At 60.1% G+C, this 57546-nt stretch carries 53 protein-coding genes and 3 tRNA genes (2 of these 56 only partly in view); 12 read left to right on the top strand and 44 right to left on the bottom strand.

The features are described 5' to 3' along the window. The 14 genes from ED655_RS06475 to ED655_RS06410 form a co-directional block, all read right to left on the bottom strand. Positions 1-274: the 5' end (the start) of an ABC transporter ATP-binding protein gene (locus ED655_RS06475; protein WP_122049451.1), read on the bottom strand. Its footprint begins 494 nt before the window's first position; only the first 274 of its 768 coding nucleotides appear in the window; its start codon is at positions 272-274; its stop codon lies beyond the left edge, outside the window. After that, positions 267-1514 (bottom strand): lipoprotein-releasing ABC transporter permease subunit, encoded by a 1248-nt coding sequence (locus ED655_RS06470; protein ID WP_122049450.1) that lies wholly within the window; start codon positions 1512-1514, stop codon positions 267-269. The genes ED655_RS06475 and ED655_RS06470 overlap by 8 nt, the downstream gene beginning before the upstream one ends. Before the next feature lie 2 nt (positions 1515-1516). Then, positions 1517-2857, bottom strand: coding sequence for a proline--tRNA ligase (proS, locus tag ED655_RS06465; protein WP_122049449.1), 1341 nt, complete (start codon positions 2855-2857; stop codon positions 1517-1519). Positions 2858-2927: 70 nt separating this feature from the next. Next, the gene (locus ED655_RS06460) at positions 2928-4574 is read right to left on the bottom strand and encodes a ribonuclease J (protein ID WP_122049448.1); all 1647 of its coding nucleotides are present in this window, start codon (positions 4572-4574) and stop codon (positions 2928-2930) included. A gap of 36 nt (positions 4575-4610) precedes the next feature. Next, a complete protein-coding gene (locus ED655_RS06455) occupies positions 4611-5402 on the bottom strand; it encodes a type III pantothenate kinase (protein WP_023977489.1) in 792 nt (263 codons plus the stop codon). A 10-nt stretch (positions 5403-5412) separates the two neighbouring features. Continuing rightward, positions 5413-6153, bottom strand: coding sequence for a biotin--[acetyl-CoA-carboxylase] ligase (locus ED655_RS06450; RefSeq protein ID WP_122049447.1), 741 nt, complete (start codon positions 6151-6153; stop codon positions 5413-5415). Between the two features lie 22 nt (positions 6154-6175). Further along, positions 6176-6250: transfer RNA gene (locus ED655_RS06445), tRNA-Val, on the bottom strand. Positions 6251-6297: 47 nt separating this feature from the next. Further along, entirely contained in the window at positions 6298-6582 is a 285-nt protein-coding gene (locus ED655_RS06440; RefSeq protein ID WP_122049446.1) for an HU family DNA-binding protein, read from the bottom strand. Positions 6583-6827: 245 nt separating this feature from the next. Continuing rightward, positions 6828-9293, bottom strand: coding sequence for an endopeptidase La (gene lon / locus ED655_RS06435; protein WP_122049445.1), 2466 nt, complete (start codon positions 9291-9293; stop codon positions 6828-6830). A 157-nt stretch (positions 9294-9450) separates the two neighbouring features. Continuing rightward, entirely contained in the window at positions 9451-10719 is a 1269-nt protein-coding gene (clpX, locus tag ED655_RS06430) for an ATP-dependent Clp protease ATP-binding subunit ClpX (RefSeq protein ID WP_122049444.1), read from the bottom strand. A gap of 209 nt (positions 10720-10928) precedes the next feature. Then, on the bottom strand, positions 10929-11567 hold the full coding sequence (locus ED655_RS06425) for an ATP-dependent Clp protease proteolytic subunit (protein WP_023977494.1): 639 nt from the start codon (positions 11565-11567) through the stop codon (positions 10929-10931). A gap of 142 nt (positions 11568-11709) precedes the next feature. Further along, complete coding sequence (gene tig, locus ED655_RS06420) at positions 11710-13041, bottom strand: trigger factor (RefSeq protein WP_122049443.1); 1332 nt, start codon at positions 13039-13041, stop codon at positions 11710-11712. 103 nt (positions 13042-13144) lie between these two features. Further along, positions 13145-13229 (bottom strand) — tRNA-Leu (locus tag ED655_RS06415). Positions 13230-13328: 99 nt separating this feature from the next. After that, positions 13329-14792, bottom strand: coding sequence for an NAD(P)H-hydrate dehydratase (locus tag ED655_RS06410; RefSeq protein ID WP_122049442.1), 1464 nt, complete (start codon positions 14790-14792; stop codon positions 13329-13331). A 125-nt stretch (positions 14793-14917) separates the two neighbouring features. On the opposite strand from ED655_RS06410, the gene ED655_RS06405 reads away from it, so the two are divergent. From ED655_RS06405 to ED655_RS06395, 3 genes are all read left to right on the top strand, one after another. Beyond that, entirely contained in the window at positions 14918-15370 is a 453-nt protein-coding gene (locus ED655_RS06405; protein ID WP_062165726.1) for a hypothetical protein, read from the top strand. A gap of 306 nt (positions 15371-15676) precedes the next feature. Beyond that, positions 15677-18145 carry a DEAD/DEAH box helicase gene (locus ED655_RS16045; protein ID WP_408735651.1) on the top strand — a complete coding sequence of 823 codons (2469 nt, stop codon included), beginning with the start codon at positions 15677-15679 and terminating at the stop codon, positions 18143-18145. 6 nt (positions 18146-18151) lie between these two features. After that, a complete protein-coding gene (locus ED655_RS06395) occupies positions 18152-19438 on the top strand; it encodes a class I SAM-dependent RNA methyltransferase (protein WP_122049440.1) in 1287 nt (428 codons plus the stop codon). On the opposite strand, the gene ED655_RS06390 is transcribed toward ED655_RS06395, so the two are convergent. The 8 genes from ED655_RS06390 to ED655_RS06355 all read right to left on the bottom strand — a co-directional run bounded on the left by ED655_RS06390 (position 19429) and on the right by ED655_RS06355 (position 26939). After that, entirely contained in the window at positions 19429-19800 is a 372-nt protein-coding gene (locus ED655_RS06390; RefSeq protein WP_122049439.1) for a HesB/IscA family protein, read from the bottom strand. The two genes, ED655_RS06395 and ED655_RS06390, sit on opposite strands and share 10 nt — an antisense overlap. Before the next feature lie 14 nt (positions 19801-19814). Further along, positions 19815-20195 carry an SUF system Fe-S cluster assembly protein gene (locus tag ED655_RS06385; RefSeq protein WP_122049438.1) on the bottom strand — a complete coding sequence of 127 codons (381 nt, stop codon included), beginning with the start codon at positions 20193-20195 and terminating at the stop codon, positions 19815-19817. 16 nt (positions 20196-20211) lie between these two features. Beyond that, positions 20212-21450 carry an aminotransferase class V-fold PLP-dependent enzyme gene (locus ED655_RS06380; protein ID WP_122049437.1) on the bottom strand — a complete coding sequence of 413 codons (1239 nt, stop codon included), beginning with the start codon at positions 21448-21450 and terminating at the stop codon, positions 20212-20214. Continuing rightward, the gene (gene sufD, locus ED655_RS06375; protein WP_122049436.1) at positions 21447-22664 is read right to left on the bottom strand and encodes a Fe-S cluster assembly protein SufD; all 1218 of its coding nucleotides are present in this window, start codon (positions 22662-22664) and stop codon (positions 21447-21449) included. Before sufD ends, ED655_RS06380 begins: the two co-directional genes overlap by 4 nt. Next, positions 22661-23431: a Fe-S cluster assembly ATPase SufC gene (gene sufC / locus ED655_RS06370; protein ID WP_122049435.1), complete on the bottom strand. Its 771-nt coding sequence runs from the start codon at positions 23429-23431 to the stop codon at positions 22661-22663. The genes sufD and sufC overlap by 4 nt, the downstream gene beginning before the upstream one ends. An 11-nt stretch (positions 23432-23442) precedes the next feature. Beyond that, complete coding sequence (gene sufB, locus ED655_RS06365; protein WP_023977504.1) at positions 23443-24933, bottom strand: Fe-S cluster assembly protein SufB; 1491 nt, start codon at positions 24931-24933, stop codon at positions 23443-23445. 1 nt (position 24934) lies between these two features. Then, the gene (locus tag ED655_RS06360; protein ID WP_122049434.1) at positions 24935-25420 is read right to left on the bottom strand and encodes an SUF system Fe-S cluster assembly regulator; all 486 of its coding nucleotides are present in this window, start codon (positions 25418-25420) and stop codon (positions 24935-24937) included. A gap of 187 nt (positions 25421-25607) precedes the next feature. Next, positions 25608-26939, bottom strand: a complete 1332-nt coding sequence (locus tag ED655_RS06355; RefSeq protein ID WP_122049433.1) for a DUF445 domain-containing protein — start codon at positions 26937-26939, stop codon at positions 25608-25610. Positions 26940-27190: 251 nt separating this feature from the next. Between ED655_RS06355 and ED655_RS06350 the strand changes: the two genes are divergently transcribed. The 3 genes from ED655_RS06350 (at position 27191) to ED655_RS06340 (ending at position 30800) form a co-directional block, all read left to right on the top strand. Next, positions 27191-29944 (top strand): phosphoenolpyruvate carboxylase, encoded by a 2754-nt coding sequence (locus ED655_RS06350; protein ID WP_122049581.1) that lies wholly within the window; start codon positions 27191-27193, stop codon positions 29942-29944. 170 nt (positions 29945-30114) lie between these two features. Next, positions 30115-30444 carry a hypothetical protein gene (locus ED655_RS06345; RefSeq protein ID WP_122049432.1) on the top strand — a complete coding sequence of 110 codons (330 nt, stop codon included), beginning with the start codon at positions 30115-30117 and terminating at the stop codon, positions 30442-30444. A 98-nt stretch (positions 30445-30542) separates the two neighbouring features. Continuing rightward, entirely contained in the window at positions 30543-30800 is a 258-nt protein-coding gene (locus ED655_RS06340; protein WP_023977509.1) for a GlsB/YeaQ/YmgE family stress response membrane protein, read from the top strand. A 48-nt stretch (positions 30801-30848) separates the two neighbouring features. On the opposite strand, the gene ED655_RS06335 is transcribed toward ED655_RS06340, so the two are convergent. From ED655_RS06335 to ED655_RS06320, 4 genes are all read right to left on the bottom strand, one after another. Beyond that, complete coding sequence (locus tag ED655_RS06335) at positions 30849-31790, bottom strand: ABC transporter substrate-binding protein (RefSeq protein WP_023977510.1); 942 nt, start codon at positions 31788-31790, stop codon at positions 30849-30851. 59 nt (positions 31791-31849) lie between these two features. Continuing rightward, positions 31850-32869 carry an ABC transporter permease subunit gene (locus tag ED655_RS06330; protein ID WP_023977511.1) on the bottom strand — a complete coding sequence of 340 codons (1020 nt, stop codon included), beginning with the start codon at positions 32867-32869 and terminating at the stop codon, positions 31850-31852. 12 nt (positions 32870-32881) lie between these two features. After that, positions 32882-34438, bottom strand: a complete 1557-nt coding sequence (locus ED655_RS06325) for a sugar ABC transporter ATP-binding protein (protein ID WP_122049431.1) — start codon at positions 34436-34438, stop codon at positions 32882-32884. A gap of 230 nt (positions 34439-34668) precedes the next feature. After that, positions 34669-35265, bottom strand: a complete 597-nt coding sequence (locus tag ED655_RS06320; protein WP_240993533.1) for a TetR/AcrR family transcriptional regulator — start codon at positions 35263-35265, stop codon at positions 34669-34671. A 324-nt stretch (positions 35266-35589) separates the two neighbouring features. Between ED655_RS06320 and ED655_RS15470 the strand changes: the two genes are divergently transcribed. After that, complete coding sequence (locus tag ED655_RS15470) at positions 35590-35961, top strand: hypothetical protein (protein ID WP_162993414.1); 372 nt, start codon at positions 35590-35592, stop codon at positions 35959-35961. Between the two features lie 212 nt (positions 35962-36173). On the opposite strand, the gene fusA is transcribed toward ED655_RS15470, so the two are convergent. The 4 genes from fusA to ED655_RS06295 form a co-directional block, all read right to left on the bottom strand. Further along, a complete protein-coding gene (fusA, locus tag ED655_RS06310) occupies positions 36174-38279 on the bottom strand; it encodes an elongation factor G (RefSeq protein WP_023977515.1) in 2106 nt (701 codons plus the stop codon). A gap of 236 nt (positions 38280-38515) precedes the next feature. Next, positions 38516-38818, bottom strand: coding sequence for a 50S ribosomal protein L28 (gene rpmB / locus ED655_RS06305; protein WP_023977516.1), 303 nt, complete (start codon positions 38816-38818; stop codon positions 38516-38518). Between the two features lie 120 nt (positions 38819-38938). Further along, entirely contained in the window at positions 38939-39283 is a 345-nt protein-coding gene (locus ED655_RS06300; RefSeq protein WP_231944660.1) for a hypothetical protein, read from the bottom strand. 64 nt (positions 39284-39347) lie between these two features. Further along, on the bottom strand, positions 39348-41138 hold the full coding sequence (locus ED655_RS06295; protein ID WP_122049429.1) for an ABCB family ABC transporter ATP-binding protein/permease: 1791 nt from the start codon (positions 41136-41138) through the stop codon (positions 39348-39350). 89 nt (positions 41139-41227) lie between these two features. On the opposite strand from ED655_RS06295, the gene ED655_RS06290 reads away from it, so the two are divergent. The 3 genes from ED655_RS06290 (at position 41228) to ED655_RS06280 (ending at position 43952) form a co-directional block, all read left to right on the top strand. Next, positions 41228-42064: an NUDIX hydrolase gene (locus ED655_RS06290; RefSeq protein ID WP_122049428.1), complete on the top strand. Its 837-nt coding sequence runs from the start codon at positions 41228-41230 to the stop codon at positions 42062-42064. Between the two features lie 44 nt (positions 42065-42108). Then, the gene (locus ED655_RS06285; RefSeq protein ID WP_240993532.1) at positions 42109-42609 is read left to right on the top strand and encodes a DUF3574 domain-containing protein; all 501 of its coding nucleotides are present in this window, start codon (positions 42109-42111) and stop codon (positions 42607-42609) included. Positions 42610-42785: 176 nt separating this feature from the next. Then, positions 42786-43952 carry an AI-2E family transporter gene (locus ED655_RS06280; RefSeq protein WP_122049579.1) on the top strand — a complete coding sequence of 389 codons (1167 nt, stop codon included), beginning with the start codon at positions 42786-42788 and terminating at the stop codon, positions 43950-43952. A gap of 245 nt (positions 43953-44197) precedes the next feature. On the opposite strand, the gene ED655_RS06275 is transcribed toward ED655_RS06280, so the two are convergent. From ED655_RS06275 to ED655_RS06245, 7 genes are all read right to left on the bottom strand, one after another. Continuing rightward, positions 44198-44271, bottom strand: a tRNA-Pro gene (locus ED655_RS06275). Positions 44272-44355: 84 nt separating this feature from the next. Beyond that, positions 44356-45306, bottom strand: a complete 951-nt coding sequence (locus ED655_RS15830) for a MerR family transcriptional regulator (RefSeq protein WP_240993530.1) — start codon at positions 45304-45306, stop codon at positions 44356-44358. Further along, positions 45303-45626 carry an integration host factor subunit alpha gene (locus ED655_RS06265; protein WP_023977523.1) on the bottom strand — a complete coding sequence of 108 codons (324 nt, stop codon included), beginning with the start codon at positions 45624-45626 and terminating at the stop codon, positions 45303-45305. Before ED655_RS06265 ends, ED655_RS15830 begins: the two co-directional genes overlap by 4 nt. Before the next feature lie 69 nt (positions 45627-45695). Continuing rightward, positions 45696-46649 carry a beta-ketoacyl-ACP synthase III gene (locus tag ED655_RS06260; protein WP_122049426.1) on the bottom strand — a complete coding sequence of 318 codons (954 nt, stop codon included), beginning with the start codon at positions 46647-46649 and terminating at the stop codon, positions 45696-45698. A gap of 67 nt (positions 46650-46716) precedes the next feature. After that, positions 46717-47808: a phosphate acyltransferase PlsX gene (gene plsX, locus ED655_RS06255; RefSeq protein WP_122049425.1), complete on the bottom strand. Its 1092-nt coding sequence runs from the start codon at positions 47806-47808 to the stop codon at positions 46717-46719. A gap of 65 nt (positions 47809-47873) precedes the next feature. Then, on the bottom strand, positions 47874-48077 hold the full coding sequence (gene rpmF, locus ED655_RS06250; RefSeq protein ID WP_023977526.1) for a 50S ribosomal protein L32: 204 nt from the start codon (positions 48075-48077) through the stop codon (positions 47874-47876). Between the two features lie 137 nt (positions 48078-48214). Further along, positions 48215-48832: a DUF177 domain-containing protein gene (locus ED655_RS06245; protein WP_122049424.1), complete on the bottom strand. Its 618-nt coding sequence runs from the start codon at positions 48830-48832 to the stop codon at positions 48215-48217. 189 nt (positions 48833-49021) lie between these two features. On the opposite strand from ED655_RS06245, the gene ED655_RS06240 reads away from it, so the two are divergent. Continuing rightward, positions 49022-49594 carry an outer membrane protein assembly factor BamE gene (locus tag ED655_RS06240; RefSeq protein ID WP_122049423.1) on the top strand — a complete coding sequence of 191 codons (573 nt, stop codon included), beginning with the start codon at positions 49022-49024 and terminating at the stop codon, positions 49592-49594. Positions 49595-49828: 234 nt separating this feature from the next. Here the strand turns inward: ED655_RS06240 and ED655_RS06235 are convergent, their stop codons facing one another. The 4 genes from ED655_RS06235 to def all read right to left on the bottom strand — a co-directional run bounded on the left by ED655_RS06235 (position 49829) and on the right by def (position 53017). Next, positions 49829-51175 carry an ATP-binding protein gene (locus tag ED655_RS06235; RefSeq protein WP_122049422.1) on the bottom strand — a complete coding sequence of 449 codons (1347 nt, stop codon included), beginning with the start codon at positions 51173-51175 and terminating at the stop codon, positions 49829-49831. A gap of 7 nt (positions 51176-51182) precedes the next feature. Continuing rightward, on the bottom strand, positions 51183-51917 hold the full coding sequence (locus tag ED655_RS06230; RefSeq protein ID WP_122049578.1) for a response regulator: 735 nt from the start codon (positions 51915-51917) through the stop codon (positions 51183-51185). A gap of 83 nt (positions 51918-52000) precedes the next feature. Then, entirely contained in the window at positions 52001-52483 is a 483-nt protein-coding gene (locus ED655_RS06225) for a MarR family winged helix-turn-helix transcriptional regulator (protein WP_122049421.1), read from the bottom strand. A 3-nt stretch (positions 52484-52486) separates the two neighbouring features. Continuing rightward, a complete protein-coding gene (gene def, locus ED655_RS06220; protein WP_122049420.1) occupies positions 52487-53017 on the bottom strand; it encodes a peptide deformylase in 531 nt (176 codons plus the stop codon). Between the two features lie 221 nt (positions 53018-53238). Here def and rpsU point away from each other — a divergent pair, with 221 nt between their 5' ends. Beyond that, positions 53239-53442, top strand: coding sequence for a 30S ribosomal protein S21 (gene rpsU / locus ED655_RS06215; protein WP_007283570.1), 204 nt, complete (start codon positions 53239-53241; stop codon positions 53440-53442). A gap of 223 nt (positions 53443-53665) precedes the next feature. On the opposite strand, the gene ED655_RS06210 is transcribed toward rpsU, so the two are convergent. The 3 genes from ED655_RS06210 to ED655_RS06200 form a co-directional block, all read right to left on the bottom strand. Further along, complete coding sequence (locus ED655_RS06210; RefSeq protein ID WP_240993529.1) at positions 53666-55816, bottom strand: prolyl oligopeptidase family serine peptidase; 2151 nt, start codon at positions 55814-55816, stop codon at positions 53666-53668. A 251-nt stretch (positions 55817-56067) separates the two neighbouring features. After that, positions 56068-57498 (bottom strand): ArnT family glycosyltransferase, encoded by a 1431-nt coding sequence (locus ED655_RS06205; protein ID WP_122049419.1) that lies wholly within the window; start codon positions 57496-57498, stop codon positions 56068-56070. A gap of 13 nt (positions 57499-57511) precedes the next feature. Beyond that, positions 57512-57546, bottom strand: the end of a protein-coding gene (locus ED655_RS06200; RefSeq protein ID WP_122049418.1) for a glycosyltransferase family 2 protein. 1057 nt of this gene lie beyond the right edge of the window; 35 of the gene's 1092 nt are visible here — the last part of the coding sequence; its start codon lies off the right edge, out of view — the gene reads right to left on this strand; the stop codon is at positions 57512-57514.

Here is a 57546-nt window from a genome sequence, read left to right as displayed (position 1 = left end):
GTCGTATCTGCGTACGTGCCGTGTCCGACAAAGAGGCCGTGTCGTGCCCGGCAATGCGCACACTGCCCTCCTGCGGGGCTTCCAGCAGACCGGTGATATGAAGCAGTGTCGATTTGCCCGTACCGCTGGGCGCAACAAGAGCCACGATCTCTCCGGGGAACAGATCGAAAGACGCGCCCTTGAGGATTTCGAGCGTCTCTTCGCCGGAGCGAAAACGACGCGTGACGTCCTTCAGGGAAAGAACCGGAGCGGTTGCGGGGTTGGTCTCACTCATGGCGCAGCGCCTCGATCGGATCGGTCTTGGCAGCGCGCCAGGACGGGTAAAGCGTTGCGACGAAAGACAGGGCGAGCGCCATGACCATAACCTCAATGACCTGCGACCAGATCAGCTTGGCTGGCAGATGTTCGAGATAATAGAATTCCGGGTTGAACAGGCTGGTATGGGTCAGATGCTCCACACCGTGCTGGATGCGCTCGATGTTCAGGCAGAATACGACGCCGATCCCGAAACCAATCAGCGTGCCGGACACACCGACCGAGGCACCGCACATCAGGAAGATGCGCATGACAGCCCCCCGGCTGGCGCCCAATGTGCGCAGCACCGCGATATCGCGCGTCTTGTCCTTGACCATCATGATCATGGAAGAAATCACATTGAACGCTGCCACCAGAATGATCAGGGTGAGAATGAGGAACATCACGTTCTGCTGCACGGTCAGCGCACCCAGAAACGCGTTATTGCTCTGGGTCCAGTCCATCACGCGCAACCTTGGGTCATCCAGACGCTGGGCGATGGCGCGGGTGACAGGCGTAACCTCAAGCGGGTCACGCGTCGCCACCTGGATGAGCGATACCGCATCGGGCATCATCAGAAAACGCTGGGCCGACTCCAGCGGCATCAGGATGACACTGGTGTCGTAATCATTCACCCCGGCGTCGAACACCATGGCCACATGATAGGCCCTTATGCGCGGCATGGTCCCGAAAGGCGTGGCGCGGCCATTGGGCGAGAGCAGCGTGACCTTGCTGCCAACCGTCAGGCCGGCCCGGGCCGCCAGTGTCGTACCAACGGCAATCGCATCATCGCCCTGGAAATCAGCGAGTTTGCCGTCGGTGATATTATCGCTCAGGGCATGGAGATCGCGCAGGTCAGAGGGGATGATGCCACGCACGACGCCACCCGTGGAATAATTCCCGGCGTCGATCAGCACCGTCCCTTCCGCCATTGGCGTGACACGGGTGACGTTTTTGACCTCACGTATGGCGACCACATCATCCTGATAATTGGTGATGCTGTGCCCTGCGCTGAAAATGTTCAGATCGCCGTTCAGCCCGAGCACGCGGCCCATCAGATCGGCGCGAAACCCGTTCATGACCGCCATGACGATGATGAGGGTGGCGACCCCCAACGCAATGCCGATGAGCGAAAAAATCGCGATGATGGAAACGAAGCGTTCCCCGCGACGGGCGCGCAGATAGCGCCCCGCCACCACGCGCTCGAAGCGGTTGAACATGATCAGGCGGCGTCCTTGCCTGCTGCATCAGTGCCCAGCACCTTCGCAAGTGCTTCTTCCACTGTCAGCTCGAAGCGTTCGCCTGTCGCGCGACGCTTGAGTTCGACCTTGCCTTCCTTCGCACCGCGCGGGCCGACGATCATCTGCCAGGGATGGCCCATCAGATCGGCATCGTTGAACTTCACGCCGGCGCGCTCGCCGCGATCGTCATACAGGAATGCGTCGGGGGCTGCGGCATAGAGCTGCTCGCACAGCGCATCCACTGCTTCATCGCCAGGCTTGAGGCTCAGAATGGCAGCGCGATAGGGCGCGACCGAGTCCGGCCAGATGATCCCGGCCTCGTCATGGCTGGCTTCGATAATGGCGCCGACGAGGCGCGATACACCGATGCCGTATGAGCCCATTTCCGGGAAGAACTGGTTGCCATCAGCACCGCTGACCGAGATCCCCATGGATTCGGTATATTTGGTACCGAAATAGAAGATGTGACCGACTTCGATACCACGCCCTTCACGGCGACGGTCGGCAGGCACGTCTTCCCATGCCTTTTCGTCATGCATCTCGTCGGTCGCAGCATAAGATTTGGTTACGCCGTTGAAAAAGGACTCAAGGCTGGCATGGTCGGCAATGTCGACGGCCTCATGAAGCCAGTCCTGCTCCTCAAGCGCCGCGTCAAAGAACACGCCGCTCTCGCCTGTCGGTGCCAGCACGAGGAATTCATGGCTCAGATCGCCACCGATCGGTCCTGTATCGGCCTTCATGGGGACAGCCCGCACACCCAGACGCTGGAAGGTGCGCAGATAGGCCAGCATCATGCGACGATAAGCAGCAACAGCGTCCTCATAAGACGCATCGAAGGAATAGGCGTCCTTCATGAAGAACTCGCGACCGCGCATCACGCCAAAGCGCGGACGCAGTTCATCACGGAACTTCCATTGTACATGATACAGCGCTTGCGGCAGCTCACGATAGGATTTGATGACCTGACCGAAAAGATCGGTGATCATTTCCTCATTGGTCGGTCCGTAAAGCAGCTCGCGGTCCTGACGGTCGCGGATGCGTAGCATTTCGGGGCCGTAAGCGTCATAACGGCCAGAGCGCTTCCAGAGCTCGGAAGACTGGACGGTCGGCATCAGCAATTCCTGCGCGCCGATGGCATTCTGCTCTTCCCGCACGATCTGCTCGATATTGCGCAGCACGCGCAGACCCGCCGGCAGCCAGGCATAGATACCCGCCGACGTCTGACGCACAAGACCAGCGCGCAGCATCAGTCGATGCGAGGCAATCTGGGCCTCGGCAGGCACTTCTTTGAGGGTAGGCAGGAAACCGCGGGACAGACGCATCGTGTGTGACCGTTCTAGAAAAGAAAAGTGGCGCGCCTGTTATGGCGCGTTCGTGGCAGATGCTGCGGGATCAGACCCGCAGCAGATGGACATCGACCAGAGGACGCTTCTGCAGCTTGCGTCCCAGCGCGCGGCGCAGCGCCGTCTTGGCCGCATCGCGGAAGGCATCGTCGTCCTGACGCAGATCATCGGGGATCTCATCGATGGCATCGGCGAACTCTTCCGAGATGCGCGTGCTCTCGGGATCTTCGGATTCCAGCAGACCGGGCGCGCTGATCTTGGGCATGCCAATCACATAGCCCTCGTCATCGACCGCAAAGCTCGCAATGACCATGCCGTTGAACAGCATCTTGCGACGTGCGGCCAGCACGCCGCCGGTCATGGGCAGCAGACGCCCGCCATCGAGCGCCAGGCGACCCGTGGGGGCGGTATCCACCACCTCGGCGTGATCCGGGCCGAGGCGCAGCAGGTCACCGTCCTCAAGCAGGATCGCCTCGGCGCCGGTCTCGCGAGCGAGGGCTGCGTGAGCGGTCAGATGACGCCATTCACCATGCGTCGGCACGCTCAGTTTGGGCCGAACAAGGCTGTAGAGATGACGCAGATCGTCTGCCGTGGCATGGCCCGACACATGGACCAGATGGTCCTTGTCGGTCAGCACCGTGGCGCCGCGACGGGTGAGGTTGTCCTGCACCGCCATGACGGCCTGCTCGTTGCCGGGGATCATGCGTGAGGAATAGATGACCGTATCCCCCTCACCCAGCGAAATGTTCGGGTGAACATCCGAGGCAATGCGCGACAGCGCCGAGCGGGGTTCGCCCTGGCTGCCTGTGATGATCATCAGCAGGCGGTTATCCGGAACCGAATTCGCCTCGCGCTCGTCGAGGAAGGGCGGAATATCCTGCAGATAGCCGCATTCGCGAGCCGCAACCTCAAGATTGCGCAAAGAACGCCCGACCACCATCACCTGACGTCCGGCCGCCTTGGCTGCACGTGCGATGCTCTCGACACGCGCGACGTTACTGGCAAAACAGGTGATCGCGACACGGCCATGCAGTGTCTTGATCAGATCAGCCATGGAATCACGCACCTGACCTTCCGTACCGGAAATCCCGTCACGGAAGACGTTGGTACTGTCACACACCATGGCCAGAACGCCCTCGTCACCCACGGCCTTGAAGGCGTCGAGATCCGTCAGGGGGCCAACCACCGGCTCACGATCGAGCTTGAGGTCGCCGGTGTGTACAATTGTGCCGTAAGGCGTGCGCAGAACGAGCGACTGCGCCTCGGGCACCGAATGGGTGACATTGATGAATTGCAGATCGAACGGCCCGACTGCGAAATGCCCACCCATCGGGATGGTATGGATCGTCACCTGCGACAGCAGATGCGCTTCTCCCAGCTTGCGTCGAAGCACAGCGCTCGCGAAAGGCGTGGCATAGATCGGGCAGCGCAATTGCGGCCAGAGATGCGCGACAGCACCCAGATGGTCTTCATGCGCATGGGTGATCACAAGGCCGCACAGGCTCTTGTGCCGCTCGGCAATGAAGAGCGGGTCAGGCATGAGAATTTCGGCTTCAGGCGTATCATTGCCCGAAAAGCCGATACCGCAGTCAATGGCGAGCCACTTGCCGTCGAGGCAATAGAGATTGAAATTCATCCCGATCTCGCCCGTCCCGCCCAATGGCAGGAAGGCCAGACCTTTTTCAGTAATGCTCATAAATTAATCCTAGATAGAGACAAAAAAAATACACCTTCATCCTGGTGCCGGAATAAATTCGCCAGTGGCGTTGCGCGCAGCGAGCAAGCGCAGGCCATCCAGCGTGAGAGTTGGAGCTACATGCTGGAACAGATCTGTTCCCTCGGAAAAAAGCGGGGCCAGTCCCCCTGTCGCGATCACCTTGATCGGTGAGGCCATCTCAAGCGCGATGCGCGAGACGATCCCTTCCACCAGACCAACATAACCCCAGAAAAGACCCGAGCGCATAGCAACCGTCGTGCTGCGCCCAATGGCAGAAGATGGACGCCCGACACTGATACGGGGCAGACGCGCTGCTGCTTGATGCAGGGCCTCGAGCGAGAGATTGACCCCGGGTGCAATCGCACCCCCACAAAAGGCGCCCTCGCTATCCACCACATCGAATGTCGTCGCTGTGCCGAAATCGACCACCACCAGCGGACCGCCGAAGAAATGCTGTGCCGCCAGCCCGTTGAGCCGCCTGTCCACACCCACTTCGGCCGGGGTATCAACCTTGACGGGACATCCCCAGTCGAGTGCGTTATTGGCGATCAGGGGTTCGATATCGAGCCATTCGCGGCACAGACGGCGCAGATGGTAAAGCGCAGCTGGCACGACAGTGCCGATAATCGCACGCGATATCGCACGGTGATTAAGATTGGATAATTCGATCAGGCCGAGAAGCCAGACAGCGTATTCATCAGAGGTCCGCTGGTCATTCGTCGATATGCGCCAGGTGCCACGCCACTCCTTGCCGTCATGGACAGCAAAAACAATGTTCGTGTTACCAGCGTCGACAACGAGGAGCACAGACCGTCCTTCACCCAAGCAGTAGAATATCCCCCGCCGCGACTGTCTGAACCTCGTTCTGGTCGGTCTGCAAGACCAGCCGACCGCACTCATCGAGACCCGCGAAGAAACCCTCTATATAGTCTCCACCCCTCTGGACCGCAAGCCGCGAACCCGGCTCATGCGCCCGATCAAGCCAGGCCTGCCGAATGGGCGCAAAGCCCCGACGCTTCCAGAGATCGAACCAGAATGAGAAACACGTCAGTATCTGACGGGCAAGATCGGCAGGGCCGACCTGCCCGCCCAGCGCTGAGAGTGCGACCGTCTGACGCCCTGCAATATCCGGCGCCGTCTTCAGATTGGCGCCAATGCCGACGACAATCCACTCGGAACCGGTCGCACCGCCGCGCTCAATCAGCACGCCAGCCAGTTTGGCTCCATCGCTCAGAATATCGTTGGGCCATTTGATCCGCAGTGCCGCGGACGGCGCGCAGGCAGAGAGCGCGTCATAAAGCGCCACGGCAACCATGAACGGCATGGCCTGCACGAGGTCGTTTACCCGAGCATCACGACATATGAAGGAGAAAGATAGGTTTCCGCTAGGGGCATCCCATTGGCGCCCGCGCGTCCCTCGACCGGCCGTCTGACGGTAGGCAAGGACAGCTTTGCCGTGGGCGGCACCATTTTCCGCTTCGATTTTACAGAAATCGGAGGTGGAACCGAGTGTCTCATGGCACTCAAGGGTCCAGCTGAAGCCTGACTGGAAGCTCATCGATCTTCCAAAAGCTGAGGAATGGTGGGCGATGACGGGATTGAACCGCCGACCCTCTCGGTGTAAACGAGACGCTCTACCGCTGAGCTAATCGCCCTCAGGGCAGACGGTCGAATCGCCGCCTGCCGTGGGAGAGGGGATACGTTAACTTACGGCATCCTTCAAGCCCTTGCCGGGGCGGAAACGCACAGAAATTGACGCGGGAATGTCGATTTCTTCGCCAGTGCGCGGGTTACGCCCTTTGGCAGCCTTGCGTGTTGCCGTTGCGAACGATCCAAATCCGACCAGACGCACTTCCTGCTTGCGTGCGAGCGCCTCTTCGATGCTCGCAAACAGCGCCTCGACGACATCCCCGGCCTTCGCCTTGGGCAGATCGGTCTTTTCTGCAACCGCAGCAATGAGCTCCTGCTTGTTAAGCGGCTTTTCCATCTCGTATCCTCGCAGAGTTCCTGAATAACCGATCATCCGCCCACAGGCGGTGCTACAAGCAAGGCACTATGAAGGCGTTTTCCCTAACGTCAACAGGGCTGAGGCCCGCAAGCCGGGCGGTTTCACGCTTTGGCCCGCGCTGCGACTTTCCTGCCATGAATACGACAATGGCCGCCCCTTAGGGGCGGCCACCGCATTAGTCTGGTCAATCTGATGACGTGGGGAGGATCACGCCTCCCCCACCCTCAATGAGGCAGCTGGCTGGAGAGGTTGTCCTTCCCCAGTGCGGCCGGCACATCATCCTCTTCATCCCACTCGATTGCCTCGGGCGGCCGCACCAGTGCGGAAGCCAGAACCTGATCGACATGCGACACTGGAATGATCTTGAGCGCGTCCTTCACATTGGCCGGGATCTCGGCGAGATCCTTTTCATTATCCTTGGGGATAAAGACCGTCGTGATTCCGGCGCGTGTCGCCGCGAGCAGCTTTTCCTTAAGACCACCGATCTCGAGCACGCGTCCACGCAGGGTGATTTCTCCTGTCATCGCCACATCGCGACGGATCGGAATACCCGTCATGACGCTGACAATCGACGTTGCCATGGCGACACCGGCAGACGGACCGTCCTTGGGCGTTGCCCCTTCCGGAACATGCACATGAATGTCACGCTTCTCGAAGATCGTCGGCTTGATGCCAAAGGACTGGGCTCGCGAGCGCACATAGGAAATGGCTGCAGAAACACTCTCCTGCATCACCTCACCCAGCTTGCCCGTCGCCTTCACGTGTCCCTTGCCGGGCAGCATCACGCTCTCGATCGTCAGAATCTCGCCGCCGACTTCCGTCCAGGCAAGGCCAGACACCATGCCGACCAGATCCTCGCTCTCTGTCTCACCATGCTTGAAACGACGGATGCCGGAGAACTCGCCGAGATTTTCCGCCGTGACCGCAATGGTCTCGACCGAACTCGTCACGAGGCGCTTGACCACACGACGCGCAATCTTCGCGATTTCACGCTCCAGATTACGTACGCCGGCTTCACGCGTGTAATGCTGGATCAGGCTGCGCAGGGCGTCATCGCTGATCGACCACTCATGCGGCTTCAGATTATGTGCTTCCGCCTGCTTGCCGACCAGATGACGGCGCGCGATCTCGACCTTCTCATCTTCGGTATACCCCGACAGACGAATGATCTCCATGCGGTCCAGCAAAGGCTGGGGCATGTTGAGGCTGTTGGCCGTGGTCACGAACATTACGTCAGACAGGTCATAATCGACCTCGAGATAATGATCGTTGAACGTGCTGTTCTGCTCCGGATCCAGCACCTCAAGAAGCGCGGAAGAAGGGTCGCCGCGCCAGTCGGAGCCCATCTTGTCGATTTCGTCCAGCAGGAATAGCGGGTTCGACGTCTTGGCTTTCTTCATGCCCTGAACGATCTTGCCCGGCATCGAGCCGATATAGGTACGACGATGCCCGCGAATTTCGGACTCATCGTGCACGCCACCCAGCGACATGCGCACATACTGACGGCCCGTTGCTTTCGCAATCGACCGCGCCAGCGAGGTCTTGCCCACGCCCGGCGGCCCTACGAGACACAGGATCGGCCCCTTGAGCTTCTGCGAGCGCGTCTGGACCGCGAGATATTCAAGGATGCGTTCCTTGACCTTCTCAAGACCATAATGCTCAGATTCGAGCACTTCCTCTGCCGCGGCAAAGTCGCGCGAGACCTTCGAGCGCTTCTTCCAGGGAATGGACAGGATCCAGTCGAGGTAGTTGCGCACCACAGTCGATTCAGCCGACATTGGGCTCATGCCGCGCAGCTTGCGCAGTTCGCCAATGGCCTTCTCGCGGGCTTCCTTGCTCAGGCGGGTCTTGGCGATGCGCTCTTCGATTTCAGCCGTTTCATCACGGCCGTCCTCACCCTCACCCAGCTCCTTCTGAATCGCCTTGAGCTGTTCGTTCAGATAATATTCACGTTGGGTCTTTTCCATCTGCCGCTTGACGCGGTTACGGATTTTCTTCTCGACCTGCAGGACGCCAATTTCCTGCTCCATGTGAGCGAAAACCTGCTCCAGCCGCTTGCTGACGGAATTGCCCTGCAGGATTTCCTGCTTCTCGGCAATTTTCAGGTTCAGATGACTCGCAATCGTATCGGCCAGCTTCGAGAGATCCTCGATCTGGTTAAGCGACACCATGACTTCAGGCGCAATCTTTTTGTTGAGCTTGATATACTGCTCGAACTGCGAGATCGCGGTGCGACCAAGCGCCTCCGCCTCGCTGCCCGTCTCAACCTCGTCCTGCACGTCCTCGATCTCGGCCTCGAAATGGCCGTCCACATCATGAAATTCCTTGATGCGGGCACGGCGGATGCCTTCGACAAGAACCTTTACGGTGCCGTCGGGCAGTTTCAGTAGCTGCAGGATCGTGGAAACGGTGCCGAAACGATAGATATCCTCGGCCGGCGGATCATCCTGGGAGGCGTTCTTCTGGGCAACAAGCAGGATCTGCTTGCTGTCACGCGTGACAGCCTCAAGCGCACGGACGGATTTCTCGCGCCCGACGAAAAGCGGCACGATCATGTGGGGGAAAACAACGATATCGCGCAGAGGCAGGACAGCGATCGTCTCGACCGGCTTTGTCTTGGCTTTGGCCTCTTCTGCCTTTGCTGCGGTGTTCAGCTTGCTCACCGCAGTTTTCCTCTTTTTTTCAGTCATGAAATCCTGATCTCCTTGAGGACGATCTCGATGCGGCCACCCGTAAGTCTGGCGTGGCCGGCATCGCATCTTTGCTGCCTGAAAAGGCAGTATCCCCTTTATGTGAGGATGAAGGGCTGGTGCGGCAAGCCAGCCCCGGAGTTTTTACCTAATTGACTCAGGCAGATTGTTCAGCGGGCTCTGCAGACTTGCCCTTGCCGTAGACATACACGGGCGCAGCACGGTTCTCGGCAACATCCTTGTTGATGACGACCTCTTCCACGCCATCAAGGCCCGGAAGATCGAACATGGTGCCGAGCAGGATGGCTTCCATGATCGAGCGCAATCCACGCGCACCGGTTTTGCGGGCAATGGCGCGCTGGGCAATCTGCACCAGGGCATCATCGGTGAAGGTCAGTGCCACGCCTTCCATCTGGAACAGGCGCTGATACTGCTTGACCAGCGCATTCTTGGGCTTCGAGAGAATAGCGACCAGCGTCTCCTCGTCGAGATCCTCAAGCGTCGCGACAACCGGCAGACGACCGATGAATTCCGGGATCAGACCGAATTTCAGCAGATCTTCAGGCTCGACGTCATGAAGCACGGCGCCCAGACGACGATCATCGGGATTCTGCACATCAGCCCCGAAGCCAATGCCCGAACCCTTGCCACGGGCAGAAATGATCTTGTCCAGCCCCGCGAATGCGCCACCGCAGATGAAGAGCATGTTCGTGGTATCCACCTGCAGGAACTCCTGCTGCGGATGCTTGCGTCCACCCTGCGGAGGAACAGAAGCCACGGTCCCTTCCATCAGCTTCAGCAGCGCCTGCTGCACACCCTCACCGCTCACATCGCGGGTGATCGAGGGATTGTCCGACTTGCGGGAGATCTTGTCGATCTCGTCGATGTAGACAATGCCGCGCTGAGCCCGCTCGACATTGTAGTCGGCGGCCTGCAGGAGCTTGAGGATGATGTTCTCGACATCCTCGCCCACATAACCAGCTTCGGTCAGGGTTGTGGCGTCGGCCATGGTGAACGGCACGTCGAGAATACGTGCAAGCGTCTGTGCCAGAAGCGTCTTGCCCGAACCGGTCGGGCCGATGAGCATGATATTGGACTTTGCAATCTCGATATCATTGCTCTTCTGGGCATGGGCCAGACGCTTGTAATGGTTGTGCACAGCCACAGACAGCGCACGCTTGGCAATGAACTGACCGATCACGTAGTCATCGAGAACCTTGCAGATCTCTTTCGGGGTTGGCACCCCGTCACGTGACTTTACGAGATGCGTCTTGTGCTCTTCACGGATGATATCCATGCACAGCTCAACGCATTCATCACAGATGAAAACGGTTGGACCGGCAATCAGCTTGCGCACCTCGTGCTGCGACTTGCCGCAGAACGAGCAATACAGGGTGTTTTTCGAATCGCCGGTCTTGTTATTCATCGCTGCTCCTCCTCCCCGATCCGGCGCATCAGCGATGACGCCCCGACAGGGGGAACTTCAAACTTAGGCCAGGCGACAGAAGCCCGGCAAGCCCCTCCGGCAAGAGGCAATAATTGGATACCTGGAGGCAATCACAGGACAGGATTGCCCGTTCGCCGCGTAGGGCCCGGCAGGAGGGCCGGACCTCGCAACCGGAGAGCACAAGGGCTTTAGCCCGGCTCGGCAACACTCTTGGGGCGTGCCTGAACAACCTCATCGACCAGACCGAAAGCCTTCGCTTCATCTGCCGAGAGGTAGGAATCACGCTCAAGCTTCTGCTCAATCTCCTCAAGCGTACGACCGGTGTGATGACGGTAGATCTCGTTGAGGCGCTTGCGGATTTCAAGAATCTCACGGGCCTGGATCTCGATATCCGATGCCTGGCCCTGAGCGCCGCCTGAAGGCTGATGCACCATGACGCGGGCATTGGGGAGGCAGAACCGACGTCCCTTCTCACCGGCTGCAAGCAGCAGCGAACCCATCGATGCCGCCTGACCGATGCACACCGTGCTTACGGGGCAGCGGATGTACTGCATCGTGTCGTACATCGCGAGGCCGGCTGAAACCACACCACCGGGGCTGTTGATGTAGAACGAGATTTCCTTGCTCGGATTGACGCTCTCCAGATAGAGAAGCTGAGCCGAGATGACAGCGGCCACCTGGTCGTAAACCGGACCTGTCAGGAAGATGATCCGCTCCTGAAGCAGGCGGGAATAGATATCGAAAGCGCGTTCGCCGCGTGACGTCTGCTCGACGACCATCGGTACGAGCGCGTTGTTGAAGATCTCGACAGGATCGCGATCCCTCATGGCCATTTCCGTTCCTAACTGGCACCGGCCCCATCAGGGCCGGTGTGTGACTTCTCTCATCTTGGTATGGCCACCATGAACGCCTAGAGCCCGTCCGTCAAAAAACGAACGGACTCCAGACATTTCGGCGCGAATCAGACGATCAGAGATCGGCAGGCGGGATCTCTGCCAGCTCTTCCGGCGTGACTTCCTTCTCGGTGACCTTGGCCAGCTCGATCAGATAATCGACAACCTTGTTCTCGAGAATCGGGCCACGGAGACCATCGGCTGCCTGCGGGTTCTTGCTGAAGAACTCGAAAACGGCCTGCTCCTGACCGGGGTAGCGCATGGCTTCCTGACGGACAGCCTGCATCAGTTCCTCACGGGTTACCGTGATTTCCTTGGTGCGGCCGATTTCTGCCAGCAGCAGACCCAGCTTCACGCGACGCTCGGCAATCTTGCGGTAATCGGCGCGCAGGGTCTCTTCGTCCTTGCCCGCGTCTTCCTCATCCATCTCACCCGAAGCGCGATCCTGCTCGACGCGCTGCCAGATCTGGCCGAACTCGCTCTCGACCATGCTCTCGGGCGCTTCGAAATCGGTCTTGCCCGACAGGGCGTCCAGCAGCTCGCGCTTGATGCGCAGACGCGACAGCTGGCCGTATTCGCCCTCAGCCTGCTTGACGATGATGTCACGCACCTGAGCGATGTTCTCGAAGCCGATCTTCTTGGCCAGCTCGTCATCAAGCGCCGGATCAATCGGGGTCTTGAGCGCATTCGCCTTGATGTCGAAGGTTGCTTCCTTGCCAGCCAGTTCCTTGGCCTGATACTCGGCGGGGAACGTGACCGTAATCACCTTTTCTTCGCCAGCCTTCATGCCTTCGAGCTGCTCGGCGAAGCCAGGGATGAAGCCGTCACCACCGATCTCGACATTGACGTCCTGCGCCGTGCCACCGTCGAAGGGCGTGCCATCGAGCTTGCCTACGAAATCGCAGTTCACAACGTCACCCGTGCGGGCGGCGCGATCTTCCTCGATCGTCTCGAAGCTGCGCTGACGCTTTGCCAGCTCGGCCAGAGCCTTGTCGATGGTCTCGTCGCTCGGCTTGGCCGTCAGGCGGGTCAGTTCGAGACCCGACAGATCCGGCACGGCGATTTCGGGCAGGACTTCCAGCTCGATCTTGAAAACGAGATCGCCTTCGCCTTCACCACCGGAAACCAGTTCGACCTTGGGCTGCACGGCAGGGCGCAGCTTGTTGTCTTCCAGAACCTTGTTGGTGGAGTCGTTGACAGCCTGCTCCATGATCTCGCCGTTCAGGGCGGCGCCATAGCGCTGCTTAACGAGCGATGCGGGCACCTTGCCGGGGCGGAAGCCGGGCAGATTGATCGTGCGGCCGAGCTCGGCGAGACGAGCGGCACGTCGCGCCTCCAGATCGCCAGCCGGCACAGTGACGGTAAAGCCGCGCTTCAGACCTTCGGATTGCGTTTGGGTAACCTGCATCTGTCAGGCGATCCTCTATTGACCGGGTTGCCATCGGGGCCCCGCGCCCGGCTTCATCGCAGCACAGGCAAGGCAGGAAGCCCCGACTAAGGAGAAAATTTTTTGGTACGGGCGGAGGGACTTGAACCCCCACGACTTGCGCCACCAGAACCTAAATCTGGCGTGTCTGCCAATTCCACCACGCCCGCACACTCGGATCAGAGTAAACTGAGCCGTCAAGCGCGCCGCTTTACAGCAAGATCAATCTTTTCACAAGACGGGGTGCTTCACGCCATGCCCATAAGCTTTCACACCTGCCCGTGCGCAGCGGCATGAAGGGCGATTGCCAGCGCCCGCGCATCACCGAGATGAGTATCCAGCGCCTCGACAACAGGCCAGTTGCCAGCCTTCATCCCTGCCTCGCCATGCAGCCAGGCCCCGGCACAGCTGGCTTCCCAGGCCGGCATACCTGCCGCCAGCATCGTGGCAATCACACCGGCCAGCGTGTCTCCAGAGCCTGCCGTGGCCAGTGCAGGACTCGCATGATCGTTGAGCATCACCCGCCCATCCGGCGCCGCGATAATGCTCACAGCCCCTTTGAGAAGCACCACGCAATCGAGCTTTTCCGCCGCAGCACGCGCGGCCCCGGCCAGATCACTGCCGGGCGCACCGAATAACTTGGTAAATTCTCCGATATGGGGCGTGATGACCGACACGCCGCGCAGCTTTTCCGGAACGCCATCGGCCCAACCAAGCGCTCCGGCATCCGCAAGAACGATACGACCTGCGCGGAGCAGGCTCGGCAATGCCGCTTCCACTTCCTCAGGCGTCAGCCCCGGTCCGCAGAGCCACACCTCGCGCCGTTCATCCTCAAGCAACGCCGGTAGCGGCGCATCGTCGACCACCAGTCCGGGCGCGCCCAGGCGATAAGCCTGCGCGGCTTTGCCAGCACTGATCCGCACAAGCCCAGCCCCACTGGCCCGCGCACCCGCTGCCGCGAGACGTGTGGCGCCGGGCATGACCGCCCCACCACAAAGACTCACCACGCCGCGACTATATTTGTGATCATCCGGCGACATGGCCGGAATGGCCCAGAGCGCAGGATGGTTGAGCCACATGTCTGGTGCGGCGTGCGCCACGCAATCTTCCGGCATGCCGATATCCGCACAGATCACCTCCCCGCAGATCGATCGCGCAGGATAGAGCACGTGTCCCGGTTTGGGCCGCACGAACGTGACACTCATGAGGTAATCCGGCACATCGCGAGAGGCATCTTCACTGACCAGCAATTCACCAGTACGGCCGTTGACAAAGCTCGGCAGATCGATCGCCACCAGCTTTTTCGCGCTGGCCAGCACGGTCATCACATCGTCCGATGGCGCCCGATCAAGCCCGGCCCCAAAAACAGCATCGACCACCAGATCGGCGCGAGCCGCACTCTCCCGATCAAAAGCGACATGCCTGCCATGAAAGCGCGCCGCTGCCTGAGCAGCTACGGTGCCTGCCCGAGGTGCGGCCAGTGCCGCGACCTGAACCGGCCACCCGGCGCGCTCGAGATAGCGCGCCGCCACATAGCCATCGCCTCCATTATTGCCCGGCCCACACAGGACCAAAACACGGCACGGGGCGAACCGCGTCTTGACGGCCTGCGCTACTGCCCAACCAGCGCGCTCCATCAACGCCTCGATGCCGATACTATGGCTCGCCATGTCATCCATTGCGGCACACTGGGCAGGGTCCGGCAGGCAGAAACGTAGCGGCAAGGCTGTCATGAATTCACTCCACTGTTGATGATTTCGCGCATACTGCTAGGGAACGTCGCAGCAACCCCGTGTATTCATGATGCCGCCCTTTTGAGGGCTGGTTCATGCGCGAACCGACCCGTTATGGAGCCCCCATGTCGAACCCGTTTCTCTGGAGCCTCGTTCTCGCCATCCATCTGTTGTGCATGGCGTACTGGATTGGCGGCGGTCTCTATGCAGCCATTGTGAGCCGCAGCACCGTGGCCCTTTTGGAGCCCGCACAGCGCCAGAACGTCCAGATGCAGCTCATCGCGCGTTATTTCCGTACCCTGCTGCACATCATCCCTACTGCGCTAGTGACGGGATGGCTGCTTGTCATTCATACGGGCGGCTTTGCGAATATGAGCCTGCCAATCAACCTCATGCAGGGTCTTGCGCTTGTTATGGCGCTGATTTTCGTGAGCGCTTATCTCGGCCCGTTCCAGAGCCTCCGCCGCGCCATCCGCCCGCAGCCTGCCCTGTTCAACAAGGTCCGTCAGCGCGTGATCATTATGGTTGGTGTTGGTGTCCTGACCGTGCTTTGCGCGGCCATGGGCGGAAACATGTAAACAGGGACTGACGTTGCCACGCCCCGGCTGCTAGGGGCTGGCAGCGGCAGGCGGAATGAGAGACACGCAAAATACCCCGTAAAATCTTGCCTTTTGCCTGATTTCGCGATAACGCACAGGCAATTGGCCAGCATTACGGGCTGACCTGTTTGAGAATATGCAGCGCCACGGCACCGCATTATTTCTGGACCTCCAAAGTTATCAGAGAGCAGTTTGACCGCAAAATCGACCGCAGGTTCTGCAAAGACCTCCACCACACGCAAGAAACGTTCCACCTCAAAGACGGAACAATCCGTGATGGAGGCCGTGGCTGACACACAGCCGCGCAACAGCGAACCCGAGGCCTCGATTGCGTCGCCCGTCGCAAAGGCTGCACGCAAGACAAAGACGACGGCAGCGCGCCCGACCAAGGCACGCGCCACGAAGGCGACTACAGCGGAAACCGCTCCGGAGACCGAGATCAACGCGGCGGACTCCGCTACCACCAAGATCCCGGCCAAAGCAAAATCCACGACGCGCAAGGCGAGCAAACCCGCAACTGCAGGCAGCAAGGCAGACGAGCCGAAATCCGCTGGCCGTCGTTCTTCGCGCGGCAAGGAGGCCAGCGCGACAGAGATCGAGACCGTCGTGACCGCTCCTGCCGATGCGAGCCCGGAAGTACCCGTCTCGCCCGAGCAGCCTGCAAAGCGCAGGCCGGGTCGCCCACGCAAGACAGCTGCCGCGGTAGAAATTGCAGAGAGCGACGTCAAAAGCGACAGCACGGCAGCACCGGTTGAGAAGCCACGCCGCGGCAGGAAGCCCGCTGCGTCCAAACAGGAAGAAGCGGTTGCAGAGGCCGTTACACCTGTCACGAACGAGCCCAAGCCTCGTGCTGGCCGTCCCTCACGTCGCAACAGCGCCCCCAGCACAACCCCGGCAGAAACACGCAGCCGCGCTGTGAAAAAAGCCGCCGAGAAGGCTGCTGCGCAGGATAACGCGCCAGTCGTGAGCAGCACCACGGTTGCTGAACCCGAGGCCTCTACCTCCGCAATATCTGAAGCTGAGGCACAAAGCGACAGCCGTGCGACGCGCTCGCGCCGTCGGCGCGGTGGCAGGAACGCGGCCCGTAAGGCTTCGGCTGATGCATCGCCTGCTGACGCTACGACAGAATCGCAGGATACCCAGCCTGCGAGCACGACCGAGGCAGCCAAGGCCGATCCGGCACTGCAAGCCATCATTGATGCGCCCAAGCCGCTCTTCTCCGAGCTTGGCCTCTCTGCACCGATCATGCGTGCCATCGAGGAAATGGGGTACGAGCACCCAACCCCGATTCAGGCACGCGCCATTCCGGTCGTCTTGAGCGGACAGGATGTGCTGGGTGTCGCCCAGACAGGCACCGGCAAGACAGCGTCCTTCACACTGCCCATGCTGGAGAAGCTCGCAGGCTCGCGCGCCCGCGCCCGCATGCCGCGTTCTCTCATTCTGGAACCGACGCGCGAGCTTGCGCTGCAGGTTGCCGAAAACCTCACACTCTATGGCAAGCATCTGCGGCTCAACCATGCCCTGCTGATTGGTGGCGAGAGCATGGCCGACCAGCGTGCGGTACTTAATCAGGGCGTCGACATCCTGATCGCTACGCCGGGTCGCCTGATGGATCTTTTCGATCGTGGCGGGCTGCTCCTGACCCAGACCGGTATCCTCGTCATCGACGAGGCGGATCGTATGCTGGATATGGGGTTCATTCCCGATATCACGCGCATTGTCTCCATGCTGCCCGTGCGCCGTCAGACCCTGCTGTTCTCGGCGACGATGGCCCCGGAAATCCGCACCCTGGCCGATCAGTTCCTGCATCTGCCTGAGGAAATCACGGTTTCCCGTCCCTCATCGGTTGCCACGACTATTGAGGAAGCGCTGCTCGTCGTTGATGAACACGACAAGCGTCGCGTCCTGCGCAAGCTGCTGCGTCGCGAAAACGTGCAAAACGCCATCGTGTTCTGCAACCGCAAGCGCGATGTGGATGTGCTTTACAAATCGCTGCACAAGCACGGCTTCGCGGTTGGGCACCTGCATGGCGATCTGGCGCAGTCGCTGCGCTTCAAGACGCTGGAACGCTTCAAGGCTGGCGAATTGCAGATTCTCGTCTGTTCCGACGTCGCGGCTCGCGGCATCGATATCGGCGGATTGTCGCATGTCTTTAATTTTGACCTGCCCTTCAATGCCGAGGACTATATTCATCGCATTGGTCGCACGGGACGTGCGGGCAAGACAGGTCATGCCTTCAGCCTGGCCTCACCTCGCCAGAAGCTTCTGGCTGAGGGTATCGAGAAGCTGAAGCACGCGCCGATTCCGATGGTCGAAATCGAGGGTATTGAAACTCTCCCCTGGGCCGATCCGGAGCAGGAAGGCGGGCAGCATGAACGACGCGAGCGGCGCGGGAAGGATCGCGGCGGTCGCCAGAACCGCCACGGCGAAAACCGTGACCGTGACCGTGACCGTGACCGTGACCGTGACCGTGACCGTGACCGTGACCGTGACCGTGACCGTGACCGGGCTGCTGCGTCCGAACCGGCGCGTCAAGCATCGCGCCCGAAGCAGGATGCTACGATCGAGCGTCACTCTGGTGAGCATGCGAGCGCCGACCGTGGTTCCGTTGCGCCGACGAACGCCTTCGATCACGACGCACCGCGCACTGGCTTCGGCCATGAGACCCCGGCCTTCATGCTCCTGCCGCGTCGCAACCGCCGGGTCGAGAGTGAGGATCAGGTCGGCCCGATCCAGCATCGCGGTACTGTCTGAGCGATCATGGCGTCCCTGATTGATACAACCGTTCTCTCCTACGGGGCGAACGGCGACGGGCTTGTCCTTATCGATGACAAGCCCGCCTATATTCCGCAAGCTGTCCCCGGTGACCGCCTGAAGCTGCGTGTTGGCAGTGATCGGCATATCGAGGTGCTCGATATCGAGAGTGCTTCAGCCAATCGCGTTGCCCCTGTCTGTGCGCTGTTTGACAGCTGCGGCGGCTGCTCCATGCAGACAACCGCCCTGCCAGCTCTTCTTGAATGGAAGACAGGTCTCGTTGCGCATGCGTTGCAGCGTGCAGGCTTCGACAATCTGCCCCGTATCGAGGCCATGCAGGTGCCGGTTGAAAGCCGACGCCGCATCGATCTGGCGTTCCAGCGCCTGCCCGGTCGGATTATCCTTGGGCTGCATCGCCGCCATGGCGATGTCGTGGATATGACCGAGTGTCATGTCATCGATCCTGCCCTTTTTGCTCTGCTCGCTCCTTTGCGCGAGGTTCTTGGCTCACTCGGCGCCGTCACAGGCGGGGGTGATCTGCAGATCAATCTCTACAGCTCCGGACCCGATATTCTGCTTTCGACGGACGCGGCGCTTGTCCCGACCGATCGGGGGAAGCTCGCCAATTTCGGCAAGAGACATAAGATCCCGCGTATCTCATGGCGCTCGAAACGCCGCCCGAATGACGGCTATGAAATCGTTGCCCAACAGGGCCCGGTTTTTCATGAATTTGGCAGCGTGAAGCTTACACCGCCCCCTGGCGGCTTTCTGCAGGCTAGCGCCCAAAGCGAGACCGCCATCGCCGAGGCCGTTCTCGCTGCACTGCCTGCGCTGAACCGCCGCGACCCTATCGTCGAGTTGTTTGCTGGTTTCGGCACATTAACCGTCCCCCTCGCCCAGAAGGGCCGCGTCCTCGCCTATGAAGGCCACTTCGAGGCCATTGCTGCGCTAAAATCGGGGGCGATTGGCCAGCGCATCGAGACAACGCATCGCGATCTGACGCGCCAACCGCTTATTGCGAAAGAGTTCGAAAAGGCGCGAGTCGTCGTTCTGGATCCACCTCACGCAGGTGCGCTGATCCAGATGGATCATATCGCGCGGTCCAAGGTCGAGGACATCATCTATGTCAGCTGCAACCCGCAGGCGCTGAGCAAGGATTCGGCGCTCCTAAAAAAGGCGGGTTACGAGGTGCTGTCGATCGCGGTTATCGACCAGTTCCTCTGGTCGACCGAGGTTGAAGCCGTTGTCGCCTTTACCAGAAGCAAGAAGCGGCTTTCACGTCGTCAGACGTGAAAGCTTTCACCACAGCCGCAACGGCCCTTCTCATTCGGATTGGTAAAGGTGAAGCCAGATTCGAGATCCTTGACCTCGTAATCCATCACCGTACCAATCAGAAACAGTGTCGCCTTGCGATCGATCAGCACATCTACCCCGTGATCGGTAACGCGCTCATCACCGGGTGACACGCTCTCCACAAAGCTCATGTCATAAGACATGCCTGAACAGCCACGCGTGTTCACGCCAATACGCAAAAGCTGGCCCTTGTTTGCGCCCTCATAGAGCTTCTTCAGCCGTGCGGCAGCGCGCTCCGTCATCTGCATCAGGGGCGGCAGGGCGCGCTTCACCGGTGCCGGGGCGGTTGTCGTATCGCTCATGGTTCTCTCCCGGTTCAGAACATGTTCAGCGCAAGGCGGGCGTCGTCGCTCATGCGGCTCATATCCCATGGTGGATCCCAGACAATCGAGACGCTGGCATTGCTGACACCGGGAAGCGCCGCCACAGCCTCTCGCACCTGCTCGGGCAATTCCTGTGCGCTCGGGCAATTCGGGGCGGTCAGCGTCATTTCGATATCCACGCGCCCATCATCATGCAGGTCGATCGCGTAGATCAGCCCCAGCTCGTAGATATTGACCGGTATTTCCGGGTCATAAACGGTCGCGATAGCCGATATGACGCTATCCTCGTCCGGAACACCGACATGAGCTTCCGGCGCTGGCGTTTCCGCCGGAGCGCCAAGCGGTCTGGTCAGGATGTGACCTTCTTCAGACATGAACGATCTCCCTTGGTCAGACCAGCATCTGACGGGCGCGTGCTACGCCCTTCACCAATGCGTCGATATCATCTCGTGTGGTGTAAACGCCGAAACTGGCTCTGGCCGTAGCCGTCAGGCCAAGGCGTCTGATCAACGGCTCGGCACAATGCTGGCCAGCACGTATCGCAATACCCTGCCGATCCAGCAGCACCGCCAGATCATGTGGGTGCGCGCCCTCGACAATGAAAGAGACCACACCACCCTGTTCTGTCGGAGAACCAATCAGCTTCACGCCTTCGCTGCCTCCCAGCACGTCACGCGTGTAGGCCACGAGCGCGTTTTCATGGGCGGCAATGGATGCAGCACCCAGCTCTTCCATAAAGGAGAGCGCAGCGCCAAGTCCGATCACCTCGATGATAGGAGGCGTTCCCGCCTCGAACTTGTGCGGGATAGCGGCCCAGCTCGATTTCGCGAAACTCACGGTCTCGATCATTTCGCCGCCACCAAGGAATGGAGGCATGGCATTGAGCAATTCGCTGCGTGCCCAGAGCACACCAATCCCGGTCGGACCGTAGAGCTTGTGCCCTGTGCAAACGAAGAAGTCAGCGTCCAGATCCTGCACGTCGATCGCGCGATGCACGGCCGATTGTGACCCGTCGAGCAGGATCTTCGCCCCGTATTGATGGGCCAGACGCGCGAGTGTCTTAGCAGGTGTCAGCGTGCCCAGAACGTTGGACATATGCGTGATGGCCACAAGCCCGACGCGGCCATCGGCCAGCAGGGATTCATAGGCCTCGAGATCGAGATCGCCGGTCTCGGTAATGGGGGCGACGCGCAATTCGATCCCGACGCGGTCACGCAGCATCTGCCACGGCACGAGATTGGAGTGATGCTCGAGTTCCGAAATCAGCACCGCCTGACCCGGCTTGAGCAAGGCGCCATAGGAATGAGCAACGAGATTGATGGCCTCGGTGCTGTTGCGTGTGAAGATGACCTCATGACGGTCAGGGGCGTTCAAAAAACGCGCGACCTGCGTACGCACCGATTCATAGGCTTCGGTCGTACGCTCGCTCATCCAGTGCAGCCCGCGATGGATATTCGCGTATTGGTGCTGCATCGCGTACATCATGGCCTCGATCACGCAATCCGGTTTCTGCGACGACGCCGCGCTGTCCAGAAAGACCAGCGGGCGGCCATGAACCGTCTCGGACAGGATCGGAAACCGGCTGCGCAGGGCAGAAAAACGGTCGAGCATGTCGATTAAGGACATCATCCCTCTCTTTTTTGCCACCAGGCATCCACGCGCTGGTCGAGCAGGGCATGAGCCGCCTCGTCAGTCACGAGAGACAGCGCATCCAGCAGGAAGGCGCGCACGAGAATGGCCCTTGCTTCCGCATAGGGGATGCCGCGCGCACGCAGATAGAAAAGCTGCTCGTCATCAAGCGCGCCAACGGTCGCGCCATGGCTGCACTTCACGTCATCCGCATAGATTTCCAGCTCGGGCTTGCTGTCAATCTGGGCCTTCTCCGAAAGAAGAAGCGCCTGGTTCATCTGATAGCCATCGGTTTTCTGAGCCACGCGATGAACGTGGATCTTGCCCTGGAACACGCCATGAGCCGCATCCATAAGCACGTTCTTGACGGTCTGGCGCGAATTGCAGTCGGGTGCGGCATGGGTGATGACCGATGTAAGATCGGCATGCTGCGCGCCAGCCAGAAGCTGGGCCGCATTCACATGCACCACGGCATGCTTTCCGGCCAGATGCGCCAGCACCTCATGACGCGAGAGCCTGGCCCCCAGCGTCAGGGTGAAGCTGTCATACGTTCCATGCTCAGCCACGCAGGCATTGACGAAAGCCAGGTTGGTGGCCTCAAGGCTGTCCTGCTGAACACGCAGATGGGTCAGATGCGCTTTTTCCGCGACCGACACCGTAAGGCTCGGATTGGCAAGATAGCCCCCCTCACCCGACTGGATATCGAGCAGGGTCAGCGACGCCCCGGCCCCGAGTGTGACCTGATGCGCAAGATGGGTCGAGACCGGCGTATCGGTCGTCACCAGCGAGACGAGGCAGACCTGACCGGCCTGAACGTTCTCCGGCACAACCAGCGACAGACCGGGCTGACGCAGGGCGTTGTTGAGCACGCTCAAAGGCCGATCGGCCACCAGCGATGCCACGTCGTTCGTGATGACAACATCCTCAGGCAGGCGTGTCAGCCCGGAAACCAGCGACCCATTGATGAAGACAACGCGATTCCCGGTGCGCGCTTCAGGTGCCAGACGAGCGAGAAGCGCTTCCGCATCGCCAAGCGACACGGGCTTTGGCGCGTCGAAGCTCGTTTTCTCGATCTCGCGAAGCGGTGTATAGCGCCACGCTTCTGCACGACGCTGGGGCAGGCCCTGCTGCGCCAGCAGCGCGCGGGCTTCACCCTCATGGGCACGTGTCAGAAACGACCCGACCGCAGGCGACAAGGCTGCGACGTCGCTCATGCCACCGCCTCGAGATATTGCTGATAACCCTGGGCTTCCAGTGCGAGCGCCACTTCTGCGCCACCGCTATGGATGATTCGTCCCTTGGCCATCACGTGCACGCGGTCCGGCTGGATATAATCCAGCAGACGCTGATGATGGGTGATGATCAGCGCCGAGAAATCAGGCCCGCGCAGGCTGTTGACGCCCTCGGCCACGATACGCAGGGCATCGATATCAAGGCCACTATCGGTTTCGTCGAGGATCGCGAATTTCGGGCGCAGCATACGCATCTGAAGCACTTCGTTGCGCTTCTTCTCGCCGCCCGAGAAGCCGACATTCACGTTACGCTTGAGCATGTCGTCCGACATGTGCAGGTGCCTGGTTTCCGCGCGAACCGCCTTCAGGAAGCCCACAGCATCCAGCTCGTCTTCCTTGCGGGCGCGACGAACAGCATTCACGGCCGTGCGAAGGAAGTTCGCATTATTGACGCCCGGCAACTCCACCGGTGCCTGGAAGGCAAGGAACAGACCAAGTGCTGCACGCTCTTCCGGCTCGAGGGCCAGCAGATCCTCGCCCTGGAAGGAGGCGCTGCCACCCGTGACTTCATAATCGTCACGCCCGGCCAGCACATAGGACAGGGTCGACTTTCCCGACCCGTTGGGCCCCATGATGGCGTGAATCTCGCCCTTGGGTACTTCGAGATCCAGACCGCGCAGAATCTCCTTGGGGGTTCCGTTGTCGTCGATCTGCGCACAGAGACCGGAAATTTTCAGAAAATCATTCATGTTGCGGCTCTTTACCCGACGCTACCTTCAAGACTGAGTTGCAGGAGCTTCTGTGCTTCCACTGCAAACTCCATGGGGAGTTCCTTCAGGACATCCTTGCAGAACCCGTTGACGATCAGACCCACCGCATCTTCTTCCGACAGGCCACGGGACCGGCAATAGAACAGCTGGTCCTCGGAAATTTTCGAGGTGGTCGCCTCATGCTCGACGCGGGCCGTCATGTTGCGGTTCTCGATATAGGGCACGGTATGCGCGCCACACTGATCACCGATCAGCAGGCTGTCGCACTGCGTGAAATTACGGGCACCACGTGCCTTGGGCATCATGCGCACCAGTCCACGATAGGTGCTGTCCGAATGTCCGGCCGAGATGGTCTTGGCGATGATGGTCGAGCGCGTATTTGGCGCCAGATGGATCATCTTCGTGCCCGTATCAGCCTGCTGGCGGTTATTGGTCACAGCCACCGAGTAGAACTCGCCGACCGAGCCCTCACCCGCCAGGATACAGGAAGGGTATTTCCATGTAATGGCGGAGCCGGTCTCGACCTGTGTCCAGGAGATCTTGGCATTGCGACCGCGGCAGGCGCCGCGTTTGGTCACAAAATTATAGATGCCGCCCTTGCCGTTCTCGTCGCCGGGATACCAGTTCTGCACCGTCGAATACTTGATGGTGGCATCGTTCATGGCCACCAGTTCGACCACGGCTGCATGAAGCTGGTTCTCGTCGCGCATAGGCGCGGTGCAGCCCTCGAGATACGAGACAGTCGCCCGATCCTCACAGATGATCAGCGTGCGCTCGAACTGCCCGGTATTGCGGGCATTGATGCGGAAATAGGTCGACAGCTCCATCGGGCAACGCACACCCTCCGGCACATAGACAAACGAGCCATCGGTAAACACGGCGGAGTTGAGCGCGGCAAAGAAATTATCACTGACCGGCACAACCGAGCCGAGATAGCGCTTCACCAGCTCGGGATGCTCGCGAATAGCGTCCGATATCGGGCAGAAAATCACGCCAGCCTCTTCCAGAGTCTTGCGGAATGTCGTCACCACCGAAACGGAGTCAAACACGGCATCGACCGCCACGGGCAGGCGTGCCTCAGGCTCGCCCGCGCCCTCGACCCCGGCCAGAATGGCCTGCTCGTGCAGCGGGATACCGAGCTTTTCATAGGTCCGCAGCAGCTCGGGATCGACTTCTTCCAGCGATTTCGGACCGGGTTTCGTCTTCGGCTCGGCGAAGTAGAATGCATCCTGATAGTCGATGGCAGGATAATGGGGCTTCTGCCAGCTCGGCTCTTCCATGGACTTCCAGGCGCGAAAAGCCTGAAGGCGCCATTCGAGCATCCATTCGGGTTCCTGCTTGCGCGCGGAAATGAACCGGATCGTGTCCTCGCTCAGGCCCTTGGGCGCGAACTCCATTTCGATCTCGGTCTCGAAACCCCATTTATAGGTCGACTGGCCAAGGGTTTCGACGGCTTCGCGTGTTTCGGTTACGGCTGGCATGTCATCCCTCCCTGGCAGGATGCTGGTCGTGATTTTCGGCGTGATCATGCGTCACACAGCGTGACGCCGGCATGAAGCCGCCCGAGAGATGGGCGCGGCTCATATCCGCCAGATTGATGGATTCAAGGGTCGAGCGAATGGCCGTGTTCACCATGTCCCACTGCCCTGAGGAGAGAGAGCAGAGCGACTTGGCCTCGCACACACGCCCTTCAACACAGGCCGTGAGTGCAATCGGACCATCGACCGACGTAATGACGGCAGCGATCGAGATATCGGAGAGCGAACGGGCGAGACGATAGCCGCCACGTGCCCCGCGATGCGAGGCCACAAGCCCGTCTGCTGCAAGCCCCTTCAGGAGCTTGGCAACCGTCGGCTCGGGCACACCGGTCGCACCCGCGAGCGCAGTGGCTGTCATGAGCGTGTCCTGTTGGCCAAGCTGCACGAGCAGAACCGTAGCGTAATCAGCGAGTTTCGATAACCTGAGCATCCTGCTCCCTCGATCAGTTCCGCATGAACAGAAATTAAAGACCTAAATGGTGCTATTTTTCTAGCAGATGCGCGTCCGAGGCTCCCGCGTCAACCCTTTTCGCCTTTTGTCATGAGGATAAAACAGCTGGTTGTGCATCCTGCGCGCGACGTATGACCGCACAGGCCTCGCACCGCAGGACGGTGGGTCAGCCCAGATGGCCGAAACAGAGCCGCATGAGCATATCCAGCACCGCACCCACCACGAAACCGACCAGAGTCCCGTTGATCCGGATATATTGCAGATCGCGCCCTACACGCTGCTCCAGCCGCGCGGACAGTTCCGCCGGGTCCCACCGCTCCATGACGGAGGCGATATAGGCGGCCAGCTTGTCACGAAGCGATGGCAGGATACGCACAAGTGTCGTCCGCAGCGTCTGCTCAAGGCGCGCGCGCATGGTGGGGTCGTGGTCAAGCTGGTCGGCAAGACTCTGCAATGCCGTCTCGATTACGCTGCGGCTCCAGCCATTCTCACAGGCCAAATCATCCTCGGCGAGGGTCCTGAAGCGCTGCCATATCTCGGACCACCACAGCTTGAGGCTGTCATGCCCAAGATAACCGCTTACGGCATCGCCAAAACGCGCCCGCCGCTCGGGGTCCTGTTCCAGCCGGTCGATCTCGGTCCGTATCCAGCTGGTGAAACCCTCGCGCAGCTCGGAGTCCTGAGGGTCGATCCGCTCGAGTTCCAGATAGAGGGCCGTGATCACACGATTGGCGACAGAGGGGCCAATGGCCCAGCCGATCATGCGACCGCCCTGCTCACGCACACGCTCCTCAATGAAGCTGCGCAACGTTGTCTCGCGTTTCTGCACGGCAATCTTGAAACGCTCAAGCAGCGCCGAGAGCACCTCCTGATGCAGTTCATCCTCAACCAGTGCGCGCAGCGCACGGGTGATGACGTTGATGGAGGCCTCCCCCCGCGCCAGCACCGGCAGTGCCTTGGCAATGGCAGCACTCGCCCGCCCGTCCTCCAGACGGTCCAGCATGTCCGGCACGCTACGACGGAGGGCAGACGCCGTGGCATTGGCTGTGCGCGGCTGCCGCAAGAGATTGGCCAGGATACGGGCGACATCTGCCGAGGCCAGCGCCCGCCCGGCATCCTCCTCAGTGAAAAACTGCGTTGAGACAAAACGCCCCAGGGCCCGTGCCAGCCTGGGCTGCTGACGTGGCAGAACAGCCGTATGCGGAATGGGCAGCCCCAGCGGATGGCGAAACAGTGCCGTGACCGCAAACCAGTCGGCAATGCCGCCTACCACCCCGGCCCGCGCCCCGGAACGCAGCACTTCCAGAACAAGGCCGTCCTTGACAAGACCCAGAGCCGGCAGCCCGGCCGATACAACCATGAGCCCGCCCATACCGACCAGCAGCCCGCCCGCCAGACGGCGGGACGCCCTGAGTGCGGCGAGCGCCTCGGCTTCGGTCGTCGAGGTTTCGGCAGGTCGTTGCGTTGGCGGCGGATTCTCGGAAAACGCTTGTTGCATGATGGATCGATTACCACCGGCGGGATAAAAAGTCCTGCGCCTCCCGCAATCCACCATTGCCATCACTCCTGGGGCATGGAAAACCGGGCGCAGTCCGTGAACTGAACATAAGCGAGAGTGCCTTGTCCAATACCGCGCCGCATCACGCCTCTTCCGGAACGCCTGCCCCGAAACCCGAGAGCAAGGCCGATCCGAAAACCGTGCCGGACCTGCGAGATGGCGCGGCTTTTGCCGAACGTCTGACTGGCGAGATGCAGGCGCTTCAGGACCGTGCCGCCCATGAGCGTCACGCGCCCGACCCGATCGAGACCCTGTCCAGCCAGATCGGTGACGAACTGATCGACGGCGCCCTGTCCGTCCCCACGCTTGAAAACGCGGTGCGCGTCCTGCGTGATGCGAATCTGAAGCAGCGTGCGGCTCGTCTGCGCAGCTATGTCGGGCTCAGGGACGAGACCACACCGGCGGCACGCCTTGCCGAGGCTGCACGCCTGACCGTGGAGAGTTGCGACAGCGTCGGGACGCTGGTTGCGCGCCTGTCGCGCCCCGGTTTTGCCGCTGTGTTCACCGCCCATCCCACCTTCGCGCTGGCCGATAACGTCTATCGTCACATTGTTGAAATGGCGACCGAGCCGAGCCATCGCCTGCCCGAACTCAAATCCCATCGGCGCGAAGCGGCCCCGACCCTCGCTCACGAGCAGAATCTGGCACTGACGGCCATATTGCGCGGTCGCGATGCCCTCGACATCTTCAACGCTGCCATTCTCGATCATGCCAGCAAGCGTTGGCCGGATCAGGGCGAAACGCTGGGCACGCTCGACATACGCACCCTGATACTGGCAACCTGGGTCGGGTTCGATACAGATGGCCGCAGCGATATCCATTGGTGGGACACGCTGCGTATCCGGCTGGCACTCAAGCGCACGCAGCTGGAACGCCTGCGCACACAGCTCGAATCCCTCCTGCCGCAGTGCTCGCAACTGGTCGCCCGCATCGATGTTGCCCTTGGCGCAGTCAAGGAGCAGGAGGCTGCCTGCCCTGACCAGCAGCATCACGACGCCAATGCCATCGCCGCCTTTGCGCAGGCGCTGGTAAGCCGACGCGAATCTGCCCTGATTTCCGCCGAGACGCTTCGCCCCCTTTTCGATGAGGCTTTAGCGCTTATCGATGGGGAAAAGCGCAGCGCCCTGCTGACCGCACGTTCGGGCTTCATGGCGCATGGCCTTGGTGCTGCGCATATCCACACGCGCCTCAATGCGACACAGATCTACAACGTCGTGCGCCATCGCCTCGGCATCGAGGACGACCCGACCATTCCCTCACGCCGCCGTCTGGTGCTGTCACAGATCAACGAGGCGCTGGAAGGGATCAAGGAACCTATCCCGGTCGATTTCGGCGCGGTGATGATGGAGCAATCCTCTGCTGGCCGTCTCATGATGACGATGGCGCAGATCCTCAAACACATCGACAGCGCCACACCCATACGCTTCCTGATTGCCGAAACAGAAAGCGGCTATACGCTTCTCGCCACTCTCTGGCTGGCCCGCCTGCTGGGTATTCGCGACGAGCAGATCCAGATTTCACCGCTCTTTGAGACGCAAAGCGCCCTCGAACATGGTGAGATCATTCTGGAAGAGGCTTTCCGCTCACCGCATTGGCGCCAGTATATCCGCAATAACGGTCGTCTCTGCCTGCAATTCGGCTATTCGGATTCGGGCCGCTATATCGGCCAGCTTGCCGCGACGAACCTCGTCGAGCGCCTTCGCCTGCGCACCCTGTCGCTCATGCAAAAGCACGGCATGCAGGATATCGAACTCGTCCTGTTCGACACGCATGGCGAGAGCATCGGCCGTGGGGCACATCCCTTCAGCCTGTCAGACCGCCTCAGCTATTTCTCGCCCGATCATACACGCGGCTTGTTCGCAAAAGCCGGTATCCGCCTGCGCGAGGAAGCCGCTTTTCAGGGTGGCGATGGCTATACCCTGTTCGGCACGGCCCCGCTGGCAGCCTCGACGATCGCCACGCTTGCAGAACATCTTGTGCGCCCGCTCTCCACGTCGCGCGATCCGATTTATGACGAGCCCGATTTCTCCGCCGATTTCTTCTCGACCATCGCGCTCGACATGAGCAGCCTTGTGGAAGATCCGGGTTATGCGGGGCTTCTCGGCGCATTCGGTCCGGCACTGATCGACAAATCAGGATCACGCCCCTCGGCCCGTCAGGGCGATGGCATCAGTGTCACGCGCATCACCCATCCCAGCCAGCTTCGCGCCATCCCGAACAACGCCATTCTCGAGCAGCTCGGCTGGTGGACCAATGTGCTGCAGGGTTTCGGTACGGCTGCATCCCGCCACCCGGAAACATTCGAGAAGCTGGCCCGCAGCAGCCGTCGCTTCGGCCTTGCGCTCGATTTTGCCCGCCAGGCCGCCGCCCATTCGGATATCGGCGCCCTGCGTGGCATTGTGCGCCTGCTCGACCCCGGCACCTGGCTCGATCGGGCAGCCTCGGCCCGCAATGAGGAACAGCGAAGCCAGCACCTCGTTCTCGCCGATGGTCTGGAGGGACTCGAATTCTGGCGCAGCCTGCCAGCCATGTTCCGCCGCATCCAGGCTGACCATATCGCGCTCGAATCCGTCTGGAGCCACACGCTCAAGATGAGCGCGCAGGAGCGCACGCTGCACGCCATTCGCCATGCCGTGATCGGGCAGATCTGGCTGCTGGCTACACGCATCCCGTATTTCAGCCCGCGCAACGATATCAATCGTGAGACCCTGCTGCGCCTCGTGCTTCAGCTCGAAATTCCTGCCGTGCTCAAGCGTCTTTCGGAAATCTTCCCGCAATCTGCGGGTATCGTGACCGATCTGGACTTCCACGAGCCGAGCGGCCCACGTGACGATCACGGCTTCACGCGCGAGCATGAAGAAATCTTTGCCCCGATGGCGCGCCTGTTTGCCCTGCTGCGTGAAATCAGCGTGGCGGTCATGCATGCCAATGGGTCGTTCGGCTAAGTCAGTCTCCCCATGCGGTCCCTCCCGCCTCTATAGGGGGCTGGACGGCATGGCCGGGCGCGACAGCTGAACAAAACCTGTCCTGCCATCGTTCATGACCTTTGCGGCGCAGCTTGCGCCCCTTGTCTGAAGCGGCGCCCACTTGGCCCGCATCTTGGAAAGGAGAGATCATGATACGATACACTGCTTTGATTTTGGCACTCGCCGTACCCGGCCTCGCACAGGCCGCAGAGACAACGGGCATTCTGCCTGAGTCGGGGGTGAAATCACCCTATTCCGCCCCTGCCGTGCCGACCACGATGAAGCCGCTCGCCGGTTCTCTCACCTCCCTGCTCGACCAAGGGTATGCCATCACCACAACGACACAAACCGGGCCGGAACTCGTCCTGACACTGAGCCAACGCGGCCACGTGGCGTTATGTGCACTCACCCCCCCGGACCTGCGCAATGACCAGAATATTCCGACATCGCGATGCTGGGCGCTCAACGCAGCGCATTGACCTGTCACCCTTGCGACGCAAGTGGCTGGTGTCATGACGAGCGCTTCGTGATACTCACGGTAACGTGATAGACTACCCTATCCATTCAAGGAGATGACATGCATCTGATCTGGACACTGATTGTCGGTTTCTTTGTGGGACTGATCGCGAAATTCCTGATGCCCGGCCGTGACCCGGGTGGCTTCATCATCACGATCTTTCTTGGTGTGGCTGGTGCGCTGCTGGCGAGCTGGATCGGCCAGAAGCTGCATTTCTATCATCCCGGCCAGCCTGCCGGTTTTGTCGCATCCGTATTCGGCGCCATGATCCTGCTGCTGATCTATCGCATCTTCGCAACCAATAATCAGCAGAACTAAAAGACTTTCCCCCGATGCCTCAGCACCGGGGGATAGCTGCAAGGCGATTTACTCGCCAGTCCAGCCCTTGTAGCTGCCAACGTTGTCACGCGTGATCAGGGTTGGCGGCATCAGGCGCACCGTACCCTTGGCAACCTTGCCATCCTTGATGGCCTGCCCCATCGCCACGCCGTCCTTGCCCATCTGGTAAGGGTCCTGGCTGGCCGAGGCCACCACGGACGAGCGCGGATCCTTGAGCGACGAAACGATATCGGGCGCACCGTCGACAGAGGTAACGACAATACCCTGACGATGGGCCTGGCGAATGGCCAGATCGCCACCGATTGCCTCAGGGTCATTGATCGCAAACACACCCTTCAGGTTCGGGAAGCGCACAAGGAAGCCCTGCATCACCTTGAACCCGAGATCGCGCTCGGCACCACCATTCTGGTCGTCGCTGACGATCTTGATATCAGGGTACTTCGCAAGAACCTCCTTGCACCCCTTCACACGGTCGATAATCGACGAAACCTGGGGGCCGTTTTCAATGGCGACCTCGCCCTTGCCGTCGATTTTCTTGGCAAGGTACTCGCAGGAGATACGCCCAGCGGCGACGTTATCGGTTTGCACGGTGCCATCGACACCCGCCGAGGCCACGTCAACCGCAATGACGGTCGCACCGGCCTTCTGCACACGTTTGACGGCAGGCATGACGGCCTGCGGGTCCACACCATTGAGCAGGATCAGATTCACGCCAGAGGTGACGAAACTGTCCATCTGCGAAAACTGCTTGTTGAGATCGTAATCAGCCGACAACGCATTGATGCTGGCGCTCGGGGCGATGCTCTTGAGCTGTGTGGTGGCGCCCTTCACCAGCGCCACGAAGTAGGGATTGCCGAGTGAGCCGACCGAGACACCGACATTGCTGATGCCATCAGCCCGTGCCGCGGGCGCCGCCAGAACGGTGGAGAGAGCGAGAGCACCGAGGAAGAATTTCGTACGAGTGATCATCTTGAAAAATCCGAAACGGAAGAGAAACAAACTCTGGAACCGGTGGAATAAATGGCGGCTCAGGTGCGGGCTGTCGGTGCACGGAACCTGTCGAGTGCCACGGCCACGATGATGACCAGACCCTTGACGATGAACTGCCAGATATCGGAGACGCCAATCAGGATGAGCCCGTTGGTGAGCACGGCAATCAGGAGAGCACCGACAAGCGTGCCCCAGATTGAACCGATACCGCCCACAAATGAGGTTCCACCCAGAATGACTGCGGCAATGGCGTCGAGCTCATAGGACTGACCGAGTTGCAGGCCGTTCGCTGCGTAGAGACGCGCCGACGACATGACTGCACCCAGCCCGGCCAGAAGGCCCGAAGCCGCATAGACGAACATGAGAACCAGACCGACACGAATACCGGCCAGACGCGCAGCGGACGGATTGCCGCCAATCGCGTAGATATGCACACCCAGCACCGTGCGACGCAGGATGAACCAGCTTGCCACCACGACGGCAAAGGCGATGACAGCCAGCCAGGGAATGGTGAAGGTCGAGGTAATGGCGATCCCGTCATTACCGATCCAAGCAAAAGAGAGATCGGGGTTGAAGATCGTGCGGTCATTGCCCATCAGGCGGGCAAGGCCGCGCACAGCGGTCAGCGTACCAAGGGTGACGATGAAAGGCGGTATCTTCACTCCTGCAATCAGCGCACCGTTGAACACGCCGATCAGAAGTCCGGCACCAAGGCAGGCGGGCACGGCAAGCCAAGCCAGATGCGGCATGAGCGAGACGATCAGTCCGCACATGGCAGCGAAGGCGAGGATCGACCCGACAGACAGGTCGATTCCACCTGTCAGGATGACGAAGGTCATGCCTGAGGCCAGCACCGTATTGATTGAGGCCTGCTGGGCAATGATGGAGAGGTTCTGGCCGGACAGGAAGCGATGACCACCCAGGAAATGGAAGCCCAGCGCGAGAAGGATCAGCACAGGCAGCATGCCCGCTGCCTGAAGGATGCTGCGCGTGGTGGCGCGTGCGTTCAGCTGGGCAGCTGGTGAGGCCGCCACCGCCGGGTTGAGAGTGTTGCTCATGGAGATGATATCCTAGGCGGCGATTGGCGATGGGGAGACGAGCCCGACAGCGAGAGACATGATGGCCTCCTGCGTGATGGCCTTGCCTTCAAGTTCACCGGTCATGTGACCTTCGCGCATGACAAGAACCCGATCACTGACGCCGATGATCTCGGCCATCTCGCTGGAGATGACGATGATCCCGAGACCCTGGGCAGCCAGATCGTTGATGATGCGGTATATTTCAGTCTTGGCACCGATATCGACGCCGCGTGTCGGCTCGTCGAGAATCAGAACCTTGGGGCCGGTTTCGAGCAGGCGGCCAAGCAGGACCTTCTGCTGGTTGCCACCTGACAACCCCCCGACATTGGTGAGCATGTTCTGTGCCTTGATCCGCAGGGCAGAGAACGACCCGGTTGCGCGTGTGCGACCTTTGCCCTGATCGAGCACGCCCATACGGGAGTCACGCTCGACCACGCCAAGATTGATGTTGCCGCTGCACGACATATCCAGAAAAAGCCCGAGTGCCTTGCGGTCTTCCGTAAGATACGCAATGCCCGCCGCCAGCGCGTCGCGCGGTGAGCGGATGTCGATCTTGCGGGAGTCGAGCCACACTGTGCCGCCGGTTTTCTGATCCGCACCGAAAATCAGGCGCGCGAGTTCGGTACGCCCTGCCCCGACCAGCCCGGCGATGCCGAGCACCTCACCGGGCCGCAGGTCGAAACTGGTTGGCTGAACGCGCTTGCCATCCGTCAGTCCCTCGACCTTCAGAATGGGCGCAGCATCGTGGCGAATGTGATTGCCGTCTTTTTCGTAAAAGCTCGACAGATCACGCCCGACCATCAGGCTGACGATGCGCCCGGAAGAAAGCTCGTGCTTTTCGAGCGTGCCGACATGGGCACCATCGCGAAGCACCGAAACCCGATCTGCCAGTTCGTCGATTTCGTCCATGCGATGGCTGATATAGATCAGTGCCAGCCCCTTGGCCCGAAGCTGACGGATGAGCGCGAACAGACGATCCGTCTCGCGGGCTGAAAGGGCCGTGGTGGGCTCGTCGAGAACGAGAATGCGGGCATCGCGATGCAGCGCGCGGGCGATCTCGACAAGTTGCTGCTCGGCTACCGACATAGTTGAGAGCAGGTCTTCCGGCCCGAAAGGTGCCCCGAGTTCCTTGAGCAGACCCCGACAGGCCTCGTTCATGGCGGCGCGGTCGATCATGCCGTTCTTGCGCAGTTCAGAACCCAGATGGATATTTTCGGCAACGGTCAGGTTCGGCGCGAGCGCCAGTTCCTGATAGATGATGCCAATCCCAAGTGCCCGCGCTGAGCCTGGATTTGTAATTCTGGCTGTCTGGCCTGCAATGCGGATCTCGCCGCCCGGGTCTGCCGTATAGGCACCGGAAAGGATTTTCATCAGGGTGGATTTACCGGCCCCGTTCTCCCCCATGAGCGCCAGGATCTCGCCGCCGTAAGCGACCAGCGAAACATCCTTGAGAACCTTCACTCCCGAGAATGTTTTGGAAATACCCTCGACCTGCAGAAGCGGCGCACCGCCATGCGTGTCACACGAAATGTGTTGGGCCAGTGTCATGGGACCAGTCTCCCGGATTAAACGCTGGCAGCCGGACGGGTCCTTACGCGTCCCTCTGCCTCACAGGAGAGAAGCAGATATTTTGTTAAATTTATATAATGTTTTTGCAATCTTTGGTTTTATAACGGATATGTGATAGTTAAATGTGGTTCATGTTATAAATCACATTGTGAGCATTCTCGTGGCCGGTCATTTTCCATCCTGATGGGTCAGCATCCGATCATGGAATCTCACGGTCCAGGCTGACCCTCACCGAGCGCCTTGCTCAAAAAGTCAGGAAGCACTCCGGCCTCAGCACTGTGGAGGAACGGGTCGAACATCCCGTCTATGGCCAGAAGCGAAAGGCCATGAACGCGCCCCCATAGTCCCGCCATGCGGGGCATTGCATCGGTTGGGGCCGGGTGAGATTCTTCCCTGCCCGCGAGTCCACGCAGAGCGGCAAAAGCACGCGATGACGCCTGCGCAAGATCTGGCAGCGCGTAATCAAGCAATGCACGGCGAAACATCAGCCGAAACAGGTCCGGATTTTCTAGGGCAAAACCGATATAGGCCATACCGACAGCATGAGCGTTCACCCGGGGCGATCCCGACATGGCCTGGGTCAGGGCATCAGCAAGGGCCTCATACCCTTCGGCCGCAAGGGCTGAGCGCAATCCGGTCAGGTTGCCGAAATGTGGCACAGCAGCGGTGGCAGAGACGCCAACCTCCCGCGTGACGGCGCGCAGGGTCAGGGCCTCGATACCATCGCGCTGGATGACGACCCGCGCCGCCCGCATCAGCGCTTTGGCAAGATCGCCGTGATGATAACTCTCCACATATTGGGTCAAGAAATCCCCCTCCGCCACATCTTTACAAGGAAAAGTTTGACATCATGACCCAAGTAAACGCAATCTTTTTATGGAAAAGATTACACAGGAAACAGATTAATGGCACAACAGAGAGATGCACATCGTTTACCCCTCCGAGCGCTCCTTACCGAACTGGGTGCCCTTGCCCTGATCTGGGGTGGCGAATGTTTTCATGTTGAAGCATACGCCTTTCCCGCCTGTTGTGCTCTGATTGGCGCGAGCACCTTTCGCCGTTGGCGCGCTTCTGTTCCATTCGATCGTCTGTGGCTTGCCTTGAATTGTACGGCTCTGGGATTCGGCATCATGGATATGACGCTGCGTGCGCAGCTTTCCCCGGATATCTTCGCGGCCCTCTGCGCCACACTGCTCGCAGCCCTTTTCCTGTTGGGGAGTTCCTGGCGTGTGCCCATGATCCAGCTGCTGGCAGAGCAGCGCGAGGGCCAGATGCTCGATCGTGGCAATCCCACTCTTTCGCGGTTCTTCCGTCTCTACACCCTCATCTGGGCTGGGTATTTCGGCCTGCGTGCCCTGACACTGCTTGTGATGTCCTTGCAGACTCAGGACGTGCTTGCAGAGCAGATCGGGCTGAAACTCAGTTTGCTCATCATGGTCCTGCTCAGTTTTCGTGGTCCGGCACTTTATCGCTTCTACCGGCGTGCCCACCCTGCCCTCTGACTGGAATGCGTCTTGATACACCGCTGGCGTTCATAAGCGCTCATGAAGAGTAAGTGCCTCTCTCGTCACAAGCGCCTCCCTGCCGTTTCCAGCCTCCTGCACCGTCATCACGATCGTCCCCAAATACGACCGCTCCCGCGCATGATTGCTCGAAACGAAAAAAGCCGCCCGAAAGGGCGGCTTTTCCGTGTTCCGAGACTGAACCTGAAGGATCAGGCGCTCTTCGCCATGATCTCGTCGGCCACGTTGCGCGGCACCGGATCATAGTGATGGAACTGCATCGTGAACGACGCGCGGCCCTTGGTGGCCGAACGCAGATGCGAGATGTAGCCGAACATTTCCTTCAGCGGCACCTGAGCGCGGATCATGACGGTCGAACCGGCCGTCTCCTGGCTCTGGATGATGCCACGACGACGGTTAAGGTCGCCCACCACGTCACCGACGTGATCGTTCGGAGTCGTGATTTCGACGTCCATGATCGGCTCAAGGATCACGGGGCCGGCATTCTTCATGCCTTCACGGAAGCAGGCCTTGGCGGCGATTTCGAAGGCGAGAGCCGACGAGTCAACGTCATGGTACTTGCCGTCAAGCAGCGTGAACTTGAAGTCTACCGTCGGGAAGCCAGCCAGCACGCCCGTCGAGGACTGCATGCGGATGCCCTTTTCGACAGCCGGGATGTATTCCTTCGGAACCGTACCGCCAACGACCTTGTTCTCGAAGCTGATGCCTTCGTTACGCTCGACAGGCACGAACTCGATCTTGACTTCAGCGTACTGACCCGAACCACCGGACTGCTTCTTGTGGGTGTAGGTCTCGGTGTGGGCACGCGAGATCGTCTCGCGATAGGCCACCTGAGGCGCACCGACATTGGCTTCAACGCCGTATTCACGACGCAGACGGTCCACGATGATGTCCAGATGCAGCTCGCCCATGCCGGACAGGATGGTCTGACCCGTTTCCTGATCGGTCTTGAGCTGCAGCGAGGGATCTTCAGCGGCCAGCTTCTGCAGGGCCAGCGTCATCTTCTCAACGCCGTCCTTGGTCTTCGGCTCGACCGAGATGTCGATCACCGGAACCGGGAACTGCATGCGCTCCAGAACAACCGGATCGGCAGCATCGGCCAGGGTGTCACCCGTCTGGGTGTCCTTCAGACCCACGAAAGCAGCGATATCGCCAGCGCCGACCTGCTTGACTTCCTCACGCTTGTCAGCGTGCATCTGGAACATGCGGCCCACGCGTTCCTTGTGGCCCTTCGTCGTGTTCAGCACGGTATCGCCCGACTTCAGGACGCCACGATAGACGCGCACGAAGGTCAGGGTGCCGTACTTGTCCGAAATGATCTTGAACGCGAGACCAGCGAACTTGCCATCGGGATCGACCGGCACGATCGGCAGGAAGTTCTCGTCAACCTCTTCGCCTTCCGGCGGCGCGATACGGATGCCTTCGACTTCGTCAGGAGCCGGCAGGTAATCGATAACGGCATCGAGGAGCGGCTGAACGCCCTTGTTCTTGAAGGCCGTGCCGCACAGGACGGGACGGAACACGCCGGAAATGGCGCCCTTCTTGATGCACTTCTTCAGCGTTGCGACGTCGACATCGCCCTTCTCGAAGTATTCTTCGATAGCGGCTTCATCAACGCTCAGCGCGGTGTCCAGAAGGTTCTGGCGGGCTTCTGCTGCCTTTTCCTTCAGGTCATCGGGGATCTCGGCATAGTGGAACTTCGCGCCCAGCTCGCCGCCTTCCCAGATGATGGCGCGCATTTCGACCAGGTCGACCACGCCAACAAAGTTTTCTTCAATGCCGATCGGCAGCTGAAGCGGAATAGCGACGATGTCGAGCTTTTCCTTCAGCGTGTCGAACGCGCGATAGAAATCGGCGCCGGTACGATCGAGCTTGTTGATGAAGATGACGCGCGGAACGTTATAGCGGTCAGCAAGACGCCAGTTGGTTTCTGACTGCGGCTGAACACCGGCAACGCCTTCGATGATGAAGATCGCGCCGTCAAGCACGCGCAGCGAGCGGTTCACTTCAATGTTGAAGTCGATGTGGCCCGGGGTGTCGATGATGTTGATGCGGTGGTTTTCCCACTCGCAGGTCACGGCTGCCGAGGTGATCGTGATGCCACGCTCACGTTCCTGCGCCATGTAGTCGGTGGTCGTGTTGCCGTCATGCACTTCACCAATGCGATGCGACACGCCGGTGTAGTACAGAATACGCTCGGTCGTCGTGGTCTTGCCGGCATCAATATGCGCGGTGATACCGATATTGCGGATCTTCGAGAGAGCCGATTTGGCTTCTGCGACGCTGCTTTCGGACACGGGATACCTCCAGAATGCGATGAAAGGTGCTTCAGGCCGCCCCGAAACACCTTTGCCGTGGCCGTCACAGATCGACGCTTTTTCCGAAGAAACCCGGTAAGAAATACGTCGAAGCCGGACCGACCAAGTGGGCCTTGTGATCGAGAGGCTGAATGAAACAACCCGACCACGTTTTCAAGGCCAATTTTGTTGCAGCCAGCCTTTTCCGCCGAAGCGTCAGGCTGGCGCCGTCAGACTCAGGCGGTCTGAGCGGCCTTGCTTTCCTGAGCGCGCAGGATGCGGCGCTTGATGACCTGAGCCTCGACCGGGAGCTTGCGGTTCGGCGTGCTGATCAGGAACGAGTCCAGACCGCCATTATGCTCAACCGTACGGATGCCCTGCGTGGAGAGACGCAGACGAACGCCCGTGCCCAGAATGTCGGACAGAAGGGTGATTTCCTGCAGGTTGGGCAGGAAACGGCGACGGGTCTTGTTGTTGGCGTGGCTGACGTTGTTGCCCGTCAGCACACCCTTGCCCGTGATTTGGCAGCGGCGTGACATGGACTTGATCCTCGGTAGTAATATGATCGCCGAGACCACTCCCGGCATACGACGATGCGTTAAGGCGCGGCTTATGACGGAGCCCCCCGCTCCCGTCAAGCCGAAAGCGACCCAAACCGGTCATTCGCCGTCGGAAAAGGCGTCCGCACAGAGCAGTTCGCCCGATCGGACGCTGTCTATGGCCGTCTGAAGCATGCGAACCATCGTTTCGGCATCGGTTGTCCGCGCCAGCACGCCCATCGATCCGCCAAGCAGCGCCGACGCGATGAGTTCGGTCGGCAGGTTCTGTTCGACCAGATAACCGATCGCCTTGTCGATCACGACGCCGCACTGACGAAGCTCCTCAGGAATCTCGACACCTTCCGGGTCGCCTGACACCTCATGAGCCGCCTGCTCGCGAATATCCTCTTCCACGGCCTGATCGGGGCGGAAATCCTGGGCGAGGTCATCAGCCGGCTTGGTCATGGGCGTTCTCCTTGTGGTTGCTTCGTATCCGAGCCCCTCACGTAGGGAAGGCCGCCCGTGAAAACTAGGCCTCTGGCCCGGATTGGTTGGACACCATGCCGAAATAAGCCCCCTGAAGGGCCATCAAGCTCTCGTGTGTGCCTTCCTCGACGATCCTGCCTGCCTCGATAACCAGTATGCGCGTCGCGTGGCGTATGGTGGAGAGACGATGGGCGATGGCAATGGTCGTCTGGCGCGACGTCACGCGGCGCAGGGCGTCCATAAGCCGCAGTTCGGTGCCCGTATCCAGTGCACTCGTTGCCTCGTCCAACAACAGAAGTCTGGGCTTGCGCAGAATGATACGTGCCAGCGCAATACGCTGTCGCTCGCCCCCCGAGAGTTTCAGCCCGCGCTCACCGACAAGCGTTTCATATCCGTTCTCAAGCCCTTCGATGAAATCATGGATCTGCGCCAGGCGTGCTGCCTCCTCGATTTCCGCCTGCGTAGCATCGAGCTGGCCATAAGCGATGTTGTAGCCAATCGTATCATTGAAGAGTTGCGTGTCCTGGGGCACCACACCGATCATCCTGTGCAGGGCGACTGGCGGTATGGAGGCAAGGTCCCGGCCATCGAGCAGGATCTGACCGCTGGCTGGCGCATAGGCGCCAAGGATGAGGCGCGCAATTGTCGATTTTCCGGCCCCGGTCGGACCGACCAGGGCAATGATCTCCCCCGGCCCCGCCCGGAATGACAGGGCATGAAGGATCTCGCGTCCGTCATAGTCGAAACTGACATTCTGGAACACGAGCGAGGCAGGCCCCCTCGCCTCACCTTCGCGTTCCGGCGAAGGCAGTACGGGACGTGGGGCTTCGTCCATGAGTTCGGTCAGGTGCTCCAGATCAACACAGGCATTGCGCCAGCCCGCATAAACGAGATTGAGCGAGATGATGGCCTGATAGAGGGTACGCAGATAGGTGCCGATCAGCACGAACGCCGCCACATCGAGCTTGCCCGTCGCCAGATCCCGCCCGGCCATGAAAAAAATCGCCAATGTGGCGAGGGCAATCATGGCGTTCTGACTGACGGAAGATAAGCCTGCGACAAATGTCATGCGCAGGCTGGCCTTCTCCTGCTCGCGCCGCGCCTGCTCGTATCGGGCATATTCATGCGGCTCATTGGCGAAATGACGCACGGCCTCGAAATTCAGCAGGGAATCGAGAAGGAAATGCTGGGCCTTGCCATTGGCCTCGTTGCGCTGACGCCGGGCACGAACCCGCTGGCGAACGAACCATTGGGCCAGAACGATATAGCTGAGCAACGCGACAAGAATGACGCAGGCATAGCGCCCGCCAAGAAAATGAAAGACGACCGCCACTGTCAGCCCAGTGTCGAGAATGGCCGGCAGGATGTTAAACAGCGCAAGCCGCAAAAGCGTATCGGCTGCCTCCGATCCCCGCTCGATCGCGCGGGTCAGGGCCCCGGTCTGACGGTCACGATGGAAGCGATATGGCAGGTCCAGCAGGTGACGAAACGCCGCCTGCGCGGTCAGCGCCTGCAAACGCTGTCCCACGGGCTGATACACAAGCTCCTGCAGGGCAGAAAACACGCTACGGAAGAAAATCAGCCCGCCATAGCCCAGTATGAGCCCGGCCGGCACGACCACGCGCAGATCCGCCGTCGCATAATGCGCGACGAGGCGGCTGAACATGTAGGGAGCGCCCAGTATACAAAGGCGCTCGGCAACCAGCAGCGCCAGAGTGAGCCCCATCCCGATACGGAAGAATCGTATGTCGTGTGACAGGACGAGACGCCAGGCACGCAGAAGGCTCGACAAGGCCAGAGGCAGGGCCAGAGGACGGGTAAAGGGAAGGTTCATGCGCCCAACCTGAGCATGCGCCCGGCGTTTTGCAATCGAACCGTGATACGCGATATCGTTGTCTTTCAGACAAGAGAGTTGCGCCTTTCATGACTTCAGACAGCCTCGCCCCGTTTCTCGAGCACATCAAAAGCTGCCAGACCGCCATTCTGCCCGGCGGGCGGCGGCCTGTACTGGCTGGAGACAGGCGCTTCGGCCTTGCCGATCCGAAGGTTTTCGAGGCCCTCACCGCCCTCGGCTATGCCTTCGAAGATAGGGGGCATGAGATCTTTCGTGTGTCCGATGGCGCCGCCCTCCAGCCTCTAGGGGTCGAATTGGCTGACAGGGGGCTTTACAGACCTCATCACGAGCTCTTTGACGTGTTCGACGAGGGCGGCGAAGTTATTGGCCAGATCGACCGCGGTGCCCTTCCCCTCCTTGGCTGCACGGCTGCTGGCGTTCATCTGAACGGTCTGGTCGAGAAGGCAGACGGTCTTTATCTCTGGATGGGCCATAGAGCGCAGAACAAGCGCCTTGATCCCGGCAAGCTTGATCACCTTGCTGCGGGTGGCATCTGCACCGGGCTGACGCCGCTTGAGGCGCTCATCAAGGAAGCGGGAGAGGAAGCCGCGATACCACCCGAACTGGCAGCCAAGGCACACCCAGTAGCAACACTGCGCTATGCTATGGCACGCCCGGAAGGCCTGCGTCAGGATACGCTCTTCTGCTATGACCTCACCCTGCCTGAGGATTTCATCCCGCAGCCCGTCGATGGCGAAGTCGCCTTTTTTGAACTCATGCCCATCGACACCGTGTTTCGTCTGGTGCGCGACACCAACGACATCAAGTTCAATGTCAATCTGGTGCTGATCGACCTGTTTATCCGTCGCGGCCTGTTTTCCCCGGCTGAGAGCGCATTTTTGCGCGATGCCCTCGATCAGCACTGACTTCCAAAGCGATGCGCCACACTCCCATGCCTCGACACCTCGGATTGTCGCCCCGTAGAAACGGGTCAGGTCAAAGCTCCCCTGCCTCGGGACAGGTTGGTCGTGTCAGTCGCGTGGCGCTGCTGGGTCTCCTGACGGGGTTTGCCGGATGCACCGCCTCGCCGGAGAAGCCGGTCACGCCGGACTCTGCCTGCATAACTCAGAATATCCTGACCAACAGCCGCGAGATGCTTTCCATCACCCTGGCTTTCGGCCTTGCCGATCCGGACGGCCGGACCATTACTTCGCCTGAATGGTCCGATTTCCTAGCCCGTGAAGTCACGTCCCGCTTCCCTGCGGGACTGTCCGTTGTCGAGGCACAGGGGCAGTGGCAAGACAGGCCCGGCGGCATGGTGACACATGAACCCGCCCGGCTGGTGTGGATCCTCACGCCCGAGACAGCAACCCTTGCCCCTGCCATCGCCGCCATTCGTGACGCCTACAAGAGACGGTTCAACCAGCAATCGGTCGGCGCGTTCATCCACTCGGGCTGCGCCTCTTTCTGAGGGCAGGCCTAGACCCTAGAACACCCGAGTCCGAATTGCGTTATTGACGTGCAGGCTGGACTTGCCGGTAATGACACGCAGGACCACGGCACAGGATGACCCTCCTTGAGGCGTCACGTCCTGCTGTCGTGCCAAATTATGAAATCCGAGGCAGTATGCCGAGGTTGAGGACAATGATGACCGACCAGAACGCCATGCCACCAAACAGCCCGACCGGCGCCAGCAACAAGGGTCAGGACTGTGCGGCAGAGGACGATCTTCCGGAAGAGGCTGTAACAGGGTCACCGGTTGGCCGGGGACAAAGACGCTCACGCGGCCTCCTCGGGTTTTTCTTCATTGCGCTCGCGCTGTTCACGCTCAAGAATTTTCTTCCAGCGCTGCTCTGGGGCTGCGTATTCGCCATTGCATCCTGGCCGCTTTACAAGCGTACCGAGGCACGGTTCGGCCGTACCGAATGGCTTCCGATGCTTTTCACAGCGGCGATCGCGCTCATCTTCCTGATCCCGCTCAGTCTGGTGGGTTATAAGGCAGCCGAAGAAGCACAGAGCGCCCTTCACTGGATTGACGAGGTCCGCCACACAGGCATTCCCATGCCGGAATGGCTGAACGATCTGCCTTTTGAGCGGGCGCAGGTTGCTCGATGGTGGCAGAATAATCTGGTCAATCCCGAGCATCTGAACAGATTGTTCCATTCGGTCGATGCCAATCACGGCATGGCCGTGACCCGTCAGGTGACGACCCAGGTGGCCAAGAGAGCCACGCTGTTCCTGTTCTCCATTCTGACCCTGTTCTTCCTGCTCCGTGATGGCGCCGATATCATCCATCGCGTTCTAGTGGTTTCCAACCGCACATTCGGCCAACGCGGCGAGAAACTGGCCCGTCAGATGATCTCATCCGTGCATGGTACAGTCGCAGGACTGGTTCTGGTTGGCCTCGGTGAGGGGCTGGTGATGGGCGTGGCCTATGTGTTGACCGATACGCCGCAGCCCTTGCTCTTCGCGCTGCTGACCGGGGTCGCGGCGATGATTCCCTTCCTCGGCCTGCCCACAGTGGTGCTGGCGGCACTCCTGGTCATCATCCAAGGCAAGATGATTGCGGGGATTGTGATTGTCGCGCTGGGCGCCATTGTCATCTTCGTTGCCGACCACTTCATCCGCCCTGCCCTGATTGGTGGCAGCACGCAAATGCCGTTTCTCTGGGTGCTTCTGGGTATTCTTGGCGGCGTCGAGACCTGGGGCCTGCTGGGACTGTTCCTTGGTCCGGCGATCATGGCTGCGGTTCATCTGCTCTGGCGGATCTGGAGTTCCGACTCCGAGATCGTTCTCAAGGACGAGGCCTACTGAAACCTGGTCGCGCCGCCCATTGCGCGGCGCAGATCACGAGTTCTTCGCTCGCGTATTCAGGGTCAATTGGCAGGCAGTGTCATCACCCAGTCAGACGCGAGGCCTCAATGCCGATCCATCCTGAATATGAATGCGCGGGTCGGCCTTCGGTCCGAAATGACACGACGAAATGGACGAGACGTTGCAGGCAATAGCCTGTCTGGTCGATCTTGTTTTTGGAGAGAGTACCGCAGGACAGGACGATATCGGGCAGGCGGGATTCGAACCCACGACCCCCAGTCCCCCAGACTGATGCGCTACCAGGCTGCGCTACTGCCCGTCAGTCCTGCGGTAAAGGCCGTTTAGCAGTGAGGGGCCTTCCCTGCAAGCACCTGATTGCAGGTTTTTGCAAGGAAACGGTTTTTCACGCTTGCGGCAGCATCTGACGCAGGCTGTCGAGTTCGCCCAGCACATCTTCCAGCGCCAGACGCAGGGCACGTCGCTCCTGCCTCCAGCGCCCGTGCTCGGTCCGCAACGCGACCAGCTCATCCTGCAGGATGGTGATCAGCTCTTCATTGACACCGGGGAGGTCGATCAGCTGTCCTTCAGGAGACGTCGTCTCAGCAAGATCATCCTCCACAGCGGTTACGCTCGTCGCGCTCGTTTCCTCTCCAGGGTCAAGAATAGTCTCTTGCGGACCCAGGGAACCATCAGGATGACCCTGCGGCGCATCATGGTCATCATCGGTGCCCTCAGACCCTTCTGCCTGAGAAACGGTCCGATCCGAATCCTTGTCAGCAGGCATCTCGGCTACCGATGCGGCTTGGCTATCTTCAGCTTGAAGATCCGACGCGCGGAATTCATCCACCATTGCTGAGGACGTTGTCCCGGGATCCGTAAGCGCACCTTCCCCATCATGGCGATCAGGATGAGTTTGCGTCGGCTCGGTGGGCTGGAACGCCGGTATCTCGAATGAACCGCGCGTCTCTTCAATGGGTGAAGGTAAAATCGACGGGGATGCAGGATGCGCCCCAGTCATTGCTGGTACGGTCGGCGTCGCAGGATCCGCCATCTGCTCCTTCAGAACGCGCTGAACACCCTTGATCGTGTAACCCTGGACATAGAGCAGGTCCGTGATACGCCTCAGGGTCTCGATATCAGCAGGGCTGTAATAGCGACGGCCACCGCCACGCTTGAGGGGCTTGACCTCTGGGAAGCGGGTTTCCCAGAAACGCAACACATGCTGTGGCACATGAAGCTCGTCCGCGACCTCACTGATCGTACGATAGGCGTTCGGGCCCTTCACCAGCCGGTCCGGGTCAGCTCGCTCCTCCGGGCCACTGTTCAAGGTCGCCACGGGAAAACTCGTCGTCATGAATCATCGCTTTCGCTGACCAGCCCTTCGGTCGATTCGCCATTCACAACGGCGCGCAGGATCTGGCTGGGTCGAAACACCAGCACCGAGCGCGGCAGAATAGGCACTTCGATGCCGGTCTTTGGATTACGGCCGACACGTCGGCCCTTCTGGCGAACGGAGAAGGTCCCGAATCCACTCAGCTTGACCGTCTCCCCCTTCTCGAGGCGCGCAGCGATCAGTTCGAGAACGCTCTCGAGCAGATCGGCGGACTCGTGCCGGGACAGTCCAACCTCACTGTAGATATGCTCTGCGATTTGCGCGCGTGTCACCGTTGTCATGACACCACCGTATCATGACAGTAATGAAGGTCAATCAAATCAGTGAAGTGTGAGAGTGCGCATTGCGCTCTACATGCGCAGAAGCGCTGATCCCCAGGTCAGACCGCCACCGAGTGCCTCGAGAAGGACGAGATCACCCTTGCGGATACGTCCGTCACGCACGGCTTCATCAAGCGCCAGCGGAATGGACGCTGCCGATGTGTTGGCATGGCGATCAACCGTCACAACCACACGATCGAGCGGCAGGGCCAGCTTTTTAGCCATGCCTTCGATGATGCGCAGATTGGCCTGATGCGGCACGAGCCACGCAATATCCTGGCCCGTCAGGCCATGGCGGGAAAGCGCCTCGTCAACAACGGCGGAGAGCTTGGCCACAGCATGACGGAAAACCTCGCGTCCCTGCATATGCAGAACAGGGGTCGGGGTCGAGGGACCATCGACGAACAGGATATCGCCATGAGTGCCATCGCTATGGAGATGCGTTGAGAGAATGCCAGCGCCTTCCTCCTCAGTTGCCTCCAGCAACACCGCACCCGCGCCGTCGCCAAAGAGCACGCAGGTCGTACGATCTTCCCAATCCAGAATCCGCGAATAGACTTCCGAGCCAATGACAAGTGCCTTGCGGACCTGCCCGCTACGGATGAAAGCCTCCGCCGTCGCCAAGGCATAGACGAAGCCCGAGCAGGCTGCTGTCACGTCGAATGCGAAACCGTCACCTAGCCCCAACTCGGCCTGCACACGTACGGCCGTGGCCGGAAAGGTCTGATCCGGCGTAGCTGTGGCCACAATCACCGCGCCAATATCGGCCATATCGGCCTCGGCATAGCTGATCGCAGCTCGCGCAGCTGCAACAGCCATGCTGACTGCATTTTCGTCGCCGCTGGCAATGTGACGCTGGGCAATTCCTGTCCGCGTCCGGATCCATTCATCAGAGGTTTCAATACGCTCGGCGAGGTCGGCATTGGTAACAACCTGCTTGGGCAGATAGCTGCCAAATCCGGTCAGGCGCGCGCGCAGGGACATATGTCTTCCTCTTGAATGATACCAACCAGGCGCTCACGCCGATCCCGCCGCTTTCCCGGCGTGGCGGTCATGCCTCGCTGGGAGAAGTGGCAAGTTCGATTTCCGCATCAGCCGCCATGAGGGCTTCGACCTGACGCAGACGCTCGCGGATCTTCTCATTGATGGAATGGGTCACGGCATCCATCGCAACATCAATAGCCGCTGCGAATCCTTCGGCATCGGCACCACCATGAGATTTCACCACAATGCCGTTAAGGCCTACGAAGACCGCGCCATTATAACGTCTCGGGTCAATCCATTCCTTCATACGCTCGAGGCCGGGACGCACGAGCAGATAACCGATGCGGGTCAGCAGGCTGGTCTTGAACACGCGCTGCAACAGCATCGACACCAGCTTGAGCGCACCCTCACCCGTCTTGAGCGCGATATTGCCGGAAAACCCGTCAGTGACGACCACGTCGGTTGTGCCCGCCGTGATGTCATGCCCTTCGACAAACCCGTGAAACTGGGCAGCGAGAGGCGATTCGCGCAGGATATCGGCAGCGGCACGTAGACGCTCATCACCCTTGAGTTCTTCGGCACCCACGTTAAGCAAGCCGATACTCGGTGCGGGCAGGCCCAGAACCGCCTTGGCAAAAGCCTCGCCCATCACAGCAAATTCGACCAGATTGCGCGTGTCACAGGCAATATTGGCACCAAGGTCCAGCATCACCACGTCGCCACGGGCAGATGGGTTGACCGCTGCCATGGCAGGCCGCGTGATACCAGGGAGAGTTTTGAGAACGATCTTGGCAAGAGCCAGCATAGCGCCGCTATTGCCAGCCGACACAACCCCACCTGCCTCACCCGATGCTACGGCATCGATCGCCATACGCAACGAGGAGTCACGCAGGCGCAAAGCCGCTGTGGGCTTCATTTCCATCGAGATGGAAGAAGGCGCGTGGCGGATCTCGCAGATGCGCTGCGCCTTGGCGTAGCGCGCCAGCTGAGGGCGCAGAATAGCCTCGTCACCAACAAGCAGAATTTTTGCTGTAGGATGTCGATCGGCAGCGCGATCCAAACCAGCCAGAACGATTTCCGGGGCATGATCCCCACCCATCGCATCAATGGCCAAACTATAAGGCGCAGCCTGGCTGGCCGGCGCATCTAGGTCAGTCATGCTCCGCCCCGCGTCTTATTTTGAACAAGACGAGCCGACCCGAAGGGGGTCGACCCGATCGAGCCTCAAACGCGAACGGTCGTCTTCAGCGTCTTGCCGGAAGCCACGACTTCACGACCGTCATAATGACCGCAATGGGCGCAGACGTGATGCGGGCGCTTCAGTTCGCCGCAATTGCTGCACTCTGCGTGAGCCTGAACGGTCAGGGCGTGATGGCTGCGACGCATGCCCATGCGGGACGGCGTGGTCTTTCTTTTGGGGACGGCCATGGCGGAAGCCTCTTTCTTCTTAGATCGTCCCTGCTTTCGGCCGCCATTCGGCCTCAGCAGATAACGATGCTGTTCACTATGATCAGGCGGGCGGCTCTAGCAGACCCTTGGCCGGGTCGCAAGCATCCTGTTCAATTCTAGCTCAGATCTGTCTTTTTTTTGCTCAAAGACAATCCAGCGAGGGCACCGAACGGGTTGGGTCGGCCGCCTTCCTCTTCAGCCGCCTCCTCTGCCGTTTCCCGTGGGGCTTCGTCAACCGCATTTTCGAGGGCGGCACCGGGCTTGCGGGGATAGGAGGGCAGCATCAGGGCCAGCTGCTCCGAAGCAACCTCCCCAAGGTCGAGCGCATTTCCCTCATAGGGGATCTCGTCAATTGCCTCGAGATCGGACGCAGTTTCTTCAGAAAAACGACGCGCCGGTACCATACGCACGGCGAAGGATTCGTTGAGAGCGTCCTCAAAGGTTTCGCCTGTGATGACGCATTCGAGCGCCACATGGGCAGTCAGCACCCCTTCGAGCACGAAATGATTACCCGGTTCGGGAATGATACGAAACCGGCAATTCAAGGCGTGGATGACCGGAATATCGAGCCTCCTGGCCAGTTTGCGGCACTCGGCCTCATTGGCCTTGATTGTCTCGACCATGCCATCATGACCAATGCGGTTGATCACAAGGCGGCGGGAAAACTCCGGTGGCGCCGTAGCCGCAGCCACGGACTCAGCACGGGAGAATTTCGGATCGTTGCTGTCTGTCATGCTGCCTTCCTGACATGGTGCTGGCAAAAACCCGGGAGCGGGCTTCCTTTTCCGAATTGCCTTAACGTCGCTCTCCGCAATATAGAAGAGCCTGATGGTCCTATCGATGTTGGTGAAACGATGTTCCCGCCAAATCAGAGAAGATCGCCCGGATTATTTCACGATCATTGCAGGACGACATAACCCGCCATGAAGAGCGCCTCCCAGAAGACCTCCCCGCGGCTGAAATCGCATGTGGGCCTCGCGCGCACCCTGCTTTGCATCGCCCCCCTCGCCCTGGCGGGTTGCTCGGTTTTCAGCCCGATTCCCCAGAATCGTGGCTCGCTGATCGAGAAGGACGATTATAGCCAGCTCGTACCGGGAACCAGCACACGCAACGACGTGACCGATATCCTCGGCTCACCGACCGCCCATGCGACCTTTGACGACAATACCTGGTTCTACGTCTCGATGGTGACCGTGCCCCAGCCCCTGGGCTTTCCTCGTGTGACCAAGCAGAACGTTCTGGTTCTGGCATTTGACACCACCGGCGTCCTGCGCCGTATGGACACGCTGCACCGCAAGAACGGCTATAATGTCGGCATGGTAGGCGAAACGACCCCGACGCCGGGCACCAAGGTCAACGTGCTGCAGCAGCTGCTGGGCAATGTCGGCCGCTACAACCCCATGAGCAATATGGGCAGCACATTTGGTGGCACGCAGGGCCCGCTGGGTGCCGGTGTGGGCACAGGTCATGGTGGAACGGGCAACTCGCTTCCCTGATCACCCCAAGCGCCTGACCGGCCTTGCGAGCGCACAGGAGCGGCATCGCCTTCTGACAAACCGGCTTCGCCCTCACGCGATGCCGGTTTTTTCATGACGCCTTCACTGGCGGAACGGATCTCTCTCGTTGCGCACGGGCTCTTCGTCGGGCCGGCTGAGGTGTTATCTGCACGAATCCCGGCCCAGAGTTAGGCTTCCCTCTCCCGGCACTGCGCCTTGCCGGAGAGAAAATCCCTATTGCGGCAGTTTGAGCATGACCCGCAGGCCACCGAGTGGGCTGTTCCGCAGCACCACACTCCCCCCATGCGCTGCCATGATGTCACGCGCAATCGTGAGACCGAGCCCGCTTCCCCCCTCAGGCCCGGCCGTGCTGCTGAAGGCGCGGAATACATCCTTGCGTCGCGACTGCGCTATGCCTGGTCCGTCATCGTCAATTGTGATTTCCACCATGCGCCCGGTCTGACGCAGCGAGAATGTCATGCGGCCGCCATGACGACGGGCGTTCTCCGCCAGATTGATCAACACACGCCGCATCGCGTCGGGACGCACAGGCACCGTCAGCCCATGCTCTGCATGGATCGCCAGCACCTTGCCGCCGGCTCGCACCGTTGCGGCCGCCACATCGCGCAGCATGGCCAGAAGATCAGTTGGAACAGGATCCTCCTCCCCCTCACCTCGCGCAAAGGAAAGATAGCTCCCGATCAAACGTTCCATCTCGGCAATATCGGCAACCATATCCTCGATATCGGGGCGCAGTTCCTGTGCCTCGACCGTGCCCTCGACGGGCATCATGGCCAATGTCAGGCGCAGACGCGTCAGGGGCGTGCGCAGATCATGCGACACCCCCGCCAGAACAGCCGTACGATGGGTCACGAAACGGTTCACCCGCGCCTGCATACGATTGAAGGCTAGTGCCGCCTTGCGTATCTCCAGAGCACCCTGCGGATGAATTGGACCATCGTCGCGGCCCAGACCGAAATTCTCGGCCGCCTTCGCCAGACGTCTGACTGCGCGAACCTGCCGACCAATAAACAGGCCAGCAACCATGAAGAGCAGGATGGCGCTCCCCACCTCCCATGCCACAAACAGCCAGATTGGGCCGACATCGAGCCGCTTGCGCGGGACGATCACCTCGAGCACGCCGTCATGCAGCGGGATATCAAGCCTTACGCTCTGTCTCGTGGCGTTCCAGTCGATGTAGCATGGTGCATCGAACACCCGACGCACGGCATTTGTAAGGTCCTCATCCATAGGGCCGAGCACAAAAGGCGCCTGCGCATTGGTCAGACGTTCGCCGGGATGAAAGGTGATCACAAGCTGCGTGCGCCATCGGGCCTGATGCAGGATCCAGTCCTTCTGGCCTGGCATATGCTCCACCGAATCCTTGATGTAGGCGAGATCCGATACCACGCTATCGGCCAGCCGACGCGACACCACATTCAGGTAATTGCCATAGAAGAGCTGCAGGGCCACGATCTGGGTGATCAGTAGCGGCATAAGCACGATCAGGAGCGACCGGCCTTGGAAAGAGCGTGGCAACAGCCGGCGAACCAGACGCTCCAGCAAACGGGCAGCTTTCATCCCGGGCTCAGCTTCCCGGCTTCAGCACGTAGCCCTTGCCTCTGACCGTCTGAAGAAAACGGGGCTCTTTCTGGTCGGGCTCGATCCGTCGGCGCAGGCGCGTCACCTGCACATCCACGGCACGTTCCCCGATTTCATCCATACCCAGAGCCTCCGCAATAGCCTCACGTGACAGGATCTCACCTGGCGCGCGGGTCAGCACACCCAGCAGGGCTGCCTCGCCACTTGTGAGGTGTACAATGCCGTCCGGTCCGCTGAGCAGTCCACGTCCGGTATCAAATTCCAGCTTTCCAAGGCGGAGCAGGCGCGGCGTACCAATGGGGCGTGGAACACGGCGACGCAGATGCGCCTGGAGCCTGAGCAACAATTCACGAGGTTCAAAAGGCTTGCCAAGATAGTCATCGGCACCTGATTCGAGTCCAATGATACGGTCCGCAGGCTCGCCGCGGGCGGTCAGGAGGATAATGGGCAGGACCTGACCGTTCTCACGCAGCCAGCGCGTCAGACTCAGGCCATCCTCACCGGGCATATTGATATCGGCCACCATGGCATCAGGCTGGGTGACAGCCAGGATCTTGCGCGCTGCTTCGGCATCAACCGCCGTGGTGATACGAAACCCGGCCTCGGTCAGAAAGCGCTGCAACAGGCGCAGAAGGCGCGCGTCATCATCCACCACGAGGATATGAGCACCCTGGCCCCCCACCCCCTGCGATTTACCCTCTGCCGATCTGGTCTCGCCCATACCACCCCCGTATATCCTCGTGTCACCCGTCTTGCCCGGCACCGCGTCTGACGCCTTTCCTGCCCTCATATCCGGCATTTCGGTCATGGTGCACCGCCTTCGCCCTGAAGAGTGGCCAGTACGCGCCTGAAACCCTCGACAGCCTGCCCTCCGGCGGCACGATAAGCCAGCGTCATGCGGTCACGCAGGGCCACGAAGATTTCCTCTTCGATGGCCGCTCCCTGCGGCGTCAGGTGCAGATGTTTGAGCCTTTTGTCATGCTCATCAGCCCGTTGTTCGATCAGACCGCGAGCCATGAGTTCCTGCAGGACACGATTGAGGCTTTGCTTCGTAATGTTGAGACGTCGCAGCAAAGCGCTCATGGTCAGGCCCTGATGGGTCGAAACCAGAAACATCACCCGGTGATGGGCCGAACCCAGTTGATGGTCACGCTGGAGCGGTTCACAGGTTGCACCCAGTTCACGCCAGGCCAGGAGCATGGCCTCATAGGTGAGTCGGATCTGTTCTTCACGGAGGTAGAGATGCGCCAGACCGGGAGCATCTCGCTGCACACGCAGGCCGGACATCAACTAGCCCTCACTGTCACGAGGTATGGCGAATTCCTCGGCATAGCCGAAGCTCGCGAAATCAGTCATGCGCATGGTGTAGAGAACACCATCAAGGTGATCATATTCGTGTTGCAGGACGTTGGCGTGGAACCCACGCGCTTCTCCCTGAATTACCGAGCCATCAAGATCCAGACCACGATAGGCGATGGCTGCATAGCGTGGCACGACACCCCGCAATAGCGGGAGAGAAAGACACCCTTCCGTGCACTGCATCATCTCCTCGCCTAAAGGCATGATTTCGGGATTGATCAGCACGCGCGGTGGAATCGGCGCCTCATTGGGGCCGCATCGCCCCTCAGGCACATGATAAACGAACAAGCGCAATGATTTGTGAACCTGCGGGGCGGCGAGCCCGGCGCCACGTGAATCAAGCATCGTTTCGATCATGTCTGAAACCAGTTGCCTGACCGATAAAGAATGAACGTCTTCAACCGGTTGCGCTCGCTGAAGCAATACCGGATGCCCCATACGCGCAATTTTCAGCAACGCCATTTCTGCACACAGCCTTCTATTCGCCGGAATAGTTCCCGGATCCAGCCGCATGGTGACATGAATAATTTTCGGGCGATACTGCTCAAACCGTTTGTGTCCCCTTCAAAACCTGTGCTAAGGCGCTGGCCTCTCTGGAACGCTCTGCCATCGGTAACGCGTTCCTGGCATCGCATTTACAAACAGACCATGATCCTCATGGTCGGACAGGAGATGGCAGACCCGTGCAGGTTCTGGTTCGTGACAACAATGTTGATCAGGCGCTCAAGGCGCTCAAGAAAAAGATGCAGCGCGAAGGCGTTTTCCGCGAGATGAAGCTGCGTCGCCACTTCGAGAAGCCCTCCGAGCGTCGCGCTCGTGAAGCGGCCGAAGCGGTTCGTCGTGCACGCAAGATGGAGCGCAAGCGCCTGGAGCGTGAAGGCTTCTGATCAGCCTGCCAAGCCGGCAAACAGAACAACCGCCGTTTCCACGGCGGTTTTTTTGTGCCTGCTTCCTGGGGACAGTCATTGCCCTGCATCGTCTTTCGCCGCGCTGTTTAACGATGCTGGCCAGCTTCTCTGCAAAAAGCCCTTGGCGAGAAAGAACCTCCCTCGCCGATCACCTGTGGGCGATACCTGCCGGGGGTGCGAGCACTGGGCAGGCATCAGGCTCTCAGTGTTTGAAGGCGGGGTCCTGATCCATGAGGCTCTTTGACAGGTAGACGGCCTCCAATGCCCGCTCATGAGCAATTTCCCGGGCGTTAACTGTCCCGGCATGACCGCCTTCCGTATCCTCATAATAGAAAAACGGCTTGCCCAGCTCCTGCAGACGGGCGGCAAAGAGGCGCGCATGAACGGGGCCCACACGATCATCCTTGGTTGAAGTGAAGATGAACGGTACCGGGTAGGACACGTCTTTCTTCAGATGCTGCAACGGCGATATTCCCTCAAGGAATTTACGCTCCTGCGGCACGCTCATATGGCCGTACTCTGCCGCCCAGGACGCGCCAGCCGCCATCGTCTCGAAATTCTCCATATCCAGCAGCGGCACACCGATGATGACGGCCTTCCACAGTTCCGGATGCTGGGTAAATTCCACCCCCATCAGCAGCCCACCATTTGAGCGCCCACGTATGGCGAGGTGCTCGCGATCAGCAATCTCGCGTTTGGCCAGATCGCGCCCGATCGCCGCAAAATCATCATAGGCATGCTGACGGCCTGATTTCATCCCGGCTTCATGCCAGGCTGGCCCGTACTCACCGCCACCACGAATATTACCGACCACATAGACGCCGCCACGCTCCAGCCATGTCTTGCCGATATCGGCATAATAGGTCGGTAGATAGGAGAGATCGAACCCGCCATAGGCCGTAAAGAGCACGGGGTTATGACCGTCCAGCTTCCAGTCCCGGCGGTGGGTCACGAAATAGGGGATATCGACACCATCACTCGATTTTGCCCAGAACTGCTCGGTTCGCAGCCCATTGGCATCAAACAATGCCGGGGTGACCTTGACCTTTTTGGCGTCGCCTGTCCCCGTATCGAAGCTCCAGAGTTGAGGCGGGACGATGTAACCCTCGACCTTGAGATAGGCGTCACTGACAGAGGCAGAAGAGGATTGAAGGCTCGCTGAACTCATGCGTGGCAAGATGTGATATTGCTCCTCCCAGCTCTTCCCGTCCTTACCGGGCGTGTAGAGCCGTGCCGATGGCTGGACGTCGCGATAGACCACGGCAATGACACCCTTGGAGGTGACACCGATATCGGTTGTTGTTTCACTCTCCTGCGGCTTGAACACCAGAGCGGGCACTGCGCCGGATGTGACGGGGTCAACAGCTATGATGCTGCCACGGGTGAAATGGCCACCGGCGTTCCAGTCCTGATCGAGGCGGATAATCAGCTTGCCTGCATAAAAGCCGAGATATCCGATTTTCTCAGGCAGGGCGATCTGCTTCAGCGTACCGCTGGCGGGATCATAGAGGCGATATTCGCTACGGAAAAAATCAATATTGCGTCGGATGATGGCGATACGCTTGCCGGTCTCATCATGCAGCACCTCAGGTTCGACAATCATGTCGCCTTCCTGACCCCTATAGATCTCCCGCGCCGCCGAAAGCGGCTCACCCCGTTTGACGAGGCGTACGCTGAACGGATAGCCCGAGCGCGTCATGGAGCCTGAGCCCCAGTCGCGTGATACAAGAAGCGTATCGCGATCGAACCATGCCACACGCTGTTTGGAATGAGGCAGATCGAAACCGCCAGAGACGAAGCGGCGCGCCTGCGTATCGAATTCACGATAATAGGCTGCGTCCTCACCCGAGAGCGACAGAGCGACGAGGCAGCGGCTCGCATCAGGGTCCAGGCATTCTGCCCCCTGGAACACCCAATCGCGCTTCTCGTCACGCGACATGGCATCAATATCGAGCATTGTCGTCCAGTCAGGCGCCGCCTTGGCGAAGGAAGCCGGAGTTGTGGCGCGCCATACTCCCTTGGGATGGCCGGCATCCTGCCAGTAGTTCCACAGCTTGCTACCTGATTGCTCAGGCAGGGTGAGACGCCCTGGCGCCTGTTCCACCGCCAATACGTCATCATAGAATTTCTGATAGCGTTTATCGGCCTGCAAGACGCCCGCGCTGCGACTGTTCTGAGCCTTGACCCAGTCCAGCGCCTGCTGCCCCTCAACCTGCTCCAGCGCAGCGCGTGACGGCGGCTCCCCGCCGGATGCCTCAGCCGTCACGCCTGTTCCGGCGCGAGCCTGATTGGCGGCAGGAAGCAGGAGAGTAGTGCAGACGAGCGATGTCATCGCCATCAAGATGCGCTTCATGAGCCATTTCCCTTATGCAAATCACGGCCAGCCTAGAGCATACCGTTACATAAGGGAAAGGACCCGACAGGGCATTATCTGCGTGAGCCCCGTGTTCGTCGCTGCGGCCATGCAGCGTTTGGCTGGCTGGCGGACGTAACCATTTCTCAATGGCAAAGCCCAAGCGCAAATGCGTGGCAGGCTCCCCACGGCGTTGCGGTACGGCAATTTCGGGACAACACCCTGAGAGGGCGCGCCTCCGGCAGGGGGCCTCAGGGAAGCCGGAACATCTCGGTTCCTGCGGGCAGATTAAGGTTGATCAGGCGATAGCAGATGATTGGCTGGCCACGCAGCAGACGACAAAATCGCTTCGTCTCAGTTGGACCGAGCCACGCTGCGGGCAGATCCGGCTTTTCGCTCTCACGTATCAGCAATTGCGCCCGCGCACCGGGATCATCACGCGCACTGCCGCGATAATCGCCAAGAAAACCCCAGCGGGTATCATAGCTATATACCGGTTGATCTGGCGTCTCATAGCGCATGATGGCGGCCAGAGCGTAGTCTCCCACGACGAGGCTATGATCTGGCGAAACCTCCCCCTGCACCCTGCGCGCCAGCCCGGACCAATCTGCTGTCTGACGGGCGATGACATCGTGATGGGCCGAAAGATGAATCGGCGCGACCATGCCTTGAATGCTGATCAGCGCGGTGATCGTCAGACCAAGGGTGCACGCATAGCCGATACGTCTTTGCGTTGCGGCAGCCGCAAGGGCAGCCGCAGGATAGATCACCACTGGCCAGTTGGCCTGCACCCGTCCACCAAAGGCGTGCTGCACAAAGACAGCGATCGGCACAACACAAAGACAGGCCAGAAGCCGTGCTACTGGCTCCCGTCCGGCGCGCCTGAGGCACCATAGGATACCGACACAGAACAGAAGAAAGACCAAAGGTGTGGCAAGACCAATCTGCCCCCCGGCCAGTTCCGCCAGATAACTGACCGCCTTCAGCGGGTGCCAGTCTCCCGCCCTCCCCCCTTGCTTGATGAAGCTGGCCCAATGATGGGTGGCGTTCCAAAACAGGACAGGCGAGATCGTCGTGAGGCCGATAACAGCGCCACCGCAGAGCCAAAGCCAGTGCCGACGCTGCGGAGGGGTCGCGAGCACCCACAACCCACAAGCCAGGGCCGGCAGCACTGCCGTGTATTTGCTATCGAAAGCGAGGCCAAAAAAAAACCCTGTCGCCAGCCACCAGCGAGGCTGTCCGCTCGCGATCATGCGCCCCAGAGCCCATAGCGTGAGCGTCAGGAAAAAGACCAGAGGCGTATCGGGCGTTGCCGTGGCGGCCCCCAGGCCTAGCATGAGCGTGGCATTGAGCAGGAGGGAAGCACGATAGCCGGCCCGCTCACTGCCCAGAAGGTCGCGCCCGGCGCGAACGAGCATGATCGAACCCAGCAACGCAGAGAGAGGCCCCAGCAACCGGATCCCGAAAGCACTATCGCCAAACAGGGCTGTGCCAAGCCGGATCCAAAGGGCGATCATGGGCGGGTGATCGAGATAACCGGTCTGAAGATGGCGCGACCATGTCCAGTAATAGGCCTCATCCGGCGATACCCCCAATGTAGCCGCGAGGCCCAGGCGCAGGAGGGTCAGGGCAAGCAATACACCCCAGAACAGAGGAACAAGCTGACTGTCCCTCCCCTTCATGATTGCTGATGACTCAGCGCCAGACGAGAGTAGAGGCGATCGCATAAT

It is taken from the genome of Asaia bogorensis, from assembly GCF_900465345.1.
Taxonomy (GTDB): domain Bacteria; phylum Pseudomonadota; class Alphaproteobacteria; order Acetobacterales; family Acetobacteraceae; genus Asaia; species Asaia bogorensis_A.
Note: the sequence above shows the minus strand (reverse complement) of the source record. Positions and strands in the feature narration are given on the sequence as shown.

What these genes read in the sequence shown, in the direction of transcription:
- ED655_RS06470 (WP_122049450.1), bottom strand. Translation starts at nt 1,514, where the DNA reads ATGTTCAACCGCTTCGAGCGCGTGGTGGCGGGGCGCTATCTGCGCGCC.
- proS (WP_122049449.1), bottom strand. Translation starts at nt 2,857, where the DNA reads ATGCGTCTGTCCCGCGGTTTCCTGCCTACCCTCAAAGAAGTGCCTGCC.
- ED655_RS06460 (WP_122049448.1), bottom strand. Translation starts at nt 4,574, where the DNA reads ATGAGCATTACTGAAAAAGGTCTGGCCTTCCTGCCATTGGGCGGGACG.
- ED655_RS06450 (WP_122049447.1), bottom strand. Translation starts at nt 6,153, where the DNA reads ATGAGCTTCCAGTCAGGCTTCAGCTGGACCCTTGAGTGCCATGAGACA.
- ED655_RS06440 (WP_122049446.1), bottom strand. Translation starts at nt 6,582, where the DNA reads ATGGAAAAGCCGCTTAACAAGCAGGAGCTCATTGCTGCGGTTGCAGAA.
- lon (WP_122049445.1), bottom strand. Translation starts at nt 9,293, where the DNA reads ATGACTGAAAAAAAGAGGAAAACTGCGGTGAGCAAGCTGAACACCGCA.
- clpX (WP_122049444.1), bottom strand. Translation starts at nt 10,719, where the DNA reads ATGAATAACAAGACCGGCGATTCGAAAAACACCCTGTATTGCTCGTTC.
- ED655_RS06425 (WP_023977494.1), bottom strand. Translation starts at nt 11,567, where the DNA reads ATGAGGGATCGCGATCCTGTCGAGATCTTCAACAACGCGCTCGTACCG.
- tig (WP_122049443.1), bottom strand. Translation starts at nt 13,041, where the DNA reads ATGCAGGTTACCCAAACGCAATCCGAAGGTCTGAAGCGCGGCTTTACC.
- ED655_RS06410 (WP_122049442.1), bottom strand. Translation starts at nt 14,792, where the DNA reads ATGACAGCCTTGCCGCTACGTTTCTGCCTGCCGGACCCTGCCCAGTGT.
- ED655_RS06405 (WP_062165726.1), top strand. Translation starts at nt 14,918, where the DNA reads ATGTCGAACCCGTTTCTCTGGAGCCTCGTTCTCGCCATCCATCTGTTG.
- ED655_RS06395 (WP_122049440.1), top strand. Translation starts at nt 18,152, where the DNA reads ATGGCGTCCCTGATTGATACAACCGTTCTCTCCTACGGGGCGAACGGC.
- ED655_RS06390 (WP_122049439.1), bottom strand. Translation starts at nt 19,800, where the DNA reads ATGAGCGATACGACAACCGCCCCGGCACCGGTGAAGCGCGCCCTGCCG.
- ED655_RS06385 (WP_122049438.1), bottom strand. Translation starts at nt 20,195, where the DNA reads ATGTCTGAAGAAGGTCACATCCTGACCAGACCGCTTGGCGCTCCGGCG.
- ED655_RS06380 (WP_122049437.1), bottom strand. Translation starts at nt 21,450, where the DNA reads ATGATGTCCTTAATCGACATGCTCGACCGTTTTTCTGCCCTGCGCAGC.
- sufD (WP_122049436.1), bottom strand. Translation starts at nt 22,664, where the DNA reads ATGAGCGACGTCGCAGCCTTGTCGCCTGCGGTCGGGTCGTTTCTGACA.
- sufC (WP_122049435.1), bottom strand. Translation starts at nt 23,431, where the DNA reads ATGAATGATTTTCTGAAAATTTCCGGTCTCTGTGCGCAGATCGACGAC.
- sufB (WP_023977504.1), bottom strand. Translation starts at nt 24,933, where the DNA reads ATGCCAGCCGTAACCGAAACACGCGAAGCCGTCGAAACCCTTGGCCAG.
- ED655_RS06360 (WP_122049434.1), bottom strand. Translation starts at nt 25,420, where the DNA reads ATGCTCAGGTTATCGAAACTCGCTGATTACGCTACGGTTCTGCTCGTG.
- ED655_RS06355 (WP_122049433.1), bottom strand. Translation starts at nt 26,939, where the DNA reads ATGCAACAAGCGTTTTCCGAGAATCCGCCGCCAACGCAACGACCTGCC.
- ED655_RS06350 (WP_122049581.1), top strand. Translation starts at nt 27,191, where the DNA reads ATGCAGGCGCTTCAGGACCGTGCCGCCCATGAGCGTCACGCGCCCGAC.
- ED655_RS06345 (WP_122049432.1), top strand. Translation starts at nt 30,115, where the DNA reads ATGATACGATACACTGCTTTGATTTTGGCACTCGCCGTACCCGGCCTC.
- ED655_RS06340 (WP_023977509.1), top strand. Translation starts at nt 30,543, where the DNA reads ATGCATCTGATCTGGACACTGATTGTCGGTTTCTTTGTGGGACTGATC.
- ED655_RS06335 (WP_023977510.1), bottom strand. Translation starts at nt 31,790, where the DNA reads ATGATCACTCGTACGAAATTCTTCCTCGGTGCTCTCGCTCTCTCCACC.
- ED655_RS06330 (WP_023977511.1), bottom strand. Translation starts at nt 32,869, where the DNA reads ATGAGCAACACTCTCAACCCGGCGGTGGCGGCCTCACCAGCTGCCCAG.
- ED655_RS06325 (WP_122049431.1), bottom strand. Translation starts at nt 34,438, where the DNA reads ATGACACTGGCCCAACACATTTCGTGTGACACGCATGGCGGTGCGCCG.
- ED655_RS15470 (WP_162993414.1), top strand. Translation starts at nt 35,590, where the DNA reads ATGGATATGACGCTGCGTGCGCAGCTTTCCCCGGATATCTTCGCGGCC.
- rpmB (WP_023977516.1), bottom strand. Translation starts at nt 38,818, where the DNA reads ATGTCACGCCGCTGCCAAATCACGGGCAAGGGTGTGCTGACGGGCAAC.
- ED655_RS06300 (WP_231944660.1), bottom strand. Translation starts at nt 39,283, where the DNA reads ATGACCAAGCCGGCTGATGACCTCGCCCAGGATTTCCGCCCCGATCAG.
- ED655_RS06295 (WP_122049429.1), bottom strand. Translation starts at nt 41,138, where the DNA reads ATGAACCTTCCCTTTACCCGTCCTCTGGCCCTGCCTCTGGCCTTGTCG.
- ED655_RS06290 (WP_122049428.1), top strand. Translation starts at nt 41,228, where the DNA reads ATGACTTCAGACAGCCTCGCCCCGTTTCTCGAGCACATCAAAAGCTGC.
- ED655_RS06280 (WP_122049579.1), top strand. Translation starts at nt 42,786, where the DNA reads ATGACCGACCAGAACGCCATGCCACCAAACAGCCCGACCGGCGCCAGC.
- ED655_RS15830 (WP_240993530.1), bottom strand. Translation starts at nt 45,306, where the DNA reads ATGACGACGAGTTTTCCCGTGGCGACCTTGAACAGTGGCCCGGAGGAG.
- ED655_RS06265 (WP_023977523.1), bottom strand. Translation starts at nt 45,626, where the DNA reads ATGACAACGGTGACACGCGCGCAAATCGCAGAGCATATCTACAGTGAG.
- ED655_RS06260 (WP_122049426.1), bottom strand. Translation starts at nt 46,649, where the DNA reads ATGTCCCTGCGCGCGCGCCTGACCGGATTTGGCAGCTATCTGCCCAAG.
- plsX (WP_122049425.1), bottom strand. Translation starts at nt 47,808, where the DNA reads ATGACTGACCTAGATGCGCCGGCCAGCCAGGCTGCGCCTTATAGTTTG.
- rpmF (WP_023977526.1), bottom strand. Translation starts at nt 48,077, where the DNA reads ATGGCCGTCCCCAAAAGAAAGACCACGCCGTCCCGCATGGGCATGCGT.
- ED655_RS06245 (WP_122049424.1), bottom strand. Translation starts at nt 48,832, where the DNA reads ATGACAGACAGCAACGATCCGAAATTCTCCCGTGCTGAGTCCGTGGCT.
- ED655_RS06240 (WP_122049423.1), top strand. Translation starts at nt 49,022, where the DNA reads ATGAAGAGCGCCTCCCAGAAGACCTCCCCGCGGCTGAAATCGCATGTG.
- ED655_RS06235 (WP_122049422.1), bottom strand. Translation starts at nt 51,175, where the DNA reads ATGAAAGCTGCCCGTTTGCTGGAGCGTCTGGTTCGCCGGCTGTTGCCA.
- ED655_RS06230 (WP_122049578.1), bottom strand. Translation starts at nt 51,917, where the DNA reads ATGGGCGAGACCAGATCGGCAGAGGGTAAATCGCAGGGGGTGGGGGGC.
- ED655_RS06225 (WP_122049421.1), bottom strand. Translation starts at nt 52,483, where the DNA reads ATGTCCGGCCTGCGTGTGCAGCGAGATGCTCCCGGTCTGGCGCATCTC.
- def (WP_122049420.1), bottom strand. Translation starts at nt 53,017, where the DNA reads ATGGCGTTGCTGAAAATTGCGCGTATGGGGCATCCGGTATTGCTTCAG.
- ED655_RS06210 (WP_240993529.1), bottom strand. Translation starts at nt 55,816, where the DNA reads ATGAAGCGCATCTTGATGGCGATGACATCGCTCGTCTGCACTACTCTC.
- ED655_RS06205 (WP_122049419.1), bottom strand. Translation starts at nt 57,498, where the DNA reads ATGAAGGGGAGGGACAGTCAGCTTGTTCCTCTGTTCTGGGGTGTATTG.